At 40.7% G+C, this 41,117-nt stretch carries 38 protein-coding genes and 1 tRNA gene; 28 read left to right on the forward strand and 11 right to left on the reverse strand.

The window, feature by feature from the left end:
• The first annotated feature begins 211 nt into the window (after positions 1–211).
• Positions 212–460, forward strand: a complete 249-nt coding sequence (locus ABWO12_RS05805; protein WP_353087829.1) for a helix-turn-helix domain-containing protein — start codon at positions 212–214, stop codon at positions 458–460.
• A 219-nt stretch (positions 461–679) separates the two neighbouring features.
• On the opposite strand, the gene ABWO12_RS05810 is transcribed toward ABWO12_RS05805, so the two are convergent.
• Positions 680–1,222 carry a hypothetical protein gene (locus tag ABWO12_RS05810; RefSeq protein ID WP_353087830.1) on the reverse strand — a complete coding sequence of 181 codons (543 nt, stop codon included), beginning with the start codon at positions 1,220–1,222 and terminating at the stop codon, positions 680–682.
• A 126-nt stretch (positions 1,223–1,348) separates the two neighbouring features.
• On the opposite strand from ABWO12_RS05810, the gene ABWO12_RS05815 reads away from it, so the two are divergent.
• The 4 genes from ABWO12_RS05815 to ABWO12_RS05830 all read left to right on the forward strand — a co-directional run bounded on the left by ABWO12_RS05815 (position 1,349) and on the right by ABWO12_RS05830 (position 4,635).
• On the forward strand, positions 1,349–1,708 hold the full coding sequence (locus tag ABWO12_RS05815) for a BlaI/MecI/CopY family transcriptional regulator (protein ID WP_073364719.1): 360 nt from the start codon (positions 1,349–1,351) through the stop codon (positions 1,706–1,708).
• Between the two features lies 1 nt (position 1,709).
• On the forward strand, positions 1,710–3,443 hold the full coding sequence (locus ABWO12_RS05820) for a M56 family metallopeptidase (RefSeq protein WP_353087831.1): 1,734 nt from the start codon (positions 1,710–1,712) through the stop codon (positions 3,441–3,443).
• Positions 3,444–3,531: 88 nt separating this feature from the next.
• On the forward strand, positions 3,532–4,440 hold the full coding sequence (locus tag ABWO12_RS05825) for a hypothetical protein (protein WP_353087832.1): 909 nt from the start codon (positions 3,532–3,534) through the stop codon (positions 4,438–4,440).
• Positions 4,441–4,491: 51 nt separating this feature from the next.
• Positions 4,492–4,635 (forward strand): SsrA-binding protein, encoded by a 144-nt coding sequence (locus tag ABWO12_RS05830; protein WP_353087833.1) that lies wholly within the window; start codon positions 4,492–4,494, stop codon positions 4,633–4,635.
• Here ABWO12_RS05830 and ABWO12_RS05835 read toward each other — a convergent pair.
• Entirely contained in the window at positions 4,629–5,141 is a 513-nt protein-coding gene (locus tag ABWO12_RS05835) for an adenine phosphoribosyltransferase (protein WP_353087834.1), read from the reverse strand. The genes ABWO12_RS05830 and ABWO12_RS05835 overlap by 7 nt on opposite strands.
• Positions 5,142–5,322: 181 nt before the next feature.
• Between ABWO12_RS05835 and ABWO12_RS05840 the strand changes: the two genes are divergently transcribed.
• Positions 5,323–5,396 (forward strand) — tRNA-Arg (locus tag ABWO12_RS05840).
• Between the two features lie 437 nt (positions 5,397–5,833).
• Positions 5,834–7,165 (forward strand): hydroxymethylglutaryl-CoA synthase family protein, encoded by a 1,332-nt coding sequence (locus tag ABWO12_RS05845; RefSeq protein ID WP_353087835.1) that lies wholly within the window; start codon positions 5,834–5,836, stop codon positions 7,163–7,165.
• On the opposite strand, the gene ABWO12_RS05850 is transcribed toward ABWO12_RS05845, so the two are convergent.
• Together ABWO12_RS05850 and ABWO12_RS05855 are read right to left on the reverse strand one after the other, a co-directional pair.
• Complete coding sequence (locus ABWO12_RS05850) at positions 7,162–8,082, reverse strand: alpha/beta hydrolase (RefSeq protein WP_353087836.1); 921 nt, start codon at positions 8,080–8,082, stop codon at positions 7,162–7,164. The genes ABWO12_RS05845 and ABWO12_RS05850 overlap by 4 nt on opposite strands.
• Positions 8,083–8,093: 11 nt before the next feature.
• Complete coding sequence (locus ABWO12_RS05855; RefSeq protein ID WP_353087837.1) at positions 8,094–9,629, reverse strand: YifB family Mg chelatase-like AAA ATPase; 1,536 nt, start codon at positions 9,627–9,629, stop codon at positions 8,094–8,096.
• A 201-nt stretch (positions 9,630–9,830) separates the two neighbouring features.
• Between ABWO12_RS05855 and ABWO12_RS05860 the strand changes: the two genes are divergently transcribed.
• Together ABWO12_RS05860 and ABWO12_RS05865 are read left to right on the forward strand one after the other, a co-directional pair.
• Entirely contained in the window at positions 9,831–10,310 is a 480-nt protein-coding gene (locus ABWO12_RS05860; protein WP_073364394.1) for a hypothetical protein, read from the forward strand.
• Positions 10,300–10,500 carry a helix-turn-helix transcriptional regulator gene (locus ABWO12_RS05865; RefSeq protein WP_353087838.1) on the forward strand — a complete coding sequence of 67 codons (201 nt, stop codon included), beginning with the start codon at positions 10,300–10,302 and terminating at the stop codon, positions 10,498–10,500. The genes ABWO12_RS05860 and ABWO12_RS05865 overlap by 11 nt, the downstream gene beginning before the upstream one ends.
• Before the next feature lie 35 nt (positions 10,501–10,535).
• On the opposite strand, the gene ABWO12_RS05870 is transcribed toward ABWO12_RS05865, so the two are convergent.
• From ABWO12_RS05870 to ABWO12_RS05880, 3 genes are read right to left on the reverse strand one after another with little or no spacing between them, the layout of a single operon-like run.
• Positions 10,536–12,533: a protein-disulfide reductase DsbD family protein gene (locus ABWO12_RS05870; protein ID WP_353087839.1), complete on the reverse strand. Its 1,998-nt coding sequence runs from the start codon at positions 12,531–12,533 to the stop codon at positions 10,536–10,538.
• Positions 12,530–13,837 carry a tRNA lysidine(34) synthetase TilS gene (gene tilS, locus ABWO12_RS05875; protein WP_353087840.1) on the reverse strand — a complete coding sequence of 436 codons (1,308 nt, stop codon included), beginning with the start codon at positions 13,835–13,837 and terminating at the stop codon, positions 12,530–12,532. The genes ABWO12_RS05870 and tilS overlap by 4 nt, the downstream gene beginning before the upstream one ends.
• 16 nt (positions 13,838–13,853) lie before the next feature.
• Entirely contained in the window at positions 13,854–15,143 is a 1,290-nt protein-coding gene (locus tag ABWO12_RS05880) for an anthranilate synthase component I family protein (protein WP_353087841.1), read from the reverse strand.
• Between the two features lie 175 nt (positions 15,144–15,318).
• Here ABWO12_RS05880 and ABWO12_RS05885 point away from each other — a divergent pair, with 175 nt between their 5' ends.
• The 6 genes from ABWO12_RS05885 to ABWO12_RS05910 all read left to right on the forward strand — a co-directional run bounded on the left by ABWO12_RS05885 (position 15,319) and on the right by ABWO12_RS05910 (position 19,809).
• Positions 15,319–16,215, forward strand: a complete 897-nt coding sequence (locus tag ABWO12_RS05885; RefSeq protein ID WP_353087842.1) for a DUF4349 domain-containing protein — start codon at positions 15,319–15,321, stop codon at positions 16,213–16,215.
• Positions 16,216–16,292: 77 nt separating this feature from the next.
• A complete protein-coding gene (locus ABWO12_RS05890; protein WP_353087843.1) occupies positions 16,293–16,670 on the forward strand; it encodes a DoxX family membrane protein in 378 nt (125 codons plus the stop codon).
• Positions 16,670–17,548, forward strand: a complete 879-nt coding sequence (locus ABWO12_RS05895; protein ID WP_353087844.1) for a hypothetical protein — start codon at positions 16,670–16,672, stop codon at positions 17,546–17,548. The genes ABWO12_RS05890 and ABWO12_RS05895 overlap by 1 nt, the downstream gene beginning before the upstream one ends.
• A 168-nt stretch (positions 17,549–17,716) precedes the next feature.
• Entirely contained in the window at positions 17,717–18,262 is a 546-nt protein-coding gene (locus ABWO12_RS05900; RefSeq protein WP_353087845.1) for a heme NO-binding domain-containing protein, read from the forward strand.
• 25 nt (positions 18,263–18,287) lie between these two features.
• Positions 18,288–19,415, forward strand: coding sequence for an ATP-binding protein (locus ABWO12_RS05905; protein ID WP_353087846.1), 1,128 nt, complete (start codon positions 18,288–18,290; stop codon positions 19,413–19,415).
• 4 nt (positions 19,416–19,419) lie between these two features.
• Positions 19,420–19,809: a response regulator gene (locus tag ABWO12_RS05910; RefSeq protein WP_353087847.1), complete on the forward strand. Its 390-nt coding sequence runs from the start codon at positions 19,420–19,422 to the stop codon at positions 19,807–19,809.
• A gap of 69 nt (positions 19,810–19,878) precedes the next feature.
• On the opposite strand, the gene lpdA is transcribed toward ABWO12_RS05910, so the two are convergent.
• On the reverse strand, positions 19,879–21,282 hold the full coding sequence (lpdA, locus tag ABWO12_RS05915) for a dihydrolipoyl dehydrogenase (protein WP_353087848.1): 1,404 nt from the start codon (positions 21,280–21,282) through the stop codon (positions 19,879–19,881).
• A gap of 292 nt (positions 21,283–21,574) precedes the next feature.
• Between lpdA and pckA the strand changes: the two genes are divergently transcribed.
• Complete coding sequence (gene pckA / locus ABWO12_RS05920; RefSeq protein WP_353087849.1) at positions 21,575–23,197, forward strand: phosphoenolpyruvate carboxykinase (ATP); 1,623 nt, start codon at positions 21,575–21,577, stop codon at positions 23,195–23,197.
• 34 nt (positions 23,198–23,231) lie between these two features.
• Positions 23,232–24,899, forward strand: a complete 1,668-nt coding sequence (locus ABWO12_RS05925) for a putative transporter (RefSeq protein ID WP_353087850.1) — start codon at positions 23,232–23,234, stop codon at positions 24,897–24,899.
• 7 nt (positions 24,900–24,906) lie between these two features.
• On the opposite strand, the gene ABWO12_RS05930 is transcribed toward ABWO12_RS05925, so the two are convergent.
• Positions 24,907–25,359, reverse strand: coding sequence for an Lrp/AsnC family transcriptional regulator (locus ABWO12_RS05930; RefSeq protein WP_353087851.1), 453 nt, complete (start codon positions 25,357–25,359; stop codon positions 24,907–24,909).
• Positions 25,360–25,515: 156 nt separating this feature from the next.
• Here ABWO12_RS05930 and ABWO12_RS05935 point away from each other — a divergent pair, with 156 nt between their 5' ends.
• Positions 25,516–26,733 carry an aminotransferase class I/II-fold pyridoxal phosphate-dependent enzyme gene (locus ABWO12_RS05935; RefSeq protein ID WP_353087852.1) on the forward strand — a complete coding sequence of 406 codons (1,218 nt, stop codon included), beginning with the start codon at positions 25,516–25,518 and terminating at the stop codon, positions 26,731–26,733.
• Between the two features lie 53 nt (positions 26,734–26,786).
• On the opposite strand, the gene ABWO12_RS05940 is transcribed toward ABWO12_RS05935, so the two are convergent.
• Entirely contained in the window at positions 26,787–28,709 is a 1,923-nt protein-coding gene (locus ABWO12_RS05940; protein WP_353087853.1) for an amino acid permease, read from the reverse strand.
• A gap of 192 nt (positions 28,710–28,901) precedes the next feature.
• Between ABWO12_RS05940 and ABWO12_RS05945 the strand changes: the two genes are divergently transcribed.
• From ABWO12_RS05945 to ribB, 9 genes are all read left to right on the forward strand, one after another.
• The gene (locus tag ABWO12_RS05945) at positions 28,902–29,540 is read left to right on the forward strand and encodes a peroxiredoxin (RefSeq protein ID WP_353087854.1); all 639 of its coding nucleotides are present in this window, start codon (positions 28,902–28,904) and stop codon (positions 29,538–29,540) included.
• Between the two features lie 86 nt (positions 29,541–29,626).
• Entirely contained in the window at positions 29,627–29,935 is a 309-nt protein-coding gene (locus ABWO12_RS05950) for a thioredoxin family protein (protein ID WP_073364438.1), read from the forward strand.
• A gap of 85 nt (positions 29,936–30,020) precedes the next feature.
• Positions 30,021–30,281 (forward strand): DUF6952 family protein, encoded by a 261-nt coding sequence (locus ABWO12_RS05955; protein ID WP_353087855.1) that lies wholly within the window; start codon positions 30,021–30,023, stop codon positions 30,279–30,281.
• Positions 30,282–30,391: 110 nt separating this feature from the next.
• Positions 30,392–30,892 (forward strand): thiol peroxidase, encoded by a 501-nt coding sequence (gene tpx, locus ABWO12_RS05960; RefSeq protein WP_353087856.1) that lies wholly within the window; start codon positions 30,392–30,394, stop codon positions 30,890–30,892.
• Between the two features lie 3 nt (positions 30,893–30,895).
• On the forward strand, positions 30,896–31,279 hold the full coding sequence (locus ABWO12_RS05965) for a diacylglycerol kinase family protein (RefSeq protein WP_353087857.1): 384 nt from the start codon (positions 30,896–30,898) through the stop codon (positions 31,277–31,279).
• A 26-nt stretch (positions 31,280–31,305) separates the two neighbouring features.
• Positions 31,306–33,843: a DNA translocase FtsK gene (locus tag ABWO12_RS05970; RefSeq protein WP_353087858.1), complete on the forward strand. Its 2,538-nt coding sequence runs from the start codon at positions 31,306–31,308 to the stop codon at positions 33,841–33,843.
• Between the two features lies 1 nt (position 33,844).
• The gene (lolA1, locus tag ABWO12_RS05975) at positions 33,845–34,486 is read left to right on the forward strand and encodes an outer membrane lipoprotein periplasmic chaperone LolA1 (protein ID WP_353087859.1); all 642 of its coding nucleotides are present in this window, start codon (positions 33,845–33,847) and stop codon (positions 34,484–34,486) included.
• A 5-nt stretch (positions 34,487–34,491) separates the two neighbouring features.
• A complete protein-coding gene (locus ABWO12_RS05980) occupies positions 34,492–36,378 on the forward strand; it encodes an LptF/LptG family permease (protein WP_353087860.1) in 1,887 nt (628 codons plus the stop codon).
• Positions 36,371–37,501 (forward strand): 3,4-dihydroxy-2-butanone-4-phosphate synthase, encoded by a 1,131-nt coding sequence (gene ribB, locus ABWO12_RS05985; RefSeq protein ID WP_353087862.1) that lies wholly within the window; start codon positions 36,371–36,373, stop codon positions 37,499–37,501. The genes ABWO12_RS05980 and ribB overlap by 8 nt, the downstream gene beginning before the upstream one ends.
• Positions 37,502–37,592: 91 nt before the next feature.
• Here the strand turns inward: ribB and ABWO12_RS05990 are convergent, their stop codons facing one another.
• Complete coding sequence (locus ABWO12_RS05990; protein WP_353087861.1) at positions 37,593–37,790, reverse strand: hypothetical protein; 198 nt, start codon at positions 37,788–37,790, stop codon at positions 37,593–37,595.
• 237 nt (positions 37,791–38,027) lie between these two features.
• Between ABWO12_RS05990 and ABWO12_RS05995 the strand changes: the two genes are divergently transcribed.
• Positions 38,028–41,117, forward strand: a 3,090-nt coding sequence (locus ABWO12_RS05995; protein ID WP_502902915.1) for an FIDD domain-containing protein, incomplete at its 3' end; no start/stop codon positions are given.

Below are 41,117 nucleotides of genomic sequence, written 5' to 3' on the forward strand. Positions count from 1 at the left end.
ATCATTGCGATGAACGATATGTTTGGCCGTTCGTTTGGCGGTAACAGCATGCGCCCGTTTGGGAATGGATTTTCGATTGAAGGAATGCCCGATATGAAGGAATTCAATTTCAATTTTGGTTAATTTTTTTTCAAATATAAAAAAAATCAGTTACATACAACTTATTGCAAACAATCACATGCATCTAATTAGACGAAAGTAATTTTCCATTATGGAAAAGAGAGTTCGAAAAACACCACTTAACCCTGAAATAATTAGTCTTGGAAAGTGTATAGAAGCGATTATAAAAGCAAAAGGTCTAAAAACAAGAGAAGTTGCTCATGATGCAGATCTTGATGTTGAAAACCTCAGAAAGTACATCAAAGGGAAGCAAGAGATGAAAGTTTCAACTATGCTTAAAATAGCTAAATCATTGGGTGTGTCGGTAGCTGATTTGTTTTTGCTTAATACAAAAGATTAGTTAGAGGGAAACCCCAGGCGAAATATTTAGAAGGGGTTTTGGTTGGAAGGATGCTTCTGAGTCACTTACAATTTAAAATCATGAAACTTTTTCCCCTTTGGGGACTAGCAGTCTACTATGAACAGTCAGCAGTGTTCAGTTAGCCGTAATCAGCTCCAGTAAGGGGCTCTGAGGCTAAGGGGCTTAGTTTCTCAGCAGCTCATCAAATCAACCACTCCGTTAAAAGAACCCTCTTTTTATCATTTCTAAAGATTCGGCTCCCGTGTTCCATAAGGTCAAAATGTGTTGTCGTATTGCTGTAGGATCACCCTCAAAATACCGTAACCATTTATTATCTTTTAGATGCTGACGAATGACTTTCAACCGCTTGAGCGTTTCAGGAGCCGTACGAAAAACGGTGCTTTCGGGAAAATCTTTACTAAACTTATGATAATAATGAGCGGTTTGACTAGTAAAGTCGATTTCAATAGCGTATAACTTTTCACTATCATTGTCCGGGAGGAAATCAGACCAGTTAGCATACCCAAGTACTCGGCCAGAATAACGTGATGACTGGTGCGATGCTAATCGCCATTTGCAATTGGCCGCACGACCCCAATGGTTGGAATGACGATAAACCCCCGCGTTTGTAAAATAGTACGTACTTCCCGTTGCACTGGTATAATCGGGTTGTACACCTTTGACAAGCGCAAAATCGACTTCTTGAAATACACAATACGTATACTTATGAAAATTATGTCGATGGTAGATTTTACGGCTCATTGTACAAAGATAATCATTGTTGAAAAAATAGAACTTCTAAAAAAATAGTTAAATAACTATAATATTAGTTTGTTAACTAAAAAAATAGTTATAAGTTTGAATCAACATTTAAAAATAGAAATTTACATGCAAAAATTGACGAATAAAGAAGAAGAAATCATGCATATTTTATGGAAGCTGAAAAAGGCTTTTGTTAAAGAAGTGCAAGCCGAAATTATTGAAGATACCCCGCACTACAATACACTATCGACCATAATTCGTAATTTGGAAGATAAAGGGTATGTAGGGCATACGGCCTTTGGAAATACCCATCAATATTTTCCCATCATCGCGTTGGAAGATTACCGAAAAACATTCATGAAAACGGCGATTGCGAATTATTTTGGCAATTCCTACAAGCAATTGGTTTCGCATTTTGCCGAAGAAGAAAAAATCTCTGCCGACGAATTACGAGAAATTTTAGCCTTAATTGAAAAGAAATCGTAGTATGGAATCACTATTCATTTATGGATTAAAGTCAGCAGGGCTACTCACTTGTTTTTATGCGGTTTATTATTTTTTATTGCGAAAAGAAACCTTCTTTTCTAGCAACCGTTGGTTTCTATTGAGTGGTTTATTTGTTTCGGCCTTTTTCCCCCTTTTAACATGGACAAAAACGATCTACGTTGAACGTCCGCAATGGTCCATGGAAGAATGGATGGCAATGGCAAAATCCCCGGAATCCCTCTCCTCGACTCCTGAAGCGACATTGGATTGGGCAACGCTAATTATGGGAGGATATGTAATAATCGCCTTGGTTATCATCGGACGTATTTTAGTGCAGCTAATTTCAATTCTTGTATTTTTGAAAAAACATCCGGTGACTTCGGAGGCTTCAATTCGCCTAGTGAATGTGCAACAAGAAGTCACTCCTTTTTCCTTTTTCAACTATGTAGTTATCAACAATCAATTGTATTCAGAAGAAGAACGCAAGAGTATTGTTTTGCATGAAAAAATTCACTGCAATCAATATCATTCCATCGACATATTGCTTTCACACCTGTATTGTGGACTCTTTTGGTTTCATCCTTTGGCTTGGCGTTACAAAAAAGCCATCGCGCAAAACTTAGAATTTTTGGCCGACCAAAAAGCCATGGAACAATTGCAATCCCCCACTGTGTATCAAAAAACATTGGTCAAAGTAGCCACGGGAAAACAAGCGCACTCTTTAACCAATCCTTTTAATCAATCTTTAATCAAAAAACGAATTCTCATGTTACAACAAAAACAATCGCAACGCCGTAATTTATGGAAATACGGTATCATGCTGCCAGCATTAGTAGGTTTTATGCTTATTTTTCAGGTAAAAACAGTCGCACAAGAGCGGAAAGTTACCTACACCACACAATCGCATTTTGAAGAAATGTACCAAGTTCGATGGGATAAAAACACCAGCGAAGCCGAAATCAAAGAAGACATTGAACGGATAAAATCAAAAGGGGTTACGTTAAAGTATAGTAAACTAAAACGCAATGCCGCAGGCAAAATCTCCCAAATTCGGGTTCAATATCGTACAGATGATGCAGAAGGAGAAACCACGGTTAAATCAGAAACAGGGATTAAACCTATATTATTTATCAAATCGGACAAGTACATCGGATTTGCAGCACCCAAATCGGAAAGCATTATCGCTTCCAAAGTCGATAAAGAGGACATTCAAGGAAAAGAAATTCGTATTGAGGAACGTATTATCCGTAATGAGGACGGTACCGAAATCATCATTAACGATACTGACAATGCAAGTCAACCCAAAAATGGAGAGCGAATTGTCATTCGAAAAATTGATGCTTCTGACAAGCCTTTGGTTTTCATCAATGGGAAAATGATGGATGTCGATTTTGACCTAAACTCGTTAGACCCAAACACCATTGCTTCAATGAGTGTGTTTAAAAATAGTCCGGAGGCATTGGAAATGGGTAAAAATGGCGTCATAAAAATTATCACCAAAAAAGTAGTTACCAGTGACAATATAAAAGACGAAGAAGAAATAAACGCAGCGGTAAACCGAGCCAAAGAAGAAATTAAAAAAGTACTTTCAGAAGATAAAAGCACACAAGCTGACTGGGAAAAAGCCCGTCAAGATTTGGCTAAAGTGCAAGAAGAAATGTTGAAAATGAAAGCCGAGTTGGAAAAAGCAAAGGTTGAATATGAAAAAACAAAATCGAAACTAAAAAAGAATTAAATCGCGTTAAAAAACTGTCAAAGTCTAGCGATGCAATCCGCTATTTTTTAAGTTTGTTCCACCAAAAACAATTCAAAAATCGAAGTATATGTCAGTTATTGTAAAATTATTTCATTGGTTTACCCTCGTGGTAGTGCTTTTGTTTGCTCAATTGTTGAGTGCACAAAACAAAATGGATCTAACGGAATCCCAAAACGATAATGTTGTCATGACCTGGCGAAAAAATACGCCCGATCAGGAGATGAAAGATGACATAAAAGCTTTGGCGGATTATGGTGTAACCGTAAAATATTCGGGTGTAAAGCGGAACAGCAAAGGAGAAATTACGGCCATTAAAGTAGATTACAAAGACCGTAAAGGTAACAAAGGATCTTTGGAATACGATCAAGATCAACCCATTACAGATATCGTTCTTTTCAAACAAAACGGAACTATTGGTTTTGGTTCACCCGCGCAAAACAATGACATCATTGCGATGAACGATATGTTTGGCCGTTCGTTTGGCGGTAACAGCATGCGCCCGTTTGGGAATGGATTTTCGATTGAAGGAATGCCCGATATGAAGGAATTCAATTTCAATTTTGGGAATGGCGAAGGTTTTTCAGGAAAATCAAAAATGATTATCAAAGAAAATGGAAAAAAACCTCTTGTCATTGAAGATGGAAAAGTGATAGAAGGCGGTGATGATTATACCAAAGAAGAGTTGGATGAAATTTTGAAAAACAACAAAATGTCCATTCAAGGATTTGGAGAAGGAAGTCCCCTTGAATTTGATTTTCGCAATTCGGAAGGATTGGAACAATTCAAAGAAAAAATAAAGTCGCTTCGTGGTGAATTTTCTCAAGACAGCCCTTCAGAAGAAGACTTAGAAAAAACGAGAAAAGAATTAGAAGCTGCCAAAGAAGAAATGGTGAAAGCCCGTGAAGAGTTGGAAAAAGCCAAAAAAGCTTTGGAAAAAGAAAAAAAAGAGACGCCAGCTAAAGCAAAAAAAGCATAACATGAAAAGACCCTTGATTCAGGGTCTTTTTTTATTTTTACCAAAAAAAATATGTTTCGATTTCTAGCGCGTTGTAATCGCTTGTTTTTACCCAGTTTTACCAAACTGGAATTGGATCCTGCCAAAGCGAAAAAGTGGCAGCTTGTCATTCTGGCTTGGCGGTACTATGTCACCACTAGAGCAATAAATCAATAAGTCACGACCGCATGAATGGGACGATTATCGAGTTGCTGTCGCCCGTTTAAAAAGGTGAGTTCCATCAAAAACGAACATAAGACGACTTCTCCACCCAATCGCTCTACCAATCGGCAAACAGCTGCAGCCGTCCCTCCCGTAGCCAATACATCATCATGAATGAGTACGCGATCGCCGGGTTGAATAGCATCAGCGTGAATTTCTAGGCTATCAAAGCCATATTCGAGGGCATACGACTCTGAAATGGTTTGAAAGGGGAGCTTTCGTGGTTTACGTACAGGGACAAATCCGGCTTCAAGACGATCGGCTACTAATGTTCCAAAAAAGAATCCCCGACTTTCCACACCCACTACTTTATCGATGGGATGTTTCACCACAGCGGTAACCAATTGTTGCAAGCAATGATTTCGGCCTTCAGGAGATAAAAGTAATGGAGTAATGTCTTTAAATACAATTCCCGGCTTGGGAAAATCCTGAATATCACGAATATAGTTTTCTAAGTTCATTTTTTTGGGATTTTTACAAAAATACGCTTGCAAGTTACACATTTATGCCTATATTTGCACCCGCAATAAAGCACTTACAAATTGTATTGCTTCATTATACAATCTGCCTTGTGGCGCCCCCGAATTATCGGGAGATTAGCGCAACTGATTTCGACTCAGAAGGCAAATGTCGGAAAATAACGGCCTCGTGGCGCAACTGAATAGCGCATCTGATTACGGCTCAGAAGGTTACAGGTTTGAATCCTGTCGAGGTCACGAAGAACATCCCGAACCCCCTTGATTTTCAAGAGTTCGGGATTTTTTTTATTTTTGTGTGGCTAATCTGTGACCATAATCATAACTCTTTACAATCTATATAAATAGTTTATTTTTTTTATATTTTATCACTAGTCTCCGATAAAACTTTTTGAAAATCGGGATTTCCATAAAGGTTATCTCGCTTTAATTGTAATTTTACTTTCCCGAACTAAATTACTAGGGCTTTCGAAAAGAATTTAAAACAGGAGTTTTGCAAGATAGCAACACCTTTACGCTACTTTTAAATAAATAAAAATTCACCCTCATTTTTATCATTCTCCTAATTAAAAAACAGCAATTTTATTGATGTCGTAATTCGTTACAATCTGTGCTAATTTTCGAAAATCTCATACCTTATTTTACGTCTAGGTATGTAATTTTACCCAAAAAAAGCTATGCGTATTGGTATTGATTACATCACTTTTGATTTCCCTCAACTCTACCTTCCTATACCTGAATTGGCGCAACAACGCCATATTGAAGCCGATAAACTGACCCAAGGATTGGGCTTATATCAAATGGCCATTCCCGATGTTTCGCAAGATGTGGTCACCTTTGCGGCCAATGCAGTGCATCGTTTGTTGGAACAAACGCAATTATCTCCCGAGTCGATTGCCCGAATTTACGTGGGTAGCGAAAGCGGTGTTGACAGTTCAAAACCCATTGGCTCGTACATCATTTCGTTGCTTGAATCCCGTTATGGGTCACGAGCTTTCAAACATTGTGACACCGTAGATCACACATTCGCTTGCATTGGCGGTGTCGATGCTTTACAAAGTTGTATCGATTATGTGCGGCTCCACCCTATGCAAAAAGCCATAGTCGTCACTACAGATATTGCAAAATACGATTTGGGTTCCTCGGGTGAATATACCCAAGGCGCTGGTGCCCTAGCCCTATTAATTAGCGCTCATCCGCGTATTGTGGCGATGGATAATGTTACCGGCATTGCTACGGAAGGGGTGTTTGATTTTTTTAAACCGCGCCAAACGGTATCAAAAGCATTAATAACGGGTACGAATGACAATCCCGAATGGATGGGTGTTTTGGAAAATGAGGTGACCCTTTACAAAGAACAACCCGTTTTCGATGGCCAGTATTCCAATACGTGTTACATCAACCGCATTACCGAAGCCTATCAACATTTTAAGGAATTACGCCCCCAAGAAGGAATTCACTTTGAAGGTTGGGTGCAATTATTTATGCATTTGCCCTATTGCTTCCAAGCCCGTCGCACGTTTAGCAGTATTTATGCCCAAGAGAAACATCCTAAAGTAACGGGCGCTGAGGACTTGAAAGCAATTGCCAAAAGTGAAGCTTATCGCTCTTTGGTCGCTCAAAAAATCGCACCCAGTGAAAAAGCCTCAGGGGTCATGGGAAATCTCTACACGGGTTCTATTTTCCTAGGAATGCTCTCAGGATTGAGTCAGGCTGCGGCACAAACCGAGGAACTTGAAGGTCAAAAGGTCGGGTTCATTGCCTACGGTAGCAGCTCAAAGTCCAAAGTCTTTGAAGGGCAAATACAACCCGGTTGGCGGGAGGCGATTCAAGCCGTTTGTTTGTTTGAAACCCTAGACCATCGTAAAGCCATTGATTTTTACACCTACGAAAAATTACATAAAAAGGAAATTACAGAACCTGTAGGCACACCCCAAGGCTTTGTATTGGAACAAATCGAAAAGGAGAATCCTGTTTTATTAGGGGCGCGGTATTATGGGTTCCGTTAACGTCCCAACAAAAACTGCACAGGGATTGCCAATCGCTTTTGCCAAGCCAGTTCGCTGTGGTCTTCGCCTTCAAACTTTCGGGTTATCCAATGCGATTCGTTCCAACCTTTAGCACGCATAACCGCATCGACTTGTTTTTGAACGGGTTCGTAGAGCGCATCTAAGGTAGCGGTACCGAAATCAAAATAGATTTTTCGGGAATTAGTCTTAGGTAAATGCTTTTGCAAATACGCTATAAATTGGGCTGGAATTGGATTGTTTTCCATCGAAAAAACACCGGGCCAATGAGTCGATAAACAGGCAGCGCCCCCGAACACCTTTGGATACTCACAAAGCGCATACATCGATATCAACCCGCCCATGCTACTGCCCGCAATAAACGTGTGGGAAGCATCGGTATAGACCGCATAATGGCGATCGATATAGGGTTTAAGTTCTTTCACCAAAAACTTCAAATACTTATCCGATTGCACGAGGTGTTTTTGAAAAACCGAATTCCCATTGGGACGGTTCACCTGATAGAGCGAATCTTGTTGCAGCGCAGTTAACTGTTCAAAGGGTTTTTGAGGAAAATAATCCGCATGACGTGTTTCTCCCCCATTCCATACGCCTACCACAATGCAATCCTGAATTTTTCCCGTTAGGGCGAGTTCACTCAATACGTTATCCACCTCCCAGGCCTGCTTGTTCCAAGTGGTGTTGGGATCGTATAACATTTGCCCGTCGTGCATGTAGAGCACACTATACTTTTTAGCTTCTGTATAGCCTTCAGGCAACCACACATCGACATGGCGGGCGGTTACATATTGGGACGGAAAATCGGCTAATCGCTCTAGGGTCCCTGATACTACCTTAGGCACTTCTTGGGCTTGCAACGACATCATGGTCAACCCGATAAAAAAAAACAAATATTTCATAGTCTTTGGGTTTACCCTAACCATCCGTCGCGATCCAAACTGCGGTATTGAATGGCTTCGGCAATGTGCGCTGCTTCTACCATGGGATGGGCCTCCAAATCAGCAATGGTTCGGGCTACTTTTAAAATTCGATCATAAGCACGGGCCGACAAATTGAGTCGTTCCATCGCGCTTTTGAGCAAAGTTAATGAGGATGCATCCAATTCACAATAGGTTCGAATCAATTGCGTGCTCATTTGTGCATTGTAATGAATATTGGGATGTTCAGCAAAACGTTGGGTTTGTATATCCCGTGCCGCCATCACCCGCTGACGAATCATAGTACTGCTCTCTGCACGGCGTGTATCGGCCAACTTGTCAAACGGCACAGGGGTAACTTCAATGTGGATGTCAATTCGGTCGAGTAAAGGACCCGAGATTTTACTCAAATAGCGCTGCATCTCGGCAGGTGAGGTCGTTATTGGCGCATCGGGATCGTTAAAAAATCCGCCCGGACTCGGATTCATACTCGCAACCAACATGAAGGATGACGGATAGGTGATGGTGAACTTTGCTCTTGAAATGGTAACTTCTCGATCTTCGAGCGGTTGCCGCATTACTTCGAGCACTTCCCGTTTAAACTCGGGCAACTCATCCAGAAAAAGGACACCGTTGTGCGCCAAAGAAATTTCCCCTGGTTGCGGGTAGCTCCCTCCTCCTACCAAGGATACGCTCGAGGCGGTGTGATGCGGATTCCGAAAGGGGCGTTGGCTGATGAGTCCCACCTCTTTGATTTTCCCTGCCACACTATGAATTTTGGTAGTTTCAAGTGCTTCGCGTAGGGTCATAGGAGGTAAAATACTCGGCAACCGTTTGGCTAACATAGTTTTCCCCGCGCCCGGGGGACCGATGAGAATGATGTTATGCCCTCCTGCTGCGGCAATTTCCATACACCGTTTGATGGATTCTTGTCCTTTGACATCAGCAAAATCAAATTCTGGAAATTCTATGGCTTGAAAAAATGTATCCCGTGTATTGACCGTGACGGGTTTGAGCGTGGATGTTCCCGAAAAAAAATCAATGACTTGCAAGACATTTTCGATTCCATAGACCTCCAAATCATCCACTATGGCCGCTTCTTGTGTGTTTTGTTGCGGCAGAAGAATTCCTTTAAAGCCTTCCTCTCGGGCTTTAATGGCAATGGGAAGAGCCCCGCGTATGGGTTGCAAGCCACCGTCGAGCGACAATTCGCCCATAATGATGTATTGATCCAAAAAATCGGTTTGCAATTGGCCACTCGCTACCAAAATTCCCAAAGCCAACGTCAGGTCGTAAGCCGAACCCTCTTTGCGCAAATCAGCAGGTGCCATATTGATGGTGATTTTTTTACCGGGCAATTCGTATCCGTTATTTTTCAATGCGGCCGCAATGCGGTAACTGCTCTCTTTGATGGCATTGTCGGGGAGACCCACCAAATGGTACCCGATTCCTTTATCAACATTAACTTCTACAGTGATGGTGGTGGCTTCTACTCCAAAGACGGCGCTACCAAAAACTTTTACTAACATGGCATGTAATTTAAATTAGGCTAATACTATACCTACGAAGGTACTTATTTTTTCTAGAAATAAAACATCCGCTGCCATTTTGGTCGCAAATTCAATACTGCGGAAGTTGTAAAGTAAAATAAAATTAACTTTTTGTAAATTTTATTTGTCTATATGTAAAATATACTTTACATTTGAAATGTTCTTTTTAATTATTTTACGATGAAAACAAATTTTTTATTTCCAAATTCATGGAAAATTGTGGGATGGTTGCTTTTCATTCCTGGGATTATTTTGGTGCTTATTGGATCGTTTTTGAACCTAAGCATAGACGATTTGTTACAAACCCAAGTTTGGGCGTTGTATAGTGATCCTTTTCTAGGAACTTCGGGTTGGTTTGAATGGGTGGAAAATGGAATTGCAGACGAACTTTTGACGGTAATGGTTATTGGGGGTGGACTTTTGGTGGGATTTTCAAAAATGAAAAATGAGGATGAAATGATTGCCAGCCTACGCTATGAGAGTTTGGTTTGGGCAACCTACCTCAACTACGGAATCATTTTGTTTACGACGCTTTTTGTATTTGGGGTAGCTTACATGAATGTGCTGATTCATAATTTATTTACCTTGTTATTCTTTTTTATCTTGCGTTTTCATTACCGTATCTATTGCGTATCTAAATCGGCTGATCATGAAGAATAAATTGAAAATCTTACGGGCCATCAAAAACATTTCACAAGAAGAATTGGCGAAACACATTGAGGTCAGTCGGCAAACGATCCATGCGATGGAGAAAGGAAAATACGTTCCCTCTACGGTGTTGGCGCTAAAATTGAGTCGTTTTTTTGAACAACCGGTAGAAGAAATCTTTGAATTGGAAGAGGAAGATTAAAAAAAAAATCCCAAGGAGCACTTGGGATTTTAGTTTTACTTGAAGTTTTTAATGCCGTCTTCCAACCATTTTTGATACTCTTGAATATCGGGAGTGTACCCCACGGGAGCACTGAGATCTTTGCCCTCGGGCGATTGAATAACATACAAGGGTTGTGCATTATTTTGGTAACGGGTAATCTGAAAATCACTCCATTTGTTACCAATTGTTATTATCTCTTTTCCTGTGGTTTTTGAGATGTATTGTTGTGCTTTTGGCAATTCAATTTTTCGGTCACAAATCAATGAAATGAGGACCACTTTATCTTTTAATGTAGGTAAAATTTTATCAGAGGACCATACAAAATCTTCCATTTTACGACAGTTTACACAAGCATCACCCGTAAAATCAACAAGCACAGGCTTGTTTACTTTTTTAGCATACGCCAATCCTGTTTTGTAATCATCAAAAGCGATAATTCCGTGAGGGCCTACATGTGCGCCCGCAGGCAAAGTACCTATTGCTGTATATCCACCCCCTGTCAATCCGTTGGGACTCTCACTGTAGTGCATTGGAGGTGGAAAACCCGAGATGAGTTTTAAAGGAGCGCCCCACAATCCTGGGATTAAATACAAGGTGAAAATGGAAACCAGTAGAGCCATAAAAAGTCGTCCCACCGATAAATGGGTAACAGGACTGTCGTGGGGTAAGGTTAGTTTTCCAAATAAATACACCGCCCAAGCTCCAAAAATAATAATCCATACCGCTAAAAATAATTCGCGTTCAAAGTAATGTTTTTGCAATACCAAATCGGCATTGGATAAGAATTTGAAAGCCAAAGCCAATTCCAAAAATCCGAGGGATACTTTCACCGTATTCAACCAGCCGCCAGACTTGGGTAACGAATTCATCCATCCGGGGAATAAAGCAAATAACATAAATGGCAAAGCCAACGCTGAAGAGAAACCAAGCATACCAATAAGTGGTGCTAAACCGCCTTTGGAGGCTGCTTGCACAAGTAAGGTGCCTACAATGGGACCCGTACACGAAAACGAAACGATAGCCAAAGCGAGAGCCATGAATAAAATTCCAATCAATCCCCCACGATCCGCTTGACGGTCTACTTTATTAGCCCACGAATTAGGTAGTACAATCTCAAAAGCACCCAAAAATGAAGCCGCAAAGAAGAGTAATAAAGCAAAAAATATGAGGTTAAACCATACATTAGTGGACAAAGCATTAAGCGCATCTGCACCAAAGATGGCGGTTACTAGAGACCCGAGTAAGATATAGATCAAAATAATGGACACTCCATAAATAATCGCGTTCTTTTTCCCTTGGGCTTTGTTCTTACTCTGTTTGGTAAAAAAACTCACGGTCATTGGAATCATTGGAAATACACAAGGGGTTAGCAAGGCTGCAAATCCCCCAAAAAAAGATAAAAAGAAAATCGACCAAATACTTTTATCTTCTATGGCGCCTTTCGCTGATTTAACTGTGGCTATGGCTTTTTCAACGGGAGCCTTGGTGGTTGCTTTGGCGGTATCGTTGGCCACAACTAATTTATCTTCGAGAGAAGTTGAAGTGGAAGTATCCGCGGGTTTAATTTCTGGTATTTCGAAGGTAAAAAGCTTATTATCATTAATACACTGCTCTTTACAAACCTGATAGTCGAGATTAAGTTGTATTGTTTTCAACTTCGGATTGGTCACTTTTACCTTTTGGGTCACCACCACTTTGTGTTCGAACAAGTATTCATCAACTTCAAAAATATCGCTATATACTTTTTTGTACGGACTTTCTTTGGCTTTTCCGATTAATTCATAATTGCCTTTGGCGTTTTTGAAGGTAAGTACCATGGGCAGTGAACCTCCCTCGGGCGTAAATTGAGAATACACATGCCACCCCTCTTCTATCGTTCCGATAGCAATTAAATTAAATTCGGTCTCAGAAAGTTTTTCGGTTTTGGAGGTCCATTTGACAGGAGTTTTGATCTGACCCAAAGCTGTGAAGCTGGTCAGAAGTGCAAGTATCGCTAAGCAAAAATTTTTCATTCGGAAAGAGTAATTTTTAGTATCATTTGTGTTTTTTCCGTCACTTTGAAGCGGTCGTCAGCCCGTTGGCCAATCACCCACACTATTTTGTTTCCAGAGCACAATAACCATTGCCGTTCTTTATCGGTTAGGCTAAACTTTTCATCCTTAAAAAACTTACTCAGCTTTTTGGTGCCTTGCAATCCAAAGGGATGAAAAAGGTCTCCTTCTTGCCATTTGCGAAGCGTTAACGGATACTCCAGCAAATCAGCGTCTACAAATATAGTTGAAGCCGATACTTTTTGAATATCACTTACATTACAAAACGTCAATTTTAGGGGAAAATTAAGATTCAACTGGGTACGATCAATTGTATACACCTCCACGCGTTGTTCATGCCGAGCCGCCAATACCAAGTGAGTTCGGTTTTTGAAAAGAACAAAATCAGGCGCCAACACTTGCTTCCCAGTTTCGGCGAAAGGTAATTGATAAATGTCTTCCCACGCCGTAAATCCATAACTTCGGAGCCAATAATATAACAACGCTCTAGATGAAGGCACACTATTGAGGGGGCGAATGGCCAAATGAAATTCGTTGCCATGTTGGGAAAGATGCTGTTCTAAAAAATGAGCTACAGCCCAATCAGCCATGGTTTTCGTTTCTTGGAGATACGACAAGGTTTTTTGAAAATTTTCCAACAAAGCTGGATTCATGCTTTTTAAAACAGGGACCACTTCATGCCGAAGGGCGTTTCGCTGGTAGTAGGAATTTCCATTGCTCGAATCTTCTCTCCATGAAATAAGGTATTCCGCCGCATAATTTTCTATCATTGTTCGCGGAAAGGGTAAAAGCGGACGCACTATGGTTCCGTTTTGTGCGGGGATCCCTGTAAGTCCGTCCCAACCCGTACCACGCGTGAGATTAATCAAAAATGTTTCCAACACATCATCGGCTTGGTGGGCGGTCAACACATAATCATATCCTTCCCTCACCCGTAAGGTTTCAAACCAATCGTAGCGCAACTGGCGGGCTGTCATTTGTATGGATAAACCTTTTTCTTCGGCAAAAACGGCCGTGTTAAAACGGTTGACAAAAAAGGGAATGCGGTTTTCTCGGCAATACTCTCTTACAAAAATCTCATCGGCATCGCTTTCTGCACCGCGTAAACCAAAGTTACAATGGGCTACCCCCACGGTCCAATCCAACTGGTGGCACAAGGCGAGCAATACCATACTATCGATTCCGCCGCTCACCGCGAGGAGACAACGGTGGTGTTGTAAAAATGGAAAACTTTGGTTGATATGGTGTTGAAAAGCGTTTAACATACCCAAAGATACGGATTTATTTGCCGCCCAATACGTCTTGCATTGCTTTTGCTTTCAACAAACACTCGGTATATTCATCCTTGGCGTTAGCTAGGGCTGTCACCGCACTCCCAACGGAAACAGAAACATAGCCTTTTTGGGCATTGTAGGCAATACTGCGAATAACCACATTAAAGTCGAAATTGCCTTCTGGAGTAAAATACCCCACTGCCCCACTGTAAATTCCACGCTTTGTTGCTTCGACTTTTTCAATGATTTGCATGGCTGCAATTTTGGGCGCTCCCGTCATACTCCCCATGGGAAAGGTGGTTTGTAACAGTGAAACGGGGGGACAATCCTCGGCCACAGTGCTGCGAAGGGTAGAAATCATTTGATGTACTTGCTTGAAGGTATACACTTCACACAAGGCTTCAACGGCGACACTCCCCTTTTCGGCTGTTCGTGACAAGTCGTTACGGACCAAATCGACAATCATAATATTTTCTGAACGCTCTTTCTCATTATGTTGCAAATCGATTTTCAGTTGCACATCTTCCTCAGGCGTTTGTCCACGTCGCGCCGTTCCTTTGATAGGTTGCGAAATGACGGTTGTGCCCGATTTTCGTAAGTAACGTTCGGGAGACGCCGAAAGTAAATAGCGGAAATCTTGCTTTAAAAAAACGGCAAACGGAGGTTCGGAACGCGCATTCAATTGAAAAAATACCTCCTGAGGATTGAGTTGTACGCCTTCTTGAAAAAATTCCATACAGAAATTGACCTCATAAATCACCCCCTGTTGGATGTAGTGCAACAGTTCCTTAAATTTCTCATGATACGCTTTTTCCGAGATACGTGCTTGTAACGGAATGGAAGGTGTTGTTGAAAAAGCGATCGACTGTGCCTCAATGGCTGTTAGATCGGCTTCGTATTCATCAACCCATCCGTTTAGATAAGCTCCAAAAACCTGACCTTTAAGGGAATATATTATTTTTTTAGGCTGAAAAAAAAACAAATCGGGGAACTCCAAGCCATCGAAATTATGGGAATATAAGGCTTCGGTGTCGTTTTTTAAATCATAACTCAAATACCCAAACAACCAATCACGGGTTTGAGACTGATAGGCTTGCAATTCGGCAAATGCTTGATGGGTATCGGTTTGTCGAACGGTAAAAGCATCCCACGCTACAATCCAATCAAACTCGCTATACAAATGCGTTTGTGCATTGGACTCGAGGTAAACTACTTCGCGGGCTTCTTGCGTATACTGAAGTAACTTTTTTTTCCACAATGGGGTGGCTTCAATGGCTATAGGAAAGGTGGTTCGCATACGGTCAAAAGTAATGCATTTTCAGGTTGTATAAAAACGGGGGTTAGCTTTGGCACGATTTTTATAGTTAACGATTGAAACCGTATTATAATTTTTAGTATTCACTTATTCCTAACTCACTTTATTCAATAAAAATACACGTAATCACTTATTGTATCACTTTAAATTTTATTGTATGAAAAAAAAGGCGTTGTTCCTGTTGAGTGCAGGAATGTTAATTACCCTTATGGGGTGTCAAAAGAATGAAGCCGAACACACCGCAGCCCTAAAAACTGCCGATTCGGTGGCTGTAGCATCAAAGGGAATGACTAGTGAAGTCGCCAAACCTTTAGCCTCCTCCGAAAAAAAGTTTGTCCGTAGCGGCGATGCGCGGGTCAAAGTAAACAATGTAGTGCAGTCGACCCACCGCATTGAACAAGCAGTAAGTCGCGCTGGAGGATTTGTCACACAAAGCGACTTGGAATCGGTTGTAGATCGCCAAGAAGAAACGCAAGTAAGCGCCGATAGTGTTTGGGTCACCACGCAATACCATACCCAAAGCACGCTCACGTTGCGAATTCCTGAACAAGAATTACCTACGGTTTTGCAACACATTGCCCAAGAAATTGTGTACTTGGATTACCGAAAACTAGGTGCTGAGGACGTGACTTTACAACTTTTGAATCAAACGTTTGAGCAGCAGCGGCATCAAAAAAGTGCCGAACGTTTGGAGCAAAAAATCGATGTGAATAAAGGCCGTTTAAACTCTATCATTACTGCCGAAAAGGAAAGAAGCGACAAGCAAGCCCAAGCCGATGGTAAATTCATCGAGAAATTGGCTTTAACCGATAAAGTAAGTTATGCCACGCTCACCTTGGCATTGTATCAAGAACCAGCGGTGCTCAACGAACGAAAAGCGCTTTTTAATGTACCCGAACGGTTGCGTCCCTCCTTGGGTTTTCAACTGTGGGAAAATGCAAAAACAGGATGGTCGGCCTTGGAGCAGGTACTCTCTTTTCTCATACTCTTTTGGCCGCTAGGTGTTCTAGGCACATTAGGATATATGGGCTATCGGCGTTGGGCACGGAAGTAAAAACCACACCATCGGAGGAATCCGGTGGTTTTTGTTTTATATTATTTTGTAGTTTTGGTACATAAAACGTATGCATTATGAAATTAACCACACAGGTTATCCGCATCCTCTTGGGTGGTTTAATGGTATTTGCTTCCATTGCCTGTTTTTTTAACCTAGGTAATCCTGAGCCTCCCGTGGGGAAAATGGCGCTTTTTATGAATGGTTTGATGGCTTCACAATACTTACTCCCGTTGGTAAAAGGAATTGAATTAATCGCCGGTTTGGCGTTACTCAGTGGTTTTTTTCCACGAATCACTCCCTTAGTTTTACTTCCAATAAGCCTCAATATTGCATTGGTCCACTTGTTTTTAGACCCCAAAAATTTAGCTATTGCTTTCTTTGTTTTTGGGACTAATTTGTATTTAATCATACAACATTGGAGCAATTATCAATCGCTTTTAAAAATTCGATAATGTTCAAATGGAGTTTGATTTTCTGGTTAAGTGGATTCAGTTTGTTTGGGCAAAGGGAAACCAACCTAATTTTTGATGTGCATTATGGAGATGCCGTTCAAGAATGGGTGGCATTTCCCTCTCTAAAAAAACAAGGGCAATTTGTAGCGGGCTATCTTTATGTTTTACCCCAAGAAGGCATTGTGTTCCACTATCATTCGAGCTTTCATTTCGGCACTTCCAACGAAATTGTACCCGACGGCATTGATACGCAAGAGTTGAATCGTATTCGATTGGGACGGGCGTACAACTTTAAAATGGCCCGATTAGGTGAAGAACACCAGCAAAAATTGCAATTGCCACTCCAACCCCAGGGTTTTTCATACCATTATATAGCTGATGAATTTCAGCGCTACTATTTCACTGGAAAAGCACTTAATGCGGACCGAGAATTTGAACGGGCTCAAGTTTTATTGGAGAAGGTCTATGAAAAAAAACCGCATTATAATGGTGTTGAATTGGAATTGGCCTACAGTTACAACGGCATTCGTAGGTACGATTTGACAATTACTTTATTGACCAAAGCACTCGAAAATGATGCTTCGCAACCACTATTTTACAAGGAATTAGCTTTTGCCTTTTTAAATTCGGGCATGGTAACGATGGCAGAAAAAACCTACCAACAATGTTTGGAAAAAACGAAAGATAAAGGATTAAAAAGCGAGATTGGTTCGAGTATGGCCTATTATTTTTACCTTCAAAAAAAGGAGGAAAAGTTTAAAGAATGGCGTCAAGTAGTGGACCTAAACGCTAATTCAGGTTCGCAATACCATTTATTCATACAACAATTGGAAAGAAATTGGAACAATCGCCCCTCGCATGAGATGAAAAAACTATAAAAAATGCTACTTTGTTAATTTTCAGGGCTAATATGTAACTTTTTTAAGAAGTGTTTTAAAAATTTTCTCTACAAAAATAAAGGGCAAAATATTACATCATTTTATTTTATCTAATTCCTATTTTTTTTGTAAGTTTTTTTTTCTTAATTTTAGAAAAAAGATATAATTATGCACGGAGTAGTCAATCAAGCCATCGAAGGATTAATCACCAAGCGTTTTGGTCCTGAAGCCTGGGAAGATATTCGTATCGCCTCACAGTGTTCAGATACCACTTTTTACAACAACCATAATTATTCCGATTCTGTGACTTATGAATTAGTTGTGAATGCTTCCAAGACTTTAGATATAGATATTGAGATCTTACTTTTTGAATTTGGAAAATATTGGGTGCTAACTATTGCCGCTGAAAAATATGCAGCTTTGTTGCACTCGGCGGGGAAAGGTCTGCGCGAGTTTTTAGTAAATCTACCTAACTTCCACAGTCGGGTAATGCTTTATTATCCCGAAATCACACCGCCTGAATTTAAGGTAATGGAGAATTCCGATACTTCTTTGGAATTACAATATTTCTCAAAACGACCTGGATTACAACCTTTTGTCCATGGGATACTTGAAGGGTTGAGCACTTTTTTTGAAACCCCTATAACAATAGATTTGAAGGAAACCAAGTTAGAAGACGAATACAACAAGAGTATTTTCTTACTTCATTTCTAAATCCGACGCTCCAAAATTGACCATAATGCAAACCTTAAAAAAACTTTTTCCATTTTACATTCGGATCGACAAAAAACTCAATATTGTCGAATATGGCCTGAGTATGGGAAAATTTTTGGTTCAAAAAGGCCGTTTTGAAGACCACTTCAAATTCATTAGACCCAACTTTGGAATTACATACACATTTAAATCCATCGTTGAATTCATGAATCAAGTGTTTATTTTGGAATTGCATAACCATCCAAAAAAAATTCGCTTTAAAGGGCAGTTTATCATTCACCATGAAAATGAAGACGAGCTATGGTTTTGCGGTTCCCCATGGCTAATGTCGGTCGAAGATTTACAACAACACAACTTGTTTGTGACCGATTTTGCACAACATGATTCGGCTATTGACACGATTTTAATGCTTAATCAAAACTTGCTTAATTTACAAGATAACAGCAAGATGATTTCTGACTTAAAACAGAAAAATGAACGTTTGCAACAAGTCAACGAACGACTCGACGCAATTATTTATGCGATTACCCATGATTTTAGAGCCCCGCTGTTGGCTAGTATTGGTTTGCTTCAATTGCCTGAGTCAATGGTGTTGGAAGAACTACCAGAGATTTTACACACCTTAAAAAGGTTGGATCGAACAATTATTCATTTGAATGAATTGTCAAAAAACGAGAAAGTAGCCTTAAAATTTACACCTATAAATTGGGAAGAACTTATCCATGAAAGTCATCATAACTATACTGTTATATATGACACCAAAATCCCCATTCACCTTTCGATTAATGAAACCACCCCTTTTCATTCGGACAATTTTCGTATTCGAACCATAGTTAATAATCTGATTTCCAATGCTATTAAGTACGCTCGACCCACCTTGGGTGATACTCATTTTATCAAAATAAGTATTCATACCGACCCTAGTTCTTGTATATTTATAATTGAAGATAATGGAGAAGGCATTGATAAAAAAAATTTGGAAAACATTTTTAAACTTTTCTATCGCGCCTCGATTAAATCCCAAGGCAATGGGATTGGACTGTATATCATCAAAGAAATGGTGCATTATCTCAAAGGAACAATCACCGTAAAATCCATAAAAAATGAAGGTACCACCTTTACACTAAAATTCCCTAATCAAAAAACCGAATAATCTCATGAATACACACTTTTACATCATTGATGATGACGAGCTATTTTTAAAATTAGGAAAAATGTACCTCGAAATGGGGAATTGTACTTCATCGGTAACCCTTTTTAATGATGCAAGCCAAGCGCTCAACGTGATTGAAACTATTATGGAATCCGTGGTTGACCAACGTTATGTGATTTTCCTGGACTTGAACATGCCCATTCTCAACGGATTTGGCTTTTTGGAGGCTTTGGAGAAAAAACCAAAATATTTGCAAAAAAACATTCAGATTTATGTTCTCACATCTTCGATTAATCATGAAGATATCGAGCGAATCAAGCAATATAAATCCGTAACAGAATATTTAAACAAACCCATGACCCGTGAAATGGTGCAACATGTTTGTGCCTCCTAAGTAAAATTGAAGTCATAACAAACCCCGATGTCGAAATGCCATCGGGGTTTGTTGTATTAATAAATACTGTTATACATGCAAAGCCCGATTGTCGGTAGCGGCAAGAGCAGCTTCTTTAATGGCCTCTGCAAAAGTAGGATGGGCATGCGACATTCGGGTGAGATCCTCGGCTGAAGCGCGGAATTCCATCGCAACAACAGCCTCTGCAATCAAATCGGCACATCGGGCACCAATCATGTGCATTCCTAAAATCTCATCGGTTTTGGCATCGGCTAAAACTTTTACAAATCCGTCCAAATCGGCACTTGCACGCGCACGACCCAAGGCTTTAAACGGAAAACTCCCTGCTTTGTAAGCGATTCCTTCGGCTTTCAGTTGTTCTTCGGTTTTCCCTACACCAGCAACTTCAGGCCAAGTGTACACCACTCCTGGAATCAAGTTATAATCGATATGGGGACGTTGGCCGGCAATAAATTCGGCTACCATTATCCCTTCTTCTTCCGCTTTGTGCGCCAACATGGCTCCGCGAATCACATCACCAATAGCATAAATATTGGAGGCTTTCGTTTGCAAATGATCATTTACTTCCACTTGACCGCGTTCTGTAATTTTTACACCAGCAGCTTCCGCATTCAATCCTTCAGTATATGGACGACGACCTACGGCCACCAAACAATAATCGCCTTCCAACACCAATTCATTTCCTTTGGCATCGTCGGCTTTAACGGTCACTGTTTTTCCTTTACGGGTTACCTCTTTCACTTTATGGGAAGTGTAAAACTTCATACCTTGTTTTTTCAACACTTTGGTCAATTCTTTAGACAGTGCGCCATCCATCCCCGGAATGATTCGATCCAAGTACTCCACTACTGACACTTGAGCGCCCAAACGCAAATACACTTGTCCCAATTCAATACCAATAACTCCACCCCCAATAATCACCAAATGCTTAGGCACTTCGGCCATTTTTAAAGCTTCCGTTGAAGTAATTATACGTTCTTTATCTACCGTAATAAAGGGCAATGTAGAAGGTTTAGAACCTGTAGCAATAATGGAATACTTTGATTCTACTACTTCGTTTGAACCGTCATTCTTCGCCACATTGATATGGGTGGCATCGACAAACGAACCTACCCCTTCAAATACGGTAATTTTATTTTTATCCATCAAGAACTTGATCCCGCCACAGGTTTGATCCACCACTTGTTGCTTGCGCTCAATCATTTTGGCTAGATTGACCTTCACTTTCCCGGACACTTCAATACCGTGATCGGCAAAATGTTGTAACTCTTCATAATAATGCGAAGAAGCCAACAAGGCTTTGGAGGGAATACATCCCACGTTTAAACAGGTACCACCCAAAGAAGGGTATTTCTCAATAATTGCGGTTTTGAATCCCAATTGGGCGCAACGAATGGCTGCAACATAACCGCCGGGACCTGATCCAATAATTGTGACATCAAACTGACTCATAGAACTGATTTTTGTTGTATTTTACAAATAGTAGGCCAAAATTACGAATGTTTTTTGGGTTCCCCTCTACAGAATGAAAAGAAAAAAACAAGCGCATATGGATTTCAAAATCAAAGTAATCCCTTCCGCGCCAAAGGCTTTTAAAACAAATTGACTTTCAGCTATTTACAAAGAAAACGTTTTCGTAGATTTTTATTTTTTATGATAAATATCAGCTTTTTCCTTTACGGGTTTTGAGAACTTTGACGCAAGAAATTTGAACAAAAAATAATCAATCACTAAAACCATCGCCATGAAAAACATCAAATTAATTCAGGAATTACATGAAATGGGGATTACAGGGTATCATGAAATTGTGTACAACCCCAGTTATCATCAGCTTTATGAAGCCGAAACGTCACACCAATGCCGTGGGTATGAAAAAGGTGCAATTACCGAAAACGGCGCTGTGGCTGTCAAAACAGGCATTTTCACGGGTCGTTCTCCTAAAGATCGGTATATTGTAAAAGATGAAATTACCAAAGACTCCATTTTTTGGGATGGTAAAGTGAACTTGCCGACGACGCAACCCATTTGGAGCGAATTAAAGAAATTAGTCTTGAAACAATTATCAACTTCACGAAAACTGTATGTTGTAGATGCTTTTTGTGGCACCAATCCCGATACGCGTTTAAAAGTCCGATTTGTCATGGAAGTGGCATGGCAGGCCCATTTTGTTACTAATATGTTTATTCGACCCTCAATTCACGAACTAGAGCATTTTGGGGAACCCGATTTTATTGTTTTAAACGGATCCAAAACAACGAATCTGGATTGGGAAGAGATGGGACTTAACTCAGAGAATTTCATACTTTTTAATATTACCGAAAAAATGCAAATCATCGGCGGTACTTGGTATGGTGGTGAAATGAAAAAAGGCATGTTTGCCATGATGAACTATTATCTTCCGCTCAAGGGAATGGCTTCTATGCACTGTGCTGCCAATGTGGGTGAAAACGGCGATGTAGCCTTATTTTTCGGCCTGTCAGGCACTGGAAAAACAACATTGTCAGCCGATCCAAAACGCTATTTGATTGGCGATGATGAACATGGCTGGGATGCCAATGGCGTCTTTAATTATGAAGGGGGATGTTATGCCAAAGTCATCGATTTGAGTGAGGAAAATGAACCCGATATTTGGCGAGCTATCAAAAGAGATGCGTTGTTGGAAAACGTGGTTGTCAATGAATACGGTGAAGTTGATTACTATGACCATAGTATCACAGAAAATGCACGGGTTTCCTATCCTATTTATCACATCAATAAAATTGTATTGCCGTCTAAAGCGGGGCATGCCCAAAAAATCATTTATCTGAGCGCCGATGCTTTTGGGGTATTGCCACCTGTATCAATTTTGGATGACAACCAAGCACAATATCACTTCTTGTGTGGGTATACTTCAAAATTGGCAGGAACGGAACGCGGTATCACCGAACCTCAACCTTCTTTTTCACCTGCTTTTGGTGAGGCATTCCTTACGCTACACCCAACGATGTATTCCAAAACATTAATTGGCAAAATGAAAGAACACAGCGCTAAAGCGTATTTGGTGAATACAGGTTGGAATGGAACTGGAAAACGGATAGCGCTAAAACAAACCCGAGCAATAATTGATGCCATATTGGACGGAAGTATTGAGCAGGCGCCAACTGCAAAAATACCCTACCTTAACCTCACAATTCCTACCCAATTACCAGAAGTTGATCAATCAATTTTAGACCCGAGAGCCACCTACACCGCGGTGAGCGTTTGGGAAGAAAAAGCGAAAAAACTCAGTGCATTGTATATTAAAAACTTTGCACAATATACCGATACCGAAGAAGGTCAACGTTTGGTTACAGCAGGGCCTCAATTGGAAGAACAGATTACAAAATAACAATATAAACCCTTTACCCGTAACACCCTGAGCCATGGACTGGATCGTCGAAATTTTTACCAAACCCTCATTTACACATACCATAATTATTTTTGGTGTTGTCATTGCCTTAGGCATTCGATTGGGAAAAATTAGCTATCAAGGACTATCGCTCGGGGTAACATGGGTTTTATTTGTGGGACTTGCCTTTTCCTATGCAGGAGTGATTGTAGAGACTGAAATTCAGGAATTTTTAAAAGACTTTGGACTCGTTTTATTTGTTTACACCCTCGGATTACAAGTAGGTCCTGGTTTTTTTGCCGCGTTGAATCGAAATGCTTTGATCAATAACATTTTAGCTTTTGGAATTGTACTTTCAGGACTACTTATTACGATTTTCTTTTTTTATTTCACCCCATTTTCCATCGGTGAATTGAGTGGTGTTATGAGTGGAGCCGTTACCAATACGCCAGGCTTGGCTGCTGCCCAAACCACTTTGAACAATATCCATGGTACATCCGCCAATACGGCAACAGTGACCTTGGCCTATGCACTCGCTTATCCCTTTGGTGTTTTGGGCATCATTATCGCAATCTTACTTTTGAAAAAAGCGTTTCATATAAATCTAAAAGAAGAAACCGAACGACAAAATAAATTGCAAAACCTTCGCGAAAATCGGGTGATTTCAAAACATTTACAACTTGACAACCACCAATTGATTGGAAAATCGTTGGCTCATATTTTTGAAATTGTAAAAACACCAATTGTAGTCTCTCGCATGTACCATCATGGAGAAATCATTACACCTACCCCAAAAACACAAATGGCGGAAGGCGATGTACTTCTTATTGTGGCTCAAAAGTCAGTATTTGATTCACTTCACTTACTCATAGGAGCCGAGAGTACGATGAATTTAAAAACGGCTTTAGACAGCCAGTTGGTTAGCAGTCCGATTGTGGTCACCAACAAAGCAGTTACTCATCAACGTTTGGGCGATATTTCGGCGCTACAACAACATGATTTTACCTTCACGCGTTTATATCGAGCGGGAACCCAATTGGTACCCAATGGAAATATCGTTTTGCAATTGGGGGACACCCTAAAAGTTGTGGGGACACCCGAGGGTTTGGAACAAGCGACCAAAGTACTTGGAAACGCGATCAAACGCTTAGAAGTTCCCGACCTTGCGCCTATTTTTATCGGAATTGTTCTCGGTTTAATTGTTGGAAGCATTCCATTGCAGATCCCCAACATACCAGTTCCTGTCAAAATTGGACTAGCTGGCGGTCCTCTTCTTGTGGCCTTGCTGTTGAGTCGTTTTGGAAATCAGTGGTACTTGAATAATTACACGACCCATAGTGCCAATCTCATGCTACGCGAATTGGGCATCTGTTTATTTCTTGCCAGCGTTGGGTTAAGCAGCGGTACTCATTTGGCTTCCGCATTTGAAGGAACGATTGGTCTGCATTGGATGGTTATGGGGTTGTGCATCACAATTATTCCTCTACTACTGATTGGGTGGTTGGCTAAAAAAATCTTTAAGAAAAACTTTTTTGAAATCATGGGACTCCTCGCAGGAGCGTCTACAGATCCCCCGGCTTTAGCCTTTGCGCTGAAAATTGCCGATAATGACACGCCAACAGCAACCTATGCCACGGTATATCCACTCACCATGATTTTACGAATTATAGGTGCACAATTGCTCATTCTTTTCTTTTCGTAAAAATAGATTACAAACTATACGCGGTGCTATTTTTTATTTCCCCAATCATAAACGAACTGTGGGTACTCCCAATATGTTGCAAACGCGTCAGTTTGGTTACCATAAAATCACGGTAGGCTTCCATATCCTTTACGGCAATTTTTAAAATATAATCATAATCCCCACTCACATGAAAACACTCCAAAACCTCTGAGAGTTGCACTACTTCAGCTTCAAAACGCACCAAATAATCTTTCGTATGTTGGATTAACTTAATATGGCAAAAAACAATAAACGATTGGTCAATTTTTTTTCGATCCAATAACGCCACATAGCCTTTGAGTACCCCTTCGCGTTCCATTTTTCGAATGCGTTCATAGACGGCTGTAACCGACATTTGTAGTTTTACCGCCATTTCTTTATTGGTCATTCGAGCCTCATTTTGCAAAAACCCAACGATTTTTTTGTCGATTGCATCCATCGGATAAATTTTCAGAGAATAAATTATATTTTCTTAAAAATAAAAAAATTAATCTAATTAAATCAATAATTATAGTTTCATTTTCTATAATTTAAAATATGTGTTGAAAATTCATAAGTATACTTCGATATTTGAATACTTATTACCTAATATCGTATGGAAAATCAACATCCTAAGGCCTTTCATCCGGCCGATCATATTCAAGACTTGCAATACTTTGGCGAATTTGGAGGCGTGAATCCCTCGATTTCGGATTCATCCACTTATACTTTTTTGTCGGCCAAGACGATGTTTAACACTTTTGAAGGAAATGCCGAAGGCTGTTATTTGTATTCGCGGCATTCCTCTCCTATGAATTTGTATTTGGGTCAAGCCCTCGCCGCTATGGAGGGAACCACCGGAGCCAACGTAACCGCATCGGGGATGGGAGCCATAACCTCTGTATTGTTGCAGCTCTGTGCTAGCGGGGACCAAATCGTTTCGAGTCGCACGATTTATGGCGGTACCTATGCGTTTATGAAAAATTTGTTGCCCAAGTGGCACATTCAAACGCATTTTGTAGACATCACCAAACTAGATGTAGTCGAAGCCGCTATTACCCCACATACCAAAGTCTTGTATTGTGAAACCGTGAGCAATCCTTTGTTGGAAGTCGCCGATATTCAAGGGTTAGCCCTGTTGGCCAAAAAATACAATATAAAGCTCGTTGTCGACAACACCTTTTCACCCTTACAAGTGGCACCAGCCCAATGGGGTGCCGATGTGGTAATTCATAGTTTAACTAAGTTTATCAATGGAAGCTCCGATACGGTTGGAGGTGTTATCTGTAGTTCGCAAGAATTCATCAATGATTTGCGCAATGTCAATGATGGAGCGTGCATGCTGTTGGGGCCTACAATGGATAGCTTGCGCTCAGCTTCGATATTAAAAAATCTTCGCACCTTACACATCCGCATGAAACAACACAGTCATAATGCGCTCTATTTGGCAACTCGCTTTGAAGAGGACGGCTTAAAAGTGGTCTACCCCGGATTACAAAGTCACCCCAGCCATGCGCTCTTCACGCGACAAATGAATCCCGAATACAGCTATGGTGGCATGATGACTTTGGATGTAGGAACGTTGGACCGTGCCAATGCCTTAATGGAGTTAATGCAACACAACAATTTGGGCTATTTAGCCGTAAGTCTTGGATTTTATAAAACCTTATTCAGTGCTCCAGGAACCTCTACTTCGAGCGAAATTCCGTTGGAAGAGCAACACGAAATGGGATTGACCGATGGCTTGATTCGTTTTTCGATTGGTTTGGATAATGATATTGAACGAACCTATCAAAAAATGACCGACTGCATGCGGCAACTTGGAATACTATAGTGGTACAGCACTGAACAAAAAAAAAGGATCGCTTTCTGATCCCTTTTTTGGTATTATGATGTTTGGTTCAACTTGCTATTTTTATAACTAAAGCCAAAATAAATCGACAATCCTATGAGGAGCCAAATCGAGAAGTACAACCAATTCCAAACACTCAATTCGGCCATCATGTACAAACAGCTTACCAAGCCAAGGAGCGGAATTAAGGACAAATTCTTCTGGTATGCCCAAGCTCCCAAGGCCATGAGTACAATAATAAAAATCCACATCGGAATTTTGTGTGAAAACAAAGCCCATCCCGATTCGTATTTCAACGCCGTATCTATCGGTAAAGCATCGACTAACGAATGGTAGGCTTTGGGATCCTCGGCAAAGGTTTTAAGCGTTTTCTCTAAATCGACTTCTTTGGTTTTCACCAATTTTAAATCATACAAGTATTGAACCACTTGGGCCGCTTCAGCCTCTTTTAACGAAGTGACGAGGGTTGTGGGACTGTTGAGCTGTTTCTTATTAGTAATAAAATCGACCACCCCTTGTTTATTAAAGTAAAAGGAACTTATTAACCCTAAAAACAACAGGACTGGAAAAATATATTTGGCATTAATATAGGGGGTTTTAAACTTACCACGAGGCACATCGGGACGGTTTTGCAATACCAATACCCCAGCACAGACCAAAACAAAAGCAAACAAAGTACCAATACTACATAAGTCGGTCACCAACGTTAGATTCAAAAAAAGTGCGGGAATTGCCACTACAAATCCGGTTACAATAGTCGCATACGAAGGCGTTTTATAGCGCGGATGAACTCGTGAGAAACGTTTTGGCAACAACCCGTCGCGACTCATGCTCATCCAAATACGGGGCTGTCCCATTTGAAAGACCAAGAGCACACTTGCCATAGCTACAACGGCGCTTACAGCGATAATACCAGACATCCATTTTAAATCCAATTGATCAAATACAAAAGCTAACGGATCACCTACATTTAACTGATCATAAGAAACCATTCCTGTTAATACCAAAGCGATAATAATGTATAAAATGGTACAAATGATAATCGCCCACATCATTCCTTTGGGCAAATCGCGTTGGGGATCTTTGCATTCTTCAGCAGTGGTTGAAATGGCATCAAAACCGATGTAAGCAAAAAATACAGCCGACACCCCTTTGAGTACACCACTTACACCATTGGGCGCAAAAGGATCCCAATGATCCGTATCTACGTAAAATACGCCAACCGCTATCACCAACAAAATGATACACAGTTTCACTACCACCATAAGATTACTGGCATTGCGCGATTCTTTCATACCACGATAGACCAAATAGGTAATCAACACAATAATCAGCAAAGCCGGCAAATCGGCAACCAAGTGTAAACCGGCTATCGTAGGTGATGTGTTCCAAGCCGTATGCGCCGCTTGGAGGGCGGGACTTAAATCGGCGAAAGGTTTTCCGCTTTGCAACAACGCTGTCGCTTCGGCAAACCCTTTGGAGGCTGATAAATAATCCATTTGTATCCATTGCGGCAAATGAATACCACCACTTTCAAGCAATCCAGTAAAATAATCACTCCAAGAAATCGCCACGGTGATATTCCCAATCGCATATTCCATGATCAACGCCCATCCGATAATCCATGCAATAAGTTCCCCAAAAGCCACATACGAATACGTGTACGCACTTCCCGATACAGGAACCATTGAAGCAAATTCTGCGTAAGCAAAAGCAGCAAAACTACAGGCCAACGCCGTAAATAGAAATAGAAAAATCACCGCGGGTCCCCCATCGGCACTGGCTTTTCCAATGGTACTAAAAATTCCAGCACCAATGATGGCTGCAATCCCAAAAGCGGTCAAATCCCTGGCCGTGAGGTGCTTTCCAAGCGCGTGATGTCCGTCGGACTCATTATGGGCAACTTGTTGAAGGATATCATGAACCGATTTTTTTCGAAATAATTGGGAAAACTTCATGGTGTAATCGCTTTTTTTAGGCAAACAAATATAAACTTTTATTTGAAAGTGATAGGCTCCCTGCTTTCATCCAAATAGCCAAAAACTATTTCATAATAAGAACTAATAATAAAAACTAATTCATATTACTCGAAGTTGTATGTACTTTTGTGATGTAGAAAAACAATTTTTAATTTCTAAAACAATAAAATTATGTCATTAGTAGGAAAAAAATTCCCAAACATTACCGTAGATGCCATCTCTTTTATGGGAGACAATTTGCGCATTAACATTTTGGAGGAAGCTGTAAAAAACAACAAAAAAGTATTGTTGTTTTGGTATCCCAAAGATTTCACTTTCGTTTGTCCTACGGAGTTACATGCGTTTCAAACGGCTTTGGAAGAATTTGAAGCACGTAATACAACCGTAATTGGCGCTTCTTGCGACACCAACGAAGTTCATTTTGCCTGGTTGAATACGGCCAAAAACAACGGTGGTATTGAAGGAGTTACCTATCCTTTATTGGCTGACACAACCCGCAACTTATCGTCAGCACTTGGTATTTTGGATATCGAAGCTGGAGAATACAACGAAGATACCGATACGGTGCTTTTGGAAGGTTCTAATGTGACGTTCCGTGCCACGTATTTGATTGACGAAACGGGTAAAATTTTCCACGAAAGTGTAAACGACATGCCTTTGGGTCGTAACGTACATGAGTACCTTCGTTTGATCGATGCGTATACCCACGTACAAACAAAAGGTGAAGTTTGTCCTGCCAACTGGGAAAAAGGAAAAGAGGCAATGAATGCCGATCGCAACAGTACGGCTTCGTATTTATCAAATCACTAAGAGCAAATTATTAGGTAAACGTTTCAGGTTTGGGTTGAATTTATCTCAAACTTGAAACGGGAACCCTAAGCTAAAAATACAATCGCATGTTTCAAGAACTTACACAAGATAATCTAGCCGAAATCGTGGCTCAAAACGAAACGGTTGTGGTGCAGTATGCAGCCTCCTGGTGTGGAAATTGCCGTATTATGAAACCTAAATTCAAAATGCTGGCGGCTCAACACGAGCACGTTCCCTTTTTGATTGTAGATGCTGAACAATTTCCCAACGCCCGTCAATTGGCCAAAGTAGATAATTTACCCACTTTTGCTACTTTTAAAAATGGCGTGTTGGTCAATCAAACCCAAACCAACAAGGCTGAAGTTTTGGCCGAATTGGTTCAAGAAGTCCTTTAAAAATACAACCAATTTTTGGGAAAAGCCCTTTGGCAAATAGCCTTAGTTATTGGATTCTCCAAGAAATTATTACGAAAACTAAACTATGAAACTTCCAGTCATAAAGCAATTAACCCAATTCATTGAAGACAATGACCAAGACTATTTGGTAGAAACCATCGAAGTATTGGAAAATCTATCGGAGCTCGAATCGTTGAAAAATGAAGAACTCGATGTGATTGGGGAACTTATTTCTAATTTATACGGGGCTTTGGAAGTCCATAAAATGATACGCGAAGGGAAAGACAAAAAAACAGCGCTCAACGATTTTATGAAGCGCGTTTTAGGGTCCATCGACAAAGCCTAGATGAAGCGACCTACGGGGCGCTTTTTTTATGTTTACTCCTGAAATAATTTCCTGTAAATGGTATACTATTTCCGTTAAAAAATAGTATTTTTGTACTTTAAATGATACCCATGGCACAAATTGTTTTGGGCGGAAATCCCGTTCACACCTCAGGAAACTTACCAGAAATAGGCACAAAAGCACCTGCTTTTGAATTAGTAAAAAACGACTTATCCACTGCTACACTAGCTGATTTTGCAGGTAGTAAAGTGGTTTTGAATATTTTCCCAAGTATTGACACTCCCACGTGTGCGACTTCCGTTCGTACATTTAATGCAAAGGCGGCCGCGTTGGAAAACACCAAAGTCTTGTGCATTTCAAGGGATTTACCTTTTGCTCAAAAACGATTCTGTGGCGCTGAAGGCATTGAAAATGTAATCAATTTATCTGATTTTAAATCGGGCGCATTTGGAAAAGACTATGGATTGGAATTGACCGATAGTGCGTTGGCTGGTTTGCATTCACGCGCTGTAGTGGTATTGGATGAAAACGGAATCGTAGTTCATGCGGAGCAAGTGGGCGAAATCGCTAATGAACCCAATTACGAAGCCGCATTGAATGCTTTACAATAGGCTATGGAATTTCAGCGCGATCGCACTTTTTTTACCGGTCGATTTAAAAGTATTCGTTTTGCTGTACTTGGCGCGTTCAAGTTAGCGACCACCGAACACAGCGTCATGGTGCAATTGAGTATCGGCGTTTTGATCACGTTAGCAGGTTTCTATTTTAATATTTCACTGACCGAATGGATGTTGCAAACGCTCGCCATTGGTTTGGTGTTGGCGGTTGAAAGTTTGAATACCGCAGCGGAAAAGATTGCCGATTTCATTCACCCTGAATACCACGCAAAAATTGGATTCATCAAAGATATTGCAGCGGGAGCGGTTTTTTTTGCCGCCATAACTGCAATAACCATTGGATGTATGATATATCTCCCTAAAATCGTTTCGTTTTTTTAGTACATTTATAAAAATTTAGCGCATTAATGGCTCCCAAAAAATCACAAAACACATCCACAGAAAACGAGCGTTCACCGATTTCATCCTTCAATATGAAACGGCAATACCAATTTATCTTGGGAAGTCTTTTCGTACTTTTGGCATTGGCAATGGGTGTGGCGTTTATCTCGTATTTTGTGAATGGCCATGTCGATCAAAGCGTAACCAATGCTTTTATTGACCGTGAAAAAGAAGCGCAAAACTGGATGGGTAAATCAGGCGCTTGGATTGCCGAGACCTTAATTCCAAACGGTTTTGGAGTAGCTTCTTTCCTTTTGGTAAAATTACTTTTTGTAACGGGAGCTTTCATGTCGTTGGATCTTCCCCTGAAACGGTTGAAATCGATGTGGTTTTGGGATTTATTTGCTCTAATTGTTTTGTCCTTACTGTTTGGTTTCTTCGCCAATTCCCTTCCTGAGTTGGGAGGTACCGTTGGATTTGAAATCAATTCCTTTATACAAGATTATATTGGAAAAACGGGAACACTATTCGTATTGGTGTTTTGTATTTTGCTGTACATGATTTTCAAAATCCGATGGTCACCCGATACGTTAAAAGCGTTTTATGAAAAAAAGAAGGCCGATCTTGAAGCAGATATGGCTGCTGCTTCACAAGAAAACGCCGCGCAAGGTGGTGCCTACAACCTAGAAGAATATGCGGTTTCGGACCCTGAAAATACGCCGGATTATGCGATTGAAGAATTGGTGCAACCGAAATCTTCATTTGAAATCGATAAAGAAGCTTTAAAACCTACCATTTCAAGTTATTCGGGCATCGATTTGAATCCAAATAAATCCGGATTGAGTCCTATACACGAACCCGATGTAGAACCGGTATTGGTAACACCTACGCCACCAATCACCCCTCCTATACCGCTTTCAACGCCACTTACTGTTGAACCGCCTAAGGAAATTATTCCCACGCAAGACGAATCCTTTGTGATTGAAAAAGTACCCGATGAGGATTTGATCGTTGAAAATTTGGCGGCAAAATTGGTTGAAGATTTTGGCCTTTTCGATCCAACGCTTGAGTTATCGCATTACAAATTTCCTACCCTCGAATTGCTCAAAGACTACAGCAGTGTAGGCATTACGATCAATCAGGAAGAATTGGAGGAAAACAAGAATCGAATTGTAGAAACCCTCCGCAATTATAAGATTGACATTGCCCAAATTAAAGCTACCGTAGGTCCTTCGGTGACCTTGTATGAAATTGTACCCGAAGCAGGAATTCGTATTTCAAAAATTAAAAGTCTTGAAGACGATATCGCACTTTCGCTTTCTGCACTTGGTATACGTATTATTGCTCCAATTCCCGGTAAAGGAACCATCGGGATTGAGGTGCCCAATAAAAATCCTACCATGGTTCCAATGAAAACAGTGATTGCTGCTTCGCGTTTTCAAGAGGCCGAAATGGAACTTCCCATTGCCTTAGGAAAAACCATTTCCAACGAAACTTTTGTTGTCGATTTGGCCAAAATGCCACACTTATTGATGGCTGGAGCGACAGGACAAGGGAAATCGGTGGGTTTGAATGCTGTTTTGACTTCGCTTTTGTATAAAAAACATCCGGCGGAAGTCAAATTTGTGTTGGTCGATCCAAAAAAGGTTGAACTTACGTTATTCAACAAAATTGAGCGCCACTATTTGGCCAAACTACCCGACACGGAAGATGCTATTATTACAGATAACAACAAGGTAATCAATACGTTGAATTCGCTTTGTATAGAAATGGACAACCGCTATTCGCTTTTGAAAGATGCGATGGTGCGTAACATCAAGGAATACAATGAAAAATTCAAGTCGCGAAAATTGAATCCCGAATTGGGACACCGTTTTCTTCCATACATTGTATTGGTAGTCGATGAATTTGCCGACCTAATCATGACCGCTGGAAAAGAAGTTGAAACCCCGATTGCACGTCTTGCCCAATTGGCGCGTGCTATCGGAATTCACCTTATTATTGCGACGCAACGTCCATCGGTAAATGTCATTACGGGAATTATTAAAGCGAATTTCCCTGCGCGAATTGCATTTCGTGTGACTTCAAAAATTGATTCACGTACCATTTTGGATACCCAAGGTGCTGAACAACTTATCGGGCGCGGGGACTTGTTGTATACCAATGGTAATGATTTGGTTCGGGTGCAATGTGCCTTTGTGGACACGCCCGAAGTGGAGAAAATTGTGGATTACATTGGATCACAAAAAGCGTATGCCACAGCCTATCAATTGCCCGAATATGTGGGAGAAGAAGGAAGTAACGTCAATTTGGAATTTGACATCTCCGAACGCGACCCAATGTTTCGTGAAGCGGCGGAAATTATTGTCACGGCGCAGCAAGGTTCGGCATCATTATTGCAACGCAAATTGAAATTGGGCTATAATCGGGCGGGTCGCTTGATTGATCAATTGGAAGCGGCAGGCATAGTGGGTCCTTTTGAAGGAAGTAAAGCGCGCACGGTAAATATCCCTGATCTGGTCGCTTTGGAACATTTTTTTACTAACGAACAAAACGAAAACTAGAATGAAAAAGTTTTTAGCGATAATTATGCTATTAACCATAAGTGTATCAACCCAGGCACAAGACAAGCGGGCGAAAAACCTGTTGGATCAAGTGACGGCTAAAATCAAAAGTTACAATAACATTGTGATTGATTTTAAATACACACTCACCAACACCAAAGAAAATATCAATCAGGAGAGTAAAGGAAATGTAACCTTACAAGGCAACAAATACGTGCTCAACTTTATGGGGGCAACCAAAATTTTTGACGGTAAAAAAACCTACACCATTGTCCCTGAAGACGAGGAAATAACTATTTCTAGTATCAATGATGCGGATGAAAAAGCAATTACACCCAATAAGATGCTTACCTTTTTTAACAAAGGGTATAAATATGTTTGGGACATTCAACAAAACATCAACGGTCGTAAAATACAAATGATTAAATTGATTCCCACCAATACCAAAGACCAACGTAAAGAAATTTTATTGGGAATTGACACCCAAACGAAAACCATTTACAATTTGATTGAAGTTGGTAAAAATGGTACCCGAACCACGTTGACTGTTAATTCTTTTAAAACCAATCAGCCGCTTTCAAAAAATCAGTTTAATTTTGTGGCAGGGAAATACCCAAACTACTACATTAATAAATTAGATTAAGTTCGGTGAAGATAATCGATCGGTATTTACTAAAATCCTTCTGGATTACATTTGCCTCCGTATTTGTAATCCTATTTTTTATTTTCATACTACAAACCGTTTGGTTATTCATTTCTGAATTGGCGGGTAAAGACTTGGACACGCTGATGGTCATTAAGTTTTTAATCTTTGCCATGCCCCGAATTATCCCCATGGTTTTACCACTTTCGGTGCTATTGGCTTCCATTATGACCTTTGGATCTTTAGCCGAAAACTACGAATTTGCCGCGATGAAGTCCTCGGGGATTTCGTTTCAACGCTCTTTGCTTTACCAAACCTATTTCATTCTGGTATTGACACTTGTCTCCTTTTTTGTAGCTAACAACATCATTCCCTATGCCGAGTATAAGTTCACTAACTTTCGCCGAAACATTGCTCAAATAAAGCCCGCTTTGGCCATTGCTGAAGGTCAGTTTAGTGAAATTGGCAACTACAGCATTAAAGTTTTAAAGAAAAAAGGGGAAAAAGGTAACTTATTGGAAGGCGTTACCATTCACCGAAACATTCCCAACGGTGGCGGAAATACTACGGTTATTAAAGCCAAAAGAGGAGAATTATTGAGTAGCGAGAAATCCAATACTTTGCGGTTGGTTTTGTATGATGGAACCTATTATGAGGATTTGCGTACCACCTATGAAAAACGCAATAATGCTCCTTTTACCAAAGCTACGTTTAAACGGGATGTCTTCAGCATCGACCTCACAAAACTCAACCAAAACAATCAACGCGACATGGAACTGGGGAATACCTTTACCATGTTGAATATCTCGGAGTTGAATTATACTTTGGATTCATTGCAAACCAATTACAAAAAAGAGGCGATTTCGTATGGTGAAAATATTTACAGTCGAACAGGAGCGTTGTCGACCAATACGATGGGGGAACTTTTTCCAAAAAATATCCCCACGCAAGACATTTTAGCCTACCTCACTCCTACCCAAAAAACTGACATTTACCGCTATGCCTATAGTAATGTAGAAAACATTCAATTCACCATCGAAGGTAATATGTTTGAAATGAATGCCAAGCAAAAGCTTATTAACAAGCATTGGATTGCGATTTACGATAAATTTATGTTGGCCTTTTCGTGTATCCTCATGTTTTTTATTGGGGCACCTTTGGGTTCTATCATCCGTAAGGGAGGTATTGGTCTACCCATCGTTTTTTCGGTTATAATATTTATCATTTTCCATTTTATCAACACCTTTGGGAAACGTTTGGCTCAAGAAAATGGAATTTCGCCTTTTATTGGGGTTTGGATGTCGACAATGATTTTACTTCCCTTAGCCATAACTCTTACGTATCGTGCGATTCATGATATTGGGGGGATGGTTACTCTGGACGTGGTCGTTGAACCGGTCATGAAATTGTTTCGAAAAACGCCCTCCGAGACTACTCCAGAAACTTCAGAAGATGCAATGGAATCGCCAATGGAAGAGCTTCAGGATAGTGATTCAACTTCCCCAAACGCGAGCACTGATACTGTTCGACACGAGGAATTGCTCTATGACGATTTATCCGATAGTATCGAAAAGAAATTGTGCGTTATTGATATTGACCGCATTGAAAAATGGAATCTAATGGCGCTGCTGTTTTATGCCATCACCTTCGCCCTGGTGTTGGTGTATGAATTTACGGCGATACAGTATATACTAATTGGGGCAGCGATTCCTTTTGCTTTGCTTCTAACGTATTGTTATAAAACACAGGTTGAAATTGAGAGGTCCAAACATCCATTTGAACCCGGACTTTTTATCAGTTTACTAACGGCATTTCCGTTATACCCTTTACTGTTTTGGGCGACTAAAAAACAATTACACAACTTTATACAAGATGCAGCCGAAAATGAGTGAATCCATACAACTCAACACTATAGAAGAAGCCATTGAAGATATCCGTCAAGGCAAAGTAATCATCGTAGTGGATGATGAAGATCGTGAAAATGAAGGTGATTTTTTGGCAGCGGCTGAAAAGGTCACTCCCGAAATGATCAATTTCATGGCAATGCACGGTCGTGGTCTAATTTGTGCGCCTTTGACTGAAAAACGTTGCGCTGAGTTGGAACTTCATTCAATGGTCAAAAACAACACTGACCACATGGAGACCGCCTTTACCGTTTCGGTAGATTTAAAAGGACATGGGGTGACAACGGGTATCTCTGCAGCCGATCGAGCCAAAACAATAATTGCACTAGTCGATGAAGAAACCAAGCCTTTTGATTTGGCGCGTCCAGGACATATTTTCCCATTGGCGGCAAAGCACGGAGGTGTTTTACGTCGTACAGGCCATACCGAAGCTGCTATTGATTTTGCACGTTTAGCCGGATGTAAACCCGCTGGTGTCATTGTTGAAATCATGAATGAAGACGGAACCATGGCTCGTTTACCTGAATTGGTTGAAGTGGCTAAACGGTTTGATTTAAAGCTCGTTTCTATTGAAGATTTGGTAGCTTATCGCATGCAGCATGATAGCTTGATTTCGAAAAAAGAAGATTTTCAAGTGAATACTAAATACGGTTCCTTTCGATTACGAGCATACCAACAAATCACCAACAAGCAAGTCCACATTGCGTTGACCAAGGGAAGTTGGAATAACGGCGATGCTGTACTTACGCGAATTATTTCGGCGGCAGCCAATACCGATATCCTCCAAGCCTTAACCGGTAGTATGGAGCAAAAATTGGATGATGTTTTTAAGTTAATTCATAAAGAGGACAAAGGTGCTGTGGTGTTTATCAATAGTGAAACCGATCCGAATGATTTGTTGAGTCGGATTGGTGTGTTACGTCAATTGCAATCAGAAGGGATTAATGAGGCGCCTGTGGTGAAAATGGACCATAAAGATTTTGGAATTGGTGCACAGATTTTACACGATTTGGACATCTCCAAAATTCGACTGGTTACCAATAGCGTGCAAGCAAAACGCGTGGGTATGATTGGATATGGACTGGAGATTAGCGAATATGTACCCTATTAATATTAAAATAAAGCACAGCTTTACGGAAATTTTGTCAAACTTATAAATATTCATTGTTATTACCTATATATATAGACTATTTTTAAGGCAATTATGCTGAAAATAAGTCTGAAGCAAAATTTAATATGACCAAGCGAAACGATATACACGCCAGCGGGGGAGGATCTAACTCACCATTTAAGATGGCTTCTAATCCACACTTTTGAAGTTGTGCTAGAAAACCATTATGGTCTTTACCTGTTTTGAATTGCTTCAAAAATTCATAGGTTAATAAATCTTCTTTTTTCATAAAACTGTTAGTGAGATATTACCTTATAAAACACCGAAACAAGTGCTACTTGAAAAAATTGCACTTACAACTTGAACTTACAATTAAATTAATGCCCTACATAGAAAATAAAAAAACGAAACAGTCATTAGGTAAAATGCAATTCAATTATTTAAAAAAGGTTAAACGAAAATTTACACGTTTCCCAAATTAAACGGCTTAATTAATTAACTTTGTAGCCCTAAAAAACGGAGTTTCATGTCCTTGAGAGCTATTTTACATTATATCATAGTTGGTTTTGTATTGGTATCCATCCCTAAAGTCCAATCGCAATGTTTTGAAATTGAATCGATATTAGTCGATGCTTGCTCGCCTACGAATCCAACTAATGAGGAGGGATTCAATGAAATGGTTCGTTTTAGAGTAGGACCCAATCCACTAAATACGGCCAATCTAAACATAACATGGCCTAATAATCCCTGGGGAGGAATTATCCAAAACGCGACAACCGCAAATATTGTGGCGCAACTTAATGCCAGTATCTCCAATGCGGGGAATTGTGGAACCATTTTAGAACCTTCTGGAGGTGTTTTACCGGCCAATGCGACTGTATTTTTAGTCACAAGTCAAAATGTTAATGTAACCTTTAATTCATTTGCAACGTTGACCACAACGGTCTACATGATTTTTCAAAATAATGCTACCAATATTGGAGGGCATTTTGCCAACTATAATACAATTCCGGGAACACGAACATTAGTCATGTCATTTGGGAGTACGTGTACCGATACAGTGACCTATGAACGTAGTTTATTAATCAATAACACGGGAGGATATGGCGGTCCGCTTCCAGCGCAAGACGGTGCTACAGTTAATTTTACACCCGCTGGAGCAACTACTTATGTCAACAATGGTTGTTTAGCTCCTGTTGTACCTTTTACCGTAAATGCAGGTACAACACAATCGGCTTGTCGTGGAGCAACTATCGCGCTGAATGGAACGGCCCAAGGATTTCAATCGGTATTATGGTCTGCACCAGCGGGGAATTTTGTTGGGAGCCCAGCCGTATTAAATCCTTCATTCACCTTACCCACCACTGGAAATAGTGTAACTTTAACCCTTACAGCAACAAATATTTGTGGTTTGGTGATCAATTCTACAGTAACCATCATTTTCACCGTTGTACCAACCCCTACAGTAACAACACCTGTAAATTACTGTCAAAATCAAACAGCTACCCCATTATCGGCAACTGCGTCTTCTGGCGGAACTTTAAATTGGTATGGCACGAATGCGACAGGAGGAACAGCCTCACCAACGGCTCCAATTCCGTCTACGGCAACCCTTGGAACTTTTACCTATTATGTGAGTCAAACGATTGCTGGTTGTGAAAGTGAACGCGTTCCCATTACGGTTGTAATTGCTAATACGGGACCTTCTTTGAGCTTATTTTGTGATTTGGCTAGTCCGAATACCACACCCACTTCATTGAATTTTGATTTTTCCAATGTTGGACAAACCAATTTCACCTACACGTACACTATTGCTGGGGGTACTCCAGTCACAGGAACATGGGTTGCCCCTTCGAATTTTACAGTGACGGGATTGACACCCGGGACATCGGTTACGTTTACCTTACAAGCCAATGGGGTATCGTGTGTTTCCCCGATGACTGTTACTTGTAACACCCCGTGTCAAACGTTTACCAATCCGAATTTTGCACCTATCGCACCGATTTGTCAGGGGAGCACTCCGCCGCCTTTACCGACTACTTCACCCAATGGAATTAGCGGAACGTGGACTCCTGCCACCATTAATCCCAATGCCTCAGGAACTTATACGTTCAATCCGGATTCTATTTTATTCCCTTGTGCGAATCCGCAAACCTTGAATGTAACAATTACACCCCAGGTAACTCCTACTTTTACCCCTATTGGACCGCTTTGTGTGGGGACCTCTTTTACACTACCAACCACCTCTACCAATGGAATTCAGGGGACTTGGACACCCGCACCTAACTTTGGTGCTACTACAACGTATACTTTTACCCCCATCAACAGTGCTTGTGCCACATCGACTACATTAACTGTGACGATGAACACGGTTATTACGCCAACTTTTCCCTACTCAGACATTACTTTGTGTGAGGGAACTCCAATTACAACAGTGTTATTAATGAATACCTCAAACAATGGTATTACGGGAACTTGGAATCCTGCCTCAATCGACACCAACCTTCTAGGAACAACCATTTATACTTTTACACCAAACTCGGGTCAATGTGCGGTTAATTTTTCTTTTGAAATAACCATTACCCCAAATGTAACACCTACGTTTAACACGCCACCCTCTTATTGCCAAGGAGCCACCATACCGGCTTTACCTACAGCATCCAATAATGGAATTACAGGAACATGGTCGCCTGCCATAAACAATAATTCAACCACCACTTACACCTTTACGCCCAACGCAAATCAATGTGCCACAACGACCACGGTAACCATTACTATAAGTCCGCGTATTACTCCTACTTTCCCTGTTTTAGGTCCATATTGTATAGGAACAGCGGTTAACCCATTGCCCACCACCTCCACGAATGGAATTGCTGGAACATGGAGCCCAGCTTTTAATCCCAACGCGACAACAACCTATACCTTTACACCGAATGTGGGACAATGTGCAAATTCGACTACACTCACGATAACAATTACTCCTTTAGTTACCCCTACGTTCACAGCCATTAGTCCCATTTGTATTAATACTACTTTCCCTATGCTACCCCCTACTTCTACCAATGGGATCACGGGAACATGGTCACCAGCCCCTAACAATACGGCGACAACCACCTACACGTTTACACCGAATGCGGGGCAATGTGCTACAACAACAACATTGACTGTGACGGTGATCAATAACTCAAACATACCTCTATTTACGATTGCCCCCAATCAATGTCCGGGTATTCTTTCACCATTACCTACTATTTCCAACAATGGAATTTCTGGTGTTTGGACACCACCCTACACGCCTAACACTTCAAACACATATACGTTTACCCCCAATGCGGGACAATGTGCTACAGCAGTTACGCAATCCATAACGATTATTGCCTCACCTCCTGCCAACACCCCCACCCCATACGAAGTGTGTGATGACAACAACGATGGTGTGGCTTGTACTTTTGTTTTGAGCACTAAGACTCCAGAGATTACTACCAATCCCAACGTGCAGGTGAGTTACCACTTAACGCCCACCGACGCACAAACTGGGTTTAATCCGATTACTTCCAACCAGCCGTTTTGCAATAACGATTTTGACCAACAAACGTTTTACATTCGTGTTTTCGAC

This window comes from Flavobacterium sp. (assembly GCF_040379285.1).
Classification (GTDB): Bacteria; Bacteroidota; Bacteroidia; order Flavobacteriales; family Flavobacteriaceae; genus Flavobacterium.

What these genes read in the sequence shown, in the direction of transcription:
- ABWO12_RS05955 (WP_353087855.1), top strand. Translation starts at nt 30,021, where the DNA reads ATGAAACTTCCAGTCATAAAGCAATTAACCCAATTCATTGAAGACAAT.
- ABWO12_RS05850 (WP_353087836.1), bottom strand. Translation starts at nt 8,082, where the DNA reads ATGAAATATTTGTTTTTTTTTATCGGGTTGACCATGATGTCGTTGCAA.
- ABWO12_RS05880 (WP_353087841.1), bottom strand. Translation starts at nt 15,143, where the DNA reads ATGCGAACCACCTTTCCTATAGCCATTGAAGCCACCCCATTGTGGAAA.
- lpdA (WP_353087848.1), bottom strand. Translation starts at nt 21,282, where the DNA reads ATGAGTCAGTTTGATGTCACAATTATTGGATCAGGTCCCGGCGGTTAT.
- ABWO12_RS05935 (WP_353087852.1), top strand. Translation starts at nt 25,516, where the DNA reads ATGGAAAATCAACATCCTAAGGCCTTTCATCCGGCCGATCATATTCAA.
- tpx (WP_353087856.1), top strand. Translation starts at nt 30,392, where the DNA reads ATGGCACAAATTGTTTTGGGCGGAAATCCCGTTCACACCTCAGGAAAC.
- ABWO12_RS05860 (WP_073364394.1), top strand. Translation starts at nt 9,831, where the DNA reads ATGAAAACAAATTTTTTATTTCCAAATTCATGGAAAATTGTGGGATGG.
- ABWO12_RS05820 (WP_353087831.1), top strand. Translation starts at nt 1,710, where the DNA reads ATGGAATCACTATTCATTTATGGATTAAAGTCAGCAGGGCTACTCACT.
- ABWO12_RS05895 (WP_353087844.1), top strand. Translation starts at nt 16,670, where the DNA reads ATGTTCAAATGGAGTTTGATTTTCTGGTTAAGTGGATTCAGTTTGTTT.
- ABWO12_RS05965 (WP_353087857.1), top strand. Translation starts at nt 30,896, where the DNA reads ATGGAATTTCAGCGCGATCGCACTTTTTTTACCGGTCGATTTAAAAGT.
- ABWO12_RS05940 (WP_353087853.1), bottom strand. Translation starts at nt 28,709, where the DNA reads ATGAAGTTTTCCCAATTATTTCGAAAAAAATCGGTTCATGATATCCTT.
- ABWO12_RS05805 (WP_353087829.1), top strand. Translation starts at nt 212, where the DNA reads ATGGAAAAGAGAGTTCGAAAAACACCACTTAACCCTGAAATAATTAGT.
- ABWO12_RS05855 (WP_353087837.1), bottom strand. Translation starts at nt 9,629, where the DNA reads ATGTTAGTAAAAGTTTTTGGTAGCGCCGTCTTTGGAGTAGAAGCCACC.
- tilS (WP_353087840.1), bottom strand. Translation starts at nt 13,837, where the DNA reads ATGTTAAACGCTTTTCAACACCATATCAACCAAAGTTTTCCATTTTTA.
- ABWO12_RS05865 (WP_353087838.1), top strand. Translation starts at nt 10,300, where the DNA reads ATGAAGAATAAATTGAAAATCTTACGGGCCATCAAAAACATTTCACAA.
- ABWO12_RS05835 (WP_353087834.1), bottom strand. Translation starts at nt 5,141, where the DNA reads ATGAACTTAGAAAACTATATTCGTGATATTCAGGATTTTCCCAAGCCG.
- ABWO12_RS05900 (WP_353087845.1), top strand. Translation starts at nt 17,717, where the DNA reads ATGCACGGAGTAGTCAATCAAGCCATCGAAGGATTAATCACCAAGCGT.
- ribB (WP_353087862.1), top strand. Translation starts at nt 36,371, where the DNA reads ATGAGTGAATCCATACAACTCAACACTATAGAAGAAGCCATTGAAGAT.
- ABWO12_RS05810 (WP_353087830.1), bottom strand. Translation starts at nt 1,222, where the DNA reads ATGAGCCGTAAAATCTACCATCGACATAATTTTCATAAGTATACGTAT.
- lolA1 (WP_353087859.1), top strand. Translation starts at nt 33,845, where the DNA reads ATGAAAAAGTTTTTAGCGATAATTATGCTATTAACCATAAGTGTATCA.
- ABWO12_RS05815 (WP_073364719.1), top strand. Translation starts at nt 1,349, where the DNA reads ATGCAAAAATTGACGAATAAAGAAGAAGAAATCATGCATATTTTATGG.
- ABWO12_RS05990 (WP_353087861.1), bottom strand. Translation starts at nt 37,790, where the DNA reads ATGAAAAAAGAAGATTTATTAACCTATGAATTTTTGAAGCAATTCAAA.
- ABWO12_RS05970 (WP_353087858.1), top strand. Translation starts at nt 31,306, where the DNA reads ATGGCTCCCAAAAAATCACAAAACACATCCACAGAAAACGAGCGTTCA.
- ABWO12_RS05890 (WP_353087843.1), top strand. Translation starts at nt 16,293, where the DNA reads ATGAAATTAACCACACAGGTTATCCGCATCCTCTTGGGTGGTTTAATG.
- ABWO12_RS05945 (WP_353087854.1), top strand. Translation starts at nt 28,902, where the DNA reads ATGTCATTAGTAGGAAAAAAATTCCCAAACATTACCGTAGATGCCATC.
- ABWO12_RS05885 (WP_353087842.1), top strand. Translation starts at nt 15,319, where the DNA reads ATGAAAAAAAAGGCGTTGTTCCTGTTGAGTGCAGGAATGTTAATTACC.
- ABWO12_RS05870 (WP_353087839.1), bottom strand. Translation starts at nt 12,533, where the DNA reads ATGAAAAATTTTTGCTTAGCGATACTTGCACTTCTGACCAGCTTCACA.
- ABWO12_RS05910 (WP_353087847.1), top strand. Translation starts at nt 19,420, where the DNA reads ATGAATACACACTTTTACATCATTGATGATGACGAGCTATTTTTAAAA.
- ABWO12_RS05825 (WP_353087832.1), top strand. Translation starts at nt 3,532, where the DNA reads ATGTCAGTTATTGTAAAATTATTTCATTGGTTTACCCTCGTGGTAGTG.
- ABWO12_RS05845 (WP_353087835.1), top strand. Translation starts at nt 5,834, where the DNA reads ATGCGTATTGGTATTGATTACATCACTTTTGATTTCCCTCAACTCTAC.
- ABWO12_RS05925 (WP_353087850.1), top strand. Translation starts at nt 23,232, where the DNA reads ATGGACTGGATCGTCGAAATTTTTACCAAACCCTCATTTACACATACC.
- ABWO12_RS05950 (WP_073364438.1), top strand. Translation starts at nt 29,627, where the DNA reads ATGTTTCAAGAACTTACACAAGATAATCTAGCCGAAATCGTGGCTCAA.
- ABWO12_RS05830 (WP_353087833.1), top strand. Translation starts at nt 4,492, where the DNA reads ATGTTTCGATTTCTAGCGCGTTGTAATCGCTTGTTTTTACCCAGTTTT.
- ABWO12_RS05905 (WP_353087846.1), top strand. Translation starts at nt 18,288, where the DNA reads ATGCAAACCTTAAAAAAACTTTTTCCATTTTACATTCGGATCGACAAA.
- ABWO12_RS05930 (WP_353087851.1), bottom strand. Translation starts at nt 25,359, where the DNA reads ATGGATGCAATCGACAAAAAAATCGTTGGGTTTTTGCAAAATGAGGCT.
- pckA (WP_353087849.1), top strand. Translation starts at nt 21,575, where the DNA reads ATGAAAAACATCAAATTAATTCAGGAATTACATGAAATGGGGATTACA.